General features: G+C 52.4%; 52 protein-coding genes and 1 tRNA gene (1 of these 53 running past the window's edge). 21 read left to right on the top strand and 32 right to left on the bottom strand.

What is annotated here, in order from left to right; all coding sequences use genetic code 11:
• Together BM025_RS05225 and ccrA are read right to left on the bottom strand one after the other, a co-directional pair.
• On the bottom strand, positions 1 to 174 hold the 5' end (the start) of the coding sequence (locus BM025_RS05225; protein WP_085848494.1) for a helix-turn-helix transcriptional regulator. The gene continues 540 nt to the left of window position 1, outside the view; only the first 174 of its 714 coding nucleotides appear in the window; it begins with the start codon at positions 172 to 174; its stop codon lies beyond the left edge, outside the window.
• Positions 175 to 641: 467 nt separating this feature from the next.
• Positions 642 to 1,934 carry a crotonyl-CoA carboxylase/reductase gene (ccrA, locus tag BM025_RS05220; protein WP_085848493.1) on the bottom strand — a complete coding sequence of 431 codons (1,293 nt, stop codon included), beginning with the start codon at positions 1,932 to 1,934 and terminating at the stop codon, positions 642 to 644.
• Between the two features lie 365 nt (positions 1,935 to 2,299).
• Between ccrA and BM025_RS05215 the strand changes: the two genes are divergently transcribed.
• The 3 genes from BM025_RS05215 to BM025_RS05205 all read left to right on the top strand — a co-directional run bounded on the left by BM025_RS05215 (position 2,300) and on the right by BM025_RS05205 (position 6,113).
• The gene (locus BM025_RS05215; RefSeq protein ID WP_085848492.1) at positions 2,300 to 4,267 is read left to right on the top strand and encodes a protein meaA; all 1,968 of its coding nucleotides are present in this window, start codon (positions 2,300 to 2,302) and stop codon (positions 4,265 to 4,267) included.
• A gap of 61 nt (positions 4,268 to 4,328) precedes the next feature.
• Entirely contained in the window at positions 4,329 to 5,036 is a 708-nt protein-coding gene (deoD, locus tag BM025_RS05210; RefSeq protein ID WP_085848491.1) for a purine-nucleoside phosphorylase, read from the top strand.
• A gap of 87 nt (positions 5,037 to 5,123) precedes the next feature.
• Positions 5,124 to 6,113 (top strand): aldo/keto reductase, encoded by a 990-nt coding sequence (locus BM025_RS05205; protein WP_306455982.1) that lies wholly within the window; start codon positions 5,124 to 5,126, stop codon positions 6,111 to 6,113.
• A 60-nt stretch (positions 6,114 to 6,173) separates the two neighbouring features.
• Here BM025_RS05205 and creD read toward each other — a convergent pair whose 3' ends face one another.
• The 11 genes from creD to BM025_RS05150 form a co-directional block, all read right to left on the bottom strand.
• Positions 6,174 to 7,628, bottom strand: coding sequence for a cell envelope integrity protein CreD (gene creD, locus BM025_RS05200; protein ID WP_085848490.1), 1,455 nt, complete (start codon positions 7,626 to 7,628; stop codon positions 6,174 to 6,176).
• 168 nt (positions 7,629 to 7,796) lie between these two features.
• The gene (locus tag BM025_RS05195; protein ID WP_085848489.1) at positions 7,797 to 8,576 is read right to left on the bottom strand and encodes a succinate dehydrogenase iron-sulfur subunit; all 780 of its coding nucleotides are present in this window, start codon (positions 8,574 to 8,576) and stop codon (positions 7,797 to 7,799) included.
• A gap of 9 nt (positions 8,577 to 8,585) precedes the next feature.
• The gene (locus tag BM025_RS05190) at positions 8,586 to 8,906 is read right to left on the bottom strand and encodes a hypothetical protein (RefSeq protein ID WP_085848488.1); all 321 of its coding nucleotides are present in this window, start codon (positions 8,904 to 8,906) and stop codon (positions 8,586 to 8,588) included.
• Positions 8,906 to 10,714: a succinate dehydrogenase flavoprotein subunit gene (gene sdhA, locus BM025_RS05185; protein WP_085848487.1), complete on the bottom strand. Its 1,809-nt coding sequence runs from the start codon at positions 10,712 to 10,714 to the stop codon at positions 8,906 to 8,908. The genes BM025_RS05190 and sdhA overlap by 1 nt, the downstream gene beginning before the upstream one ends.
• A gap of 12 nt (positions 10,715 to 10,726) precedes the next feature.
• The gene (sdhD, locus tag BM025_RS05180) at positions 10,727 to 11,098 is read right to left on the bottom strand and encodes a succinate dehydrogenase, hydrophobic membrane anchor protein (protein WP_085848486.1); all 372 of its coding nucleotides are present in this window, start codon (positions 11,096 to 11,098) and stop codon (positions 10,727 to 10,729) included.
• Positions 11,099 to 11,113: 15 nt separating this feature from the next.
• Positions 11,114 to 11,503 (bottom strand): succinate dehydrogenase, cytochrome b556 subunit, encoded by a 390-nt coding sequence (gene sdhC / locus BM025_RS05175; protein ID WP_085848485.1) that lies wholly within the window; start codon positions 11,501 to 11,503, stop codon positions 11,114 to 11,116.
• Positions 11,504 to 11,839: 336 nt separating this feature from the next.
• Positions 11,840 to 12,871 (bottom strand): MaoC family dehydratase, encoded by a 1,032-nt coding sequence (locus BM025_RS05170; RefSeq protein WP_085848484.1) that lies wholly within the window; start codon positions 12,869 to 12,871, stop codon positions 11,840 to 11,842.
• A 33-nt stretch (positions 12,872 to 12,904) separates the two neighbouring features.
• Entirely contained in the window at positions 12,905 to 13,108 is a 204-nt protein-coding gene (locus tag BM025_RS05165; protein WP_085848483.1) for a DUF1737 domain-containing protein, read from the bottom strand.
• A 4-nt stretch (positions 13,109 to 13,112) separates the two neighbouring features.
• Positions 13,113 to 13,658, bottom strand: coding sequence for an NnrU family protein (locus tag BM025_RS05160; protein WP_085848482.1), 546 nt, complete (start codon positions 13,656 to 13,658; stop codon positions 13,113 to 13,115).
• 3 nt (positions 13,659 to 13,661) lie between these two features.
• The gene (locus BM025_RS05155; protein WP_085848944.1) at positions 13,662 to 14,531 is read right to left on the bottom strand and encodes an HpcH/HpaI aldolase/citrate lyase family protein; all 870 of its coding nucleotides are present in this window, start codon (positions 14,529 to 14,531) and stop codon (positions 13,662 to 13,664) included.
• A 225-nt stretch (positions 14,532 to 14,756) separates the two neighbouring features.
• The gene (locus BM025_RS05150) at positions 14,757 to 15,509 is read right to left on the bottom strand and encodes a sulfite exporter TauE/SafE family protein (protein ID WP_170842124.1); all 753 of its coding nucleotides are present in this window, start codon (positions 15,507 to 15,509) and stop codon (positions 14,757 to 14,759) included.
• Between the two features lie 163 nt (positions 15,510 to 15,672).
• Here BM025_RS05150 and mdh point away from each other — a divergent pair, with 163 nt between their 5' ends.
• Positions 15,673 to 16,635, top strand: a complete 963-nt coding sequence (gene mdh, locus BM025_RS05145) for a malate dehydrogenase (RefSeq protein ID WP_085848480.1) — start codon at positions 15,673 to 15,675, stop codon at positions 16,633 to 16,635.
• Positions 16,636 to 16,727: 92 nt separating this feature from the next.
• On the opposite strand, the gene BM025_RS05140 is transcribed toward mdh, so the two are convergent.
• A complete protein-coding gene (locus tag BM025_RS05140) occupies positions 16,728 to 17,822 on the bottom strand; it encodes a glycosyltransferase family 2 protein (RefSeq protein WP_170842123.1) in 1,095 nt (364 codons plus the stop codon).
• Between the two features lie 567 nt (positions 17,823 to 18,389).
• Here BM025_RS05140 and sucC point away from each other — a divergent pair.
• The 6 genes from sucC to lpdA all read left to right on the top strand — a co-directional run bounded on the left by sucC (position 18,390) and on the right by lpdA (position 27,535).
• A complete protein-coding gene (gene sucC / locus BM025_RS05130; protein WP_085848477.1) occupies positions 18,390 to 19,586 on the top strand; it encodes an ADP-forming succinate--CoA ligase subunit beta in 1,197 nt (398 codons plus the stop codon).
• A gap of 4 nt (positions 19,587 to 19,590) precedes the next feature.
• Entirely contained in the window at positions 19,591 to 20,475 is an 885-nt protein-coding gene (sucD, locus tag BM025_RS05125) for a succinate--CoA ligase subunit alpha (RefSeq protein ID WP_085848476.1), read from the top strand.
• A 136-nt stretch (positions 20,476 to 20,611) separates the two neighbouring features.
• Positions 20,612 to 23,575, top strand: coding sequence for a 2-oxoglutarate dehydrogenase E1 component (locus tag BM025_RS05120; protein WP_085848475.1), 2,964 nt, complete (start codon positions 20,612 to 20,614; stop codon positions 23,573 to 23,575).
• Between the two features lie 4 nt (positions 23,576 to 23,579).
• Positions 23,580 to 25,064, top strand: coding sequence for a 2-oxoglutarate dehydrogenase complex dihydrolipoyllysine-residue succinyltransferase (gene odhB / locus BM025_RS05115; protein WP_085848474.1), 1,485 nt, complete (start codon positions 23,580 to 23,582; stop codon positions 25,062 to 25,064).
• A 293-nt stretch (positions 25,065 to 25,357) separates the two neighbouring features.
• Entirely contained in the window at positions 25,358 to 26,104 is a 747-nt protein-coding gene (locus BM025_RS05110) for a hypothetical protein (RefSeq protein WP_085848473.1), read from the top strand.
• 36 nt (positions 26,105 to 26,140) lie between these two features.
• The gene (lpdA, locus tag BM025_RS05105) at positions 26,141 to 27,535 is read left to right on the top strand and encodes a dihydrolipoyl dehydrogenase (protein WP_085848472.1); all 1,395 of its coding nucleotides are present in this window, start codon (positions 26,141 to 26,143) and stop codon (positions 27,533 to 27,535) included.
• 80 nt (positions 27,536 to 27,615) lie between these two features.
• Here the strand turns inward: lpdA and BM025_RS05100 are convergent, their stop codons facing one another.
• From BM025_RS05100 to BM025_RS05090, 3 genes are all read right to left on the bottom strand, one after another.
• On the bottom strand, positions 27,616 to 28,095 hold the full coding sequence (locus BM025_RS05100) for an acyl-CoA thioesterase (protein WP_085848471.1): 480 nt from the start codon (positions 28,093 to 28,095) through the stop codon (positions 27,616 to 27,618).
• Between the two features lie 50 nt (positions 28,096 to 28,145).
• Positions 28,146 to 28,814 (bottom strand): GntR family transcriptional regulator, encoded by a 669-nt coding sequence (locus BM025_RS05095; protein ID WP_085848942.1) that lies wholly within the window; start codon positions 28,812 to 28,814, stop codon positions 28,146 to 28,148.
• Positions 28,815 to 28,895: 81 nt separating this feature from the next.
• Positions 28,896 to 29,588: a M48 family metallopeptidase gene (locus tag BM025_RS05090; RefSeq protein ID WP_085848939.1), complete on the bottom strand. Its 693-nt coding sequence runs from the start codon at positions 29,586 to 29,588 to the stop codon at positions 28,896 to 28,898.
• A gap of 192 nt (positions 29,589 to 29,780) precedes the next feature.
• On the opposite strand from BM025_RS05090, the gene BM025_RS05085 reads away from it, so the two are divergent.
• Entirely contained in the window at positions 29,781 to 30,089 is a 309-nt protein-coding gene (locus BM025_RS05085) for a TIGR02300 family protein (RefSeq protein ID WP_085848937.1), read from the top strand.
• Positions 30,090 to 30,206: 117 nt separating this feature from the next.
• Positions 30,207 to 30,282 (top strand) — tRNA-Ala (locus tag BM025_RS05080).
• Between the two features lie 116 nt (positions 30,283 to 30,398).
• Here the strand turns inward: BM025_RS05080 and glpK are convergent.
• The 8 genes from glpK to glpD form a co-directional block, all read right to left on the bottom strand.
• Complete coding sequence (gene glpK, locus BM025_RS05075; RefSeq protein WP_085848470.1) at positions 30,399 to 31,892, bottom strand: glycerol kinase GlpK; 1,494 nt, start codon at positions 31,890 to 31,892, stop codon at positions 30,399 to 30,401.
• A 146-nt stretch (positions 31,893 to 32,038) separates the two neighbouring features.
• On the bottom strand, positions 32,039 to 33,760 hold the full coding sequence (locus BM025_RS05070; protein WP_085848469.1) for an ABC transporter substrate-binding protein: 1,722 nt from the start codon (positions 33,758 to 33,760) through the stop codon (positions 32,039 to 32,041).
• Between the two features lie 74 nt (positions 33,761 to 33,834).
• Positions 33,835 to 34,107 (bottom strand): DUF2160 domain-containing protein, encoded by a 273-nt coding sequence (locus tag BM025_RS05065; RefSeq protein ID WP_085848468.1) that lies wholly within the window; start codon positions 34,105 to 34,107, stop codon positions 33,835 to 33,837.
• A 25-nt stretch (positions 34,108 to 34,132) separates the two neighbouring features.
• On the bottom strand, positions 34,133 to 34,999 hold the full coding sequence (locus BM025_RS05060) for a carbohydrate ABC transporter permease (protein ID WP_085848467.1): 867 nt from the start codon (positions 34,997 to 34,999) through the stop codon (positions 34,133 to 34,135).
• Between the two features lie 3 nt (positions 35,000 to 35,002).
• Positions 35,003 to 35,872, bottom strand: a complete 870-nt coding sequence (locus tag BM025_RS05055; protein ID WP_085848466.1) for a carbohydrate ABC transporter permease — start codon at positions 35,870 to 35,872, stop codon at positions 35,003 to 35,005.
• The gene (locus tag BM025_RS05050; protein ID WP_085848465.1) at positions 35,872 to 36,948 is read right to left on the bottom strand and encodes an ABC transporter ATP-binding protein; all 1,077 of its coding nucleotides are present in this window, start codon (positions 36,946 to 36,948) and stop codon (positions 35,872 to 35,874) included. The genes BM025_RS05055 and BM025_RS05050 overlap by 1 nt, the downstream gene beginning before the upstream one ends.
• An 11-nt stretch (positions 36,949 to 36,959) precedes the next feature.
• On the bottom strand, positions 36,960 to 38,048 hold the full coding sequence (locus BM025_RS05045; protein ID WP_085848464.1) for an ABC transporter ATP-binding protein: 1,089 nt from the start codon (positions 38,046 to 38,048) through the stop codon (positions 36,960 to 36,962).
• 1 nt (position 38,049) lies between these two features.
• Positions 38,050 to 39,645, bottom strand: coding sequence for a glycerol-3-phosphate dehydrogenase (gene glpD / locus BM025_RS05040; RefSeq protein WP_085848463.1), 1,596 nt, complete (start codon positions 39,643 to 39,645; stop codon positions 38,050 to 38,052).
• 264 nt (positions 39,646 to 39,909) lie between these two features.
• Between glpD and BM025_RS05035 the strand changes: the two genes are divergently transcribed.
• Positions 39,910 to 40,668, top strand: coding sequence for a DeoR/GlpR family DNA-binding transcription regulator (locus BM025_RS05035; RefSeq protein ID WP_085848462.1), 759 nt, complete (start codon positions 39,910 to 39,912; stop codon positions 40,666 to 40,668).
• Between the two features lie 41 nt (positions 40,669 to 40,709).
• Here BM025_RS05035 and BM025_RS05030 read toward each other — a convergent pair whose 3' ends face one another.
• Both BM025_RS05030 and BM025_RS05025 read right to left on the bottom strand, forming a co-directional pair.
• Positions 40,710 to 43,340, bottom strand: a complete 2,631-nt coding sequence (locus tag BM025_RS05030) for an AAA family ATPase (RefSeq protein ID WP_085848461.1) — start codon at positions 43,338 to 43,340, stop codon at positions 40,710 to 40,712.
• Entirely contained in the window at positions 43,341 to 44,474 is a 1,134-nt protein-coding gene (locus BM025_RS05025) for a metallophosphoesterase family protein (RefSeq protein WP_085848460.1), read from the bottom strand.
• Positions 44,475 to 44,695: 221 nt separating this feature from the next.
• Here BM025_RS05025 and BM025_RS05020 point away from each other — a divergent pair, with 221 nt between their 5' ends.
• Entirely contained in the window at positions 44,696 to 45,868 is a 1,173-nt protein-coding gene (locus tag BM025_RS05020) for a winged helix-turn-helix domain-containing protein (protein WP_085848459.1), read from the top strand.
• Positions 45,869 to 45,917: 49 nt separating this feature from the next.
• Here BM025_RS05020 and BM025_RS05015 read toward each other — a convergent pair whose 3' ends face one another.
• The 3 genes from BM025_RS05015 to BM025_RS05005 form a co-directional block, all read right to left on the bottom strand.
• Positions 45,918 to 46,325, bottom strand: coding sequence for a response regulator (locus tag BM025_RS05015; protein WP_085848458.1), 408 nt, complete (start codon positions 46,323 to 46,325; stop codon positions 45,918 to 45,920).
• Between the two features lie 320 nt (positions 46,326 to 46,645).
• A complete protein-coding gene (locus BM025_RS05010) occupies positions 46,646 to 47,371 on the bottom strand; it encodes a DNA-binding response regulator (RefSeq protein ID WP_085848457.1) in 726 nt (241 codons plus the stop codon).
• On the bottom strand, positions 47,368 to 48,576 hold the full coding sequence (locus BM025_RS05005) for a GAF domain-containing sensor histidine kinase (protein WP_085848456.1): 1,209 nt from the start codon (positions 48,574 to 48,576) through the stop codon (positions 47,368 to 47,370). Before BM025_RS05005 ends, BM025_RS05010 begins: the two co-directional genes overlap by 4 nt.
• A 222-nt stretch (positions 48,577 to 48,798) precedes the next feature.
• Between BM025_RS05005 and BM025_RS05000 the strand changes: the two genes are divergently transcribed.
• From BM025_RS05000 to BM025_RS04980, 5 genes are all read left to right on the top strand, one after another.
• Positions 48,799 to 49,803, top strand: coding sequence for an ABC transporter substrate-binding protein (locus BM025_RS05000; RefSeq protein ID WP_085848455.1), 1,005 nt, complete (start codon positions 48,799 to 48,801; stop codon positions 49,801 to 49,803).
• A gap of 92 nt (positions 49,804 to 49,895) precedes the next feature.
• Entirely contained in the window at positions 49,896 to 51,254 is a 1,359-nt protein-coding gene (locus BM025_RS04995; RefSeq protein ID WP_244515486.1) for an ATP-binding cassette domain-containing protein, read from the top strand.
• Positions 51,251 to 52,186 (top strand): ABC transporter permease, encoded by a 936-nt coding sequence (locus BM025_RS04990; RefSeq protein WP_085848453.1) that lies wholly within the window; start codon positions 51,251 to 51,253, stop codon positions 52,184 to 52,186. Before BM025_RS04995 ends, BM025_RS04990 begins: the two co-directional genes overlap by 4 nt.
• Positions 52,186 to 53,133, top strand: coding sequence for an ABC transporter permease (locus BM025_RS04985; protein WP_085848452.1), 948 nt, complete (start codon positions 52,186 to 52,188; stop codon positions 53,131 to 53,133). Before BM025_RS04990 ends, BM025_RS04985 begins: the two co-directional genes overlap by 1 nt.
• Entirely contained in the window at positions 53,130 to 54,059 is a 930-nt protein-coding gene (locus tag BM025_RS04980; protein ID WP_085848451.1) for an SMP-30/gluconolactonase/LRE family protein, read from the top strand. Before BM025_RS04985 ends, BM025_RS04980 begins: the two co-directional genes overlap by 4 nt.
• A 34-nt stretch (positions 54,060 to 54,093) precedes the next feature.
• On the opposite strand, the gene BM025_RS04975 is transcribed toward BM025_RS04980, so the two are convergent.
• A complete protein-coding gene (locus tag BM025_RS04975) occupies positions 54,094 to 54,882 on the bottom strand; it encodes an IclR family transcriptional regulator (protein ID WP_085848450.1) in 789 nt (262 codons plus the stop codon).
• A 168-nt stretch (positions 54,883 to 55,050) separates the two neighbouring features.
• Between BM025_RS04975 and BM025_RS04970 the strand changes: the two genes are divergently transcribed.
• Both BM025_RS04970 and BM025_RS04965 read left to right on the top strand, forming a co-directional pair.
• Positions 55,051 to 56,190 (top strand): type 2 periplasmic-binding domain-containing protein, encoded by a 1,140-nt coding sequence (locus tag BM025_RS04970; protein WP_085848449.1) that lies wholly within the window; start codon positions 55,051 to 55,053, stop codon positions 56,188 to 56,190.
• Entirely contained in the window at positions 56,187 to 57,320 is a 1,134-nt protein-coding gene (locus BM025_RS04965; RefSeq protein WP_085848448.1) for a CaiB/BaiF CoA transferase family protein, read from the top strand. Before BM025_RS04970 ends, BM025_RS04965 begins: the two co-directional genes overlap by 4 nt.
• Positions 57,321 to 57,397: 77 nt before the next feature.
• On the opposite strand, the gene BM025_RS04960 is transcribed toward BM025_RS04965, so the two are convergent.
• A partial coding sequence (locus tag BM025_RS04960) for a fumarylacetoacetate hydrolase family protein (RefSeq protein WP_170842122.1) occupies positions 57,398 to 57,671 on the bottom strand: 274 nt, incomplete at its 5' end.

Raw genomic sequence — 57,671 nt, 5'->3', positions numbered from 1 at the left:
CCACTCGGAGGAGTAAGTGCCTGCGCCAAAGCGTTCTCCAACGCTGTTGACCCAGTGATAAACGACATGTTCAAGCTCAAGGGCATCGCGCAACGTTTCCGTCGCGTCTTGAAACGCCTCTAGTGTGTCAACTTGCTGGATGACTTCCAGAAAGTGTTCCAATTTCAACTTCATGCCTACGTGCCTGACCTACTTGGGTCTCAGGACTTTTGTTCGCAAGCTCAACAGCAACCACTAAGCAAGCATCAGAAAGATGATCTGCTGTTGCGGGCATACCGTTCAGTTCGGCAAAAGTCCGAAGATCTGTCAGTACATCAAGTATCCAATCGTTCCGCATGTAAAGCCTCATCCGTTCATGTTTCCGTTGTTGTTTCAACTTTAACATGTGAAACCGCAGACGAAAAATCGCCGTTTCATCCTCCCCTAAAATAGTGAGGCTATAAAATATAAAGTCCTGAAAGTTATAAGTATGCGTATATATTGATAAAACCACCGTCAAACTGCTACGCGAATCTGTACCTGTGCCACAATCGCATCTATAAAAGTACATCAACCTAAAGTTGCATAATAACAACAGCTCAAAACGGCGAAAGACCCGTGCAAGAACACGGGCCTTTCGTCGATGGAAACCATGATGGGATTTATACGACGGGCCCTACTGCCAACGCATCTTCCAGCGTCTTTAAACCTGCTTTTGGAGATTGCACGAGCACAGACATATTGCCTGGCTTATGTGCGTTTTGATGCATCTTGGTGTGAGCATCGGGAATTTCATTCCACGGGAACACTTCCGACATGCACGGATCAATCAAACCCTCGCACATCAAGCGATTGGCAGCCGCCGCTTGCTTCAAATGCGCAAAATGCGACCCTTGGATACGTTTTTGATGCATCCAGATATAACGCACATCAAAGGTACAGTTGAACCCTGAAGTGCCTGCACAAATCACGATCATGCCACCCTTTTTGCACACAAAAGAAGACACAGGAAACGTCGCTTCACCGGGATGTTCGAACACGATGTCAACGTTATTGCCCTTGCCTGTGAACTCCCAGATCGCTTTGCCAAACCGGCGTGCCTCGGCAAACCACGCGGCATATTCGGGCGTGTTCACGGTGGGCAATTGCCCCCAGCACTTGAAATCTTTGCGGTTGATCACGCCTTTTGCGCCTAAAGACATCACAAAATCGCGTTTGCTTTCGTCAGATATAACGCCAATCGCATGAGCACCTGCAGCCTTGGCAAGCTGGATCGCAAAAGACCCAAGCCCCCCAGACGCTCCCCAAACCAATACGTTCTGACCCGGCTTGATGTCATGTGGCGCGTGGCCGAACAACATGCGATAGGCGGTGGCAAGTGTCAGTGTGTAACATGCACTTTCTTCCCATGTCAGATGCTTTGGGCGCGGCAAAAGCTGTTGAGCTTGCACACGCGTGAACTGCGCGAAAGACCCATCTGGCGTCTCGTAGCCCCAAATGCGTTGCGATGGAGAATACATCGGATCGCCACCGTTGCACTCTTCATCATCGCCGTCATCTTGGTTGCAATGGATTACAACTTCATCGCCAATTTTCCAGTTTTTAACTTTAGAGCCAACCTTCCAAACGATGCCTGACGCATCAGATCCCGCGATATGGTAATCCGCCCCATGCACATCAAACGGTGAAATAGGAACGCCAAGTCCAGCCCAAACACCGTTGTAGTTCACCCCGGCGGCCATCACGAGCACAAGCACTTCGTTGGCATCAATTTCAGGGGTGTCTACGACTTCAACCTGAAAACTTTTGTCTGGCGCACCATGGCGATCACGACGAATAGCCCAAGCATACATTTGCTTTGGAGCATGTCCCATCGGGGGAATTTCGCCGATCTCATACAGGTCTTTTTCAACTGCATCGTATTTGGTCAATGCATGCATTTCATCAAGCGCCATATCAGTATCCTCTTCGTTTTATCCGCCGCGCAAACGAGTTGCGAACGTCAGTTTCCCCGGTGGGCCTCGGGGAAAGTTGCTCTATGCCGCGACGCAGAATCGCGGCCTCTCTGCCTTAGCGATACAAATTGAAAAGTAATTATGCAACATATTTATGGTATATTTTGTAATTTAATAACTTTGTAAAATGGATTAATTCATGCATACCCACGCGAAATCCCTGTGAATACAATGCGGTAATACGATCAACACACTGTTGTTAATTGGAAAAATTTAACGCTGCGCCGCAATATTTACTGTTGGACTATTATTCCGATATAGTTATACATATTGAAATATAGTTTCACACAAACGGAACCTTTGCCATGACCGAGACCCCAAAAGACAAGCCTTGGCTTTTTCGTACCTACGCGGGGCACTCGACAGCCAAGGCGTCAAACACGCTGTACCGTGGCAACTTAGCCAAAGGGCAAACGGGGCTTTCGGTCGCATTCGATCTACCCACCCAAACGGGCTATGACAGTGATCACGAGTTGGCCAAAGGTGAAGTGGGCAAGGTAGGTGTGCCAGTGTCGCACCTTGGCGATATGCGCATGTTGTTCGACAGCATCCCTCTGGAACAAATGAACACTTCGATGACAATCAACGCCACAGCACCATGGCTTTTGGCGCTCTATATTGCCGCCGCCGAAGAACAAGGCGCTGACATTTCCAAGCTGCGAGGCACGGTTCAAAACGATATCATCAAAGAATACTTATCGCGCGGCACCTATGTTTGCCCGCCGCGTCCCTCGATGCGGATGATCACAGATGTGGCGGCTTACACGCAAAAACATCTGCCCAAATGGAACCCGATGAACATCTGTTCTTACCACCTGCAAGAAGCGGGTGCGACGCCTGAACAAGAACTGGCCTTTGCCCTTGCGACAGCAATTGCCGTGCTGGATGATCTGAAAGACAAAGTGCCCACCGAGGCCTTTCCCGCCATGGTCGGACGTATTTCATTTTTTGTGAATGCAGGCATTCGTTTTGTCACCGAGCTTTGTAAAATGCGCGCCTTTGTTGAGTTGTGGGATGAAATCACGCGCGAGCGCTATGGCATCGATGATCCCAAATTTCGTCGGTTTCGCTATGGTGTTCAGGTCAACTCGCTTGGCCTGACCGAACAACAACCCGAAAATAACGTCTACCGGATCTTGATCGAAATGTTGGCCGTCACCTTAAGTAAAAATGCCCGCGCCCGCGCTGTGCAACTGCCTGCATGGAACGAAGCACTGGGCCTGCCTCGCCCATTTGATCAGCAGTGGTCTTTACGTATGCAACAAATCCTTGCCTATGAAACAGACCTTTTAGAATACGATGACCTATTCGATGGCAATCCTGCGATTGACCGCAAAGTGGCCGCTTTGAAAGAAGGCGCGCGCGCAGAATTGGATACGCTCGACAGCATGGGCGGCGCGATTGATGCGATTGATTATATGAAATCGCGATTGGTCGAGGCCAATGCAGAACGCATCGGGCATATCGAAACCGGGTCCACCACAGTTGTCGGTGTGAACAAATGGCTCGAAGCAGAACCCTCTCCGCTAACCACTGGTGACGGCGCGATTATGAAATCCGATCCTGATGCCGAAGCCGACCAGATTGCGCGCCTATCTGCTTGGCGTGCTGCGCGTGATGAGGTCGCGGTACAAAAAGCGCTGAACGCTCTTCGTAAAGCGGCTGCCTCTGGTGCCAATATCATGCCACCGTCGATTGCAGCAGCAAAAGCGGGCGCAACCACGGGCGAATGGGGCGATATGGTGCGCGCGGCCTTTGGGCAATATCGTGGCCCCACAGGCGTGTCCGCCAACGCGTCTAACCGTACCGAGGGCTTGGATGATATTCGCGCCGACGTCGCCCGCGTGTCAAAATCACTTGGGCGTCAGCTCAAGTTTTTGGTCGGCAAACCTGGACTTGATGGGCACTCAAACGGTGCCGAACAAATCGCCGCCCGCGCCCGCGATTGCGGAATGGACATCACCTATGAAGGCATTCGCCTGACCTCAACAGAAATCGTCGATGCAGCGGTCCGCGATGAGGCCCATGTGGTTGGCTTGTCGATTTTGTCCGGTTCACACCTGCCGTTGATCGCTGACCTAATGGAACGTATGAAGGCAAGCGATGTGGCGCACATCCCCGTGGTCGTGGGCGGCATCATTCCTGACGCAGACGCACAAGCGCTTTTGGCCATGGGCGTCGCGCGGGTCTATACCCCCAAAGATTTCGAATTGAATCGCATCATGTTTGACATTGTGCACCTTGCAGATCCAGACAGCCCCCCCGCAAGGTAACACTGGCGCGCGGCAAAATCGTGGGTATAGTTGCGGCATCTCCAGACATAAAGGTGCTTAGATGCCAACCCCACATATTTCCGCCGCAAAAGGCGACATTGCCGAAACCGTACTGTTGCCCGGTGATCCGTACCGCGCCAAATGGGCGGCAGAAACGTTTTTAGACAATCCAAAACTCGTGAACGAAGTGCGCGGGATGTTTGGCTTTACAGGCACCTACAAAGGCAACCCTGTGACCATCCATGGCTCAGGCATGGGCATGCCGTCTTTGTCGATTTACGCCAATGAATTGATCACCGAATACGGTGCAAAAACGCTAATCCGCATTGGGTCCTGTGGCGCAATGCAAAAGAACATCAACGTGCGCGATGTGATCATTGGCATGAGCGCCACAACGCTTTCCACGCCGTCACGCGGGATTTTCAAAGAGATCAATTTCGCCCCCTGTGCTGACTACGGCCTACTGGAAAAAGCCGTTGCAGCCGCCCGCGCCAAAGGCACAACAACCCATGTTGGCAACATCTATTCCGCAGATGTGTTCTATGACGAGCGCCCAGATTTAAACGAAATCATGATCCGTCACGGCATCTTGGGTGTCGAAATGGAAGCCGCAGAATTGTACAACCTCGCGGCCCGTCACGGTTGTCGTGCGTTGGCAGTGCTCACAGTCTCAGACCATCTGATCACACATGAAGCTTTGCCATCCTCTGAACGAGAAAGTTCATTTGGCGATATGGTTGAGATCGCGCTGCAAGCCGCCTTTGCATAAGCGCCGCTTTGCAAAAGTGCTGTAGACCCTAACATACCTTAGGTCGCCCACTGGGCGGCCTTTGCAATCCAGACAAGGAGCTGACCTATGACCATGCCGAAACGAAAACTTGGCGCAAACGGCCCTGAAGTCGGCGCCATCGGACTTGGGTGTATGAGCTTTGGCGGCATCTTTGGTGCGGCCAATGATGACACCAGCCTTGAAACACTGGCCAGCGCACGGGCCGCAGGGATCGATTTTTGGGACGTAGCCAATATTTACGGCATGGGCCACTGCGAAACCATCATCGGGCGCTATCTTTCAGGTGCACCGGACGACATGGTGATCGCCACCAAAGCCTCCATCGTGAACGGTCCGCCACGTCATTTTCGCAATGACGAAGACCACTTGCGCAGTGAACTGGATGCCTCTTTGAAGCGGCTTGGGCGTGACAAAGTTGAATTGTTTTATATCCACCGCCGCGAAGCGGACCGCCCCGTCGAAGAGGTCGCCGAAACCCTTGCCAAATTCATCGCCGAAGGGCTGATTGACGGCTATGGTTTATCAGAAGTTGCCCCCTCGACCATTCGCCGCGCGCATGCAGTTCATCCTGTCACTGCCGTGCAAAACGAATATTCGCTTTGGTCCCGCCAGCCGGAACTGGGCGTGCTGCAAACCTGCGAAGAACTCGGGATCACATTCGTGCCGTTTTCCCCTTTGGCGCGCGGGATGTTTGGGTCTAACCCGCCCGCCCCAGCCGAAATGGACGACACCGACTTTCGCCGTGTGAACCCGCGTTTTACAGAACCCAATTACAGCGCCAACCTTGCGCAAATCAATATATTGCGGGCCTATGCAAACACAAATGGATGGACCCTGCCCGAGTTGGCGATGGCATGGATTTTGCACAAATCACCAACCAGCCTGCCTATTCCGGGCACGCGCACAACCGCACATTTGAATGAGTGGGCGAACGCCGCAAACATCGTGTTGAGCCCAGACCATATCACTGAAATTGAACGCATTTTACCTGTGGGATGGGCTCATGGAGATCGCTACGGTGATATGCAAATGGCCGGTGTTGAACGCTACTGTTGAAACGCAAAGAGCCGCCAAATCACTTGACGGCTCTTTTATTTAAGATCGACCAAAGCCGTATTACGTTTGGACCTCTGCCGTTTTAGCAGCAGCAGTTCGCGCGGCTTTAGCCTCTATACTTTCAGGCGCGGGCGCTTTGACTTTTTTCGCAAACAGCCCTTTGCCTTCTGGCCCATACCAATCTTCATTGCGTGTGAAGTACATGGTCGCAGCCAAAGCCACAAAGGCCAGCGTTGCCCCAGCCAAAAGCGCATAGTCTTCGGATTGCAAAATCAGGTAAAGCACGCCGTAGAGCACCAAAAGCATCAGCGCCAAAACGGCTGTGCGTTTGCCCAAGTTCAATCCAAAGTGCCCAAAGAACGTTAGCAAAATGATCGTCGCCCCAGCTGAAATACCGTAAGCGACGGCAAAGCCGAATTGTTCGGAATAGGCCACCATCAACAACACGAAAATGGATTGCGCCAAGCCGATCAGCAAATATTGCACTGGGTGTGCAGGGCGTTTGGTGCCTTTTTCGATCAACAAAACCGTCAAGAACGTCAAAGCGATAAACAGGATTGCGTATTTGGCGGCACGATAAGATTTTTGATAGAAATCATTAGGTTCAATGAAATCGACCCCAAAAGCCATGTCGCGACGCAAGGTTTGCGCATAGTTTTCACGTGACAGCTGCGGCAAAGTCCGCGCCAAATGCGGAATGGTCCATGTCGCAGAAAAACCTGCTTCGGAAATCTCAGATCCATCTGGCAAGAACGCTCCACCAAAGCTGGGATTCGTCCAGTCCGATGTAACCTTAACCGATGTCTGACGGCCAACGGGTGCGATCATCAACGACTGCGCCCCGTTCAAACCAAGGTGCAAATCATACGACGTCGCATCGCGCGGATCACCAATCGCGGCTGTGATACCCGCACGGCGCTCGGCAGATGCTATCGGTTCAAGCGGTAGTTCTTTGCCGTCCAAGGTCAAAACGGCCACTCCACGCAAGGCGGCATTGTTAGACAAATCCACCATCATCGCGGTGTCATCCCACAGAATGACTTCTTCGTTTACGGCCATGCTTGCGATCTGATTTACAGGAAAGTCAAAGGCAACCGACATGTCCGCTTGATACACAGGCACGTTGAATATACCGCGATGACGCACTTGGGTTTTTGTATCTACAGCAACATCAAATTGACCGGGGTACACATAGATGGGTGTGCGCGAAACAGTGACGCGGCGCGTGACTTGTTTCAAAACTGTGTTGCCATTTTCATCGAATTTAGCTTCGCCCGTTAGAGTGTCAAACACTTGTTCAGAAGACGTCTGATCGATGGTTTCTTGAACCGGCACGACAAGTACGGGTCCAGATATCACCTGATCTCCGCCCCATTCACGGCCCACATCCCGCAGAGTTTCTTGCGAATAGAATTTGCGGCTTTGCACAATTTCTGAGACGAAAAACAAAGGGATAAACATCAAAAGGGTCAACAGACCCACGATTAAAAACCGCATTCCAATAGCGTCGCGCATACCATTCCTCACCAATAATTTTGGCCACCATGTCCGCCCAATGGCCGAGCGTCAAGGTGTGGAATATCTGACGCTCGTCATAAAAAAGCCCCGCAGATTGCGAGGCTTTCGTAATTCAACACAGTCATACGCAACTGCATAGATCAATTTTAGAATCTAACGAATGGGTTAGTGCGCACGCTCAAGCATCATGCCTTTGATAGACGCGATAGCTTTCGCTGGGTTCAAACCCTTAGGACATGTTTTGGAACAGTTCATAATCGTGTGGCAGCGGTACAATTTGAACGGATCTTCCAACTCGTCTAAACGTTCGCCTGTCGCCTCATCACGGCTGTCGATGATCCAACGGTACGCGTGCAACAAAGCTGCTGGTCCTAGGTATTTATCACCATTCCACCAGTAAGATGGGCAAGATGTGGAACAACACGCACACATCACACATTCGTACAGGCCATCAAGTTTCTTACGATCATCGATAGACTGACGCCATTCTTTGGCAGGCTTGTTTGTTTTGGTCTCAAGCCACGGCATGATCGACGCATGTTGTGCGTAGAAATGCGTTAGGTCTGGGATCAAATCTTTGACCACGGGCATGTGTGGCAAAGGATATATTTTCACATCGCCCTTGATCTCATCCATGCCATAAATACAGGCCAGAGTGTTGATGCCATCGATATTCATCGCACAAGACCCACAGATGCCTTCACGGCAAGAGCGGCGGAATGTGAGAGTCGCATCAATTTCGTTTTTGATCTTGATCAGCGCGTCCAAAACCATCGGGCCACATTTGTCCATATCGACAAAATATGTGTCCACGCTTGGGTTTTTACCCGCGTCTGGATTGTACCGGTAGATCTGAAACTTGCGCACATTGGTCGCGCCTTCGGGCTTTGGCCAAGTTTTACCAGTAGTGATCTTAGAGTTCTTTGGCAGAGTAAGTTGTACCATGGATGTCTCCTATCCGAGCACGACGCCCAGTCCGTTTTGGGCGATGCAAGAGATGGTTTCGGGCTGGCTGGCAATCGTTATGACGATGTTCACCGTAGAATTATCGATACCTGTCACGGCGGCTTTGGCGAGTGTGATCAGCTCATCGGTTGTGGCCTGATCGACAATGCAATCCACATAAGGCTCAGCGTTCACGCCGGGCAGCTTTTGGGAAATCACAGTGTTGATGACGCCCTTGGCCGCCGAACGCGCCGTCTGTTGGACAGCCGCTTCGGGGGCAAGACAACCGCTCAAAAGAACGGTTGCCGTTATGATTCCCAAAAGACGCATCAGAATGTCCGCGCTTTTGGCGCGATGGTTTTCAGGCTGATGCCGCCTTCTGCTTCTGTCGACAAAGGTTCTTTGACCACATCACGGTGCGACAGTGTCACTTTGTTGCCATCAACATGGGCAACGGTGTGAACACGCCAGTCTTTGTCATCACGTTTAGGATAATCTTCGTGGGCATGTGCACCACGAGATTCTTTACGTGCTTCGGCACCGACAATTGTTGCCATCGCATTTGGCATCAAGTTGGCAAGTTCCAGTGTTTCCATCAGATCAGAGTTCCACACGAGGCTGCGATCGGTGACTTGTAGATCACCCATTTTGCCTGCAATCGCAGTCATCTTTTCAACGCCTTCTTTCAGCGTCTTATCAGTCCGGAACACAGCCGCGTCGGCTTGCATTGTTTTTTGCATCTCAAGACGCAGCTCAGCCGTTTTGATCGCACCAGATGCATTGCGCAGACCGTCGAAACGATCAAAGGCTTTGTCGATGGATGCTTGGTTGAGCACTGGATTTGGCGCATCCGCATCCACAACTTTACCCGCTTTGATCGCAGCTGCACGGCCAAACACCACGAGGTCGATCAAAGAGTTAGACCCCAAACGGTTCGCACCATGAACAGAGGCACAGCCCGCTTCGCCCACAGCCATAAGACCCGGAACAACAGCGTTTTGATCTTTGGCGTTCGGATTAAGCACTTCACCCCAATAGTTGGTTGGAATGCCGCCCATATTGTAATGCACCGTCGGCAAAACAGGGATCGGTTCTTTGGTGACATCAACGCCAGCAAAGATTTTCGCGGACTCGGAAATACCAGGCAGACGTTCTGCCAAAGCTTCCGGTGGCAAGTGCGCGAGGTTGAGGTGAATGTGATCACCCTCAGCACCGACACCGCGACCTTCGCGAATTTCCATCGTCATAGACCGAGACACGTAATCACGTGGGGCAAGGTCTTTATAGGTCGGGGCGTAGCGTTCCATGAAACGCTCGCCTTCGGAGTTGGTCAAATAACCGCCTTCGCCGCGCGCGCCTTCAGTGATCAAACAGCCAGAGCCGTAGATGCCTGTTGGGTGGAATTGCACGAATTCCATATCCTGCAAAGCCAAGCCAGCCCGCGCCACCATACCGCCGCCGTCACCTGTACAGGTGTGCGCGGATGTGGCTGAGAAGTAAGCACGGCCATAGCCGCCTGTCGCCAGAACAACCATCTTAGCGTTAAAGATGTGCATCGTGCCGTCATCGAGTTTCCAACACACAACGCCCTGACATTGCCCGTCTTCGGACATGATCAAATCGATGGCGAAATATTCGATGTAGAACTCAGCGTTGTTTTTCAAAGACTGACCGTACAGCGTGTGCAAGATCGCGTGACCCGTCCGGTCAGCTGCAGCACAGGTGCGCTGTACGGGGGGGCCTTCGCCGAATTCAGTGGTGTGACCGCCGAAAGGACGCTGATAGATTTTGCCCTCTTCAGTGCGCGAGAATGGCACGCCGTAGTGCTCAAGCTCGTAAACCGCTTTTGGTGCTTCACGCGCGAGATATTCCATCGCATCTGTGTCGCCAAGCCAGTCAGAGCCTTTGACCGTGTCAAACATGTGCCACTGCCAGTTGTCTGGCCCCATGTTGCCCAATGACGCCGCGATGCCGCCCTGCGCCGCAACAGTGTGCGAACGGGTTGGGAAAACTTTGGTCACACAAGCTGTGCGCAAACCCTGTTCGGCCATGCCGAGAGTCGCACGCAAGCCAGCGCCACCAGCGCCGATCACAACGACGTCGTAGTCGTGTGTTTCATATTCATAAGCTGCTGCCATGGGGGGTGCTCCTTACAGCGCGAGTTTGACGAGGGCGAAAAGCCCAACGGCGATGAGGGTGTATGACATCATGTTCACAGCGATGATTGTGAGCTTGCGTTTCAACCCGCCGACATAATCCTCGATGAGAACCTGTGCGCCGTTTTTAAAGTGAATAAGACCAACCACCAATGTGAGGCCTGCGATGATAGAGGGATAAGGTCTGCTGTAAGTCGCGAGAACTTCTTCGTATGTGCCGCCCAGCGCGTTGCCAAAAGACAAAACGAACAAGGGGACAAGGATCAACAGCGCAATAGACGATGTGATCATGTGCCAGTGATGCTCGGAGCCAGTTTTGGCAGCGCCAAGACCTACTGCGCGCTGGCGATCAGTGCGAAAAGACATATCTGTTCCCTTCCCTTATGTGACGATCATGGTGATGAACGTAAGAACAGTTGCGCCAATCAGCATGGCCCAACCGAGTTTCTCGGATGTCTCAACATTCAAACAGTAGCCAAAGTCCCATGCAAGGTGACGCAAGCCACCACCAAAGTGATACCAAAGCGCCCAAGTGGACCCAAGGAACACCAGATCACCGAACCAAGAGCGCAAAAATGCGTCAGCTGTGGCAAAGCATTCCGGCGACACGGCTGCGGCAACAAGCCACCAGACGATCATCAAAACGGCAACGATCAAAGCGTTGCCTGTGATGCGGACAAGAATAGATGACATCGAGGTCATCTGGGGACGATAGTACGTCCCAAACATAAAGGGCGACAGAGGACGGTTGCCTCGGTTCACATCAGCCATGGCGAATTCCTTTCACGAATGATGCGGTGATTGTTCTTTGATGTTGTAACAAGTTCTGGGCCAGAGTCATCCTTTGTGTGCGCTAACGAAAGGTGAATCTGGGGGCATTCCGTACAAAATGATCAAAAAAATGGCCTCTGTGATCACAAATATTTTGTCGTGATCACAAATTGAGGTCACAAATATTCTGACTTTTTTTGTAGGGTTTACACATATTTAGCGCCTCGCATCACAAGGTCATATGAAAACATCAGCACCGAAAACGTCATGCGCAAACCGCAAGGCGATCAATACATGCAGCCAGAACACACAGATATGCATGTCGTAAAAATCGGATTAAAGCGGCATGAACACCCAGTAGTCGAGATCCAAAAGCACATCAGGATGATACTTTCCGTCATCCCCTTTCAGCGCAAAATCAGGCGCGCCATGTTTGACCGCAACCAAGCGCAACCGCATAGTCCCCACTCCGGGCGCTCGCGTTTCAGCTTTGTCCAAAACCTCGGACCACGCCCGCACAGTATCGCCTGCAAAGCACGGATTGGCATGCGCGCCAGCGTTGATCGCCGCGATCATTTGCGCGTTGGCCAAACCATTAAAGGACAAAGCCCGCGCCAACGATATCACATGACCGCCATATATAAGTCGCTGGCCGTCTGGCCGATTGGTGCGATCAAAATGCACTTTAGCCGTATTTTGCCAAAGCCGCGTCGCCATCATGTGCTCGGCATCTTCAATCGTAACCCCGTCCACGTGATCTATTTTCTCGCCAATCTCATAGTCGGCCAAGCGATGCTCTTCGCCCGCAGCTGTGAAGTCATACCGCAGAAACTCTAAACCTTCGGGCACGGCCAGCGTGCTTGGGTCCACCACATCACTCAGTTTCGGGATCACAGTGTCCGGCGCGGGCGCATCCAAATTGGCTTTGCGCACCATTACCCAACGCACATACTCTAACACAGTCTCACCATGTTGATTGATGCCCTTGGTGCGCACCCAAACGACACCGGATTTGCCGTTTGAGTTTTGCTTTAATCCAATAACTTCGGACACAGACCGCAGTGTATCACCAGCAAATACAGGCTTCAAAAACCGCCCTTCGGCATAGCCCAAGTTCGCGATGGCATTAAGCGAAATATCAGGGACCGTTTTGCCAAACACCGTGTGAAAAGCGATCAGATCATCCATCGGCGCGGCCGCAAGCCCACAGCTTTCTGCGAACTCATCTGACGAATACAACGCGTGACGCGCAGGGTAGAGCGCATGATACAGTGCCCGTTCACCCCCTGACAAAGTGCGCGGCACAGCGTGCGCAATCACTTGGCCTACGGTGTAATCTTCAAAAAAGCGTCCCGAATTGGTCTTCATCTGTGCAAGCTCCCAAGTGCAAAGCCCCCGCGGTTACAGGGCCCCCAGTTTGATATCGCGCGAATAGTCACCATCCGCGTCTTTGGTCACAGCCTGAGCACATCGCATCGTCCCATTCGCTGCGTCATAGGCGTAGGCAGGATCTCCGTAGAGCTCCCATCCCTTGCTCAATGCCTCAGTCACCTTGTGGCAAAAGTCAGATGTGTCATCTGCGGTCAACAATCGGTACGCTTTCATCACATTACCCCCAAGGTGTTGCGCCAAGCGCCGCGTGAAGCCCCATAAGGATCACTGTGACAACAACAGCTATCAGCGATGTGGTGATCTCTTTCTTGGTCCCAACTGGCTGATAGACTGCCCGCTCGGCACCTGTGCGCTTCAAGACAATGACAGTCACAACAGCCCATACGATCATGCCGCCAAACAAAAGAATGTCTTCCAATGCGCCGTTCACCAACAAATGCGCCAAGGCCCAAACTTTAACAGCCGTCAGTTGCGGATTTTTCACCTTGGACGTGATCCAAGTTTTCGCACCAGAGGCCGCGAACAAATAAACTGCCAACAACATCAGTAGATTATTAATGCCGACAAGCGCTGCACTGCGGCCCCAAAAAACGGGCCCTTCGGCGCTGCGATAGCCCACGACCATTAAAACAATGGCCACAATACACAAGATCGCGACAATGCCCTTGCCCTTGTCCCCGAGTTTGGCCCGCGCATCTGGCGCAATGAATTTAAAAAAATGTGCGCCGCTCCACAGCAGCACCCCGAGAATGATAAGGATCATGGCTTACTCCATTGCTTTGATCGCACGCGCCTTTTCTAAAGTGGCCCGTGCCGTCACAATATGAAGATTTTCCACAATCTTACCATCGACAACTGCAACACCTTCGCCTTTTGCCTCAGATGCTTCAAACGCTGCGATCTGGCGTGTGGCCAAATCGATCTCATCTGCACTTGGGGCAAACGCTGCATTGGCAATGGCAAGCTGTGCGGGATGGATCAACGTTTTACCGTCAAAGCCCATATCGCGGCCCTGCTCACATTCAAATTGCAGCCCCGCATCGTCTTTAAAGGCGTTGTACACCCCATCCAGTGCCACCAAACCATACGCCCGCGCCGCCAGCAGTGCCAAATGCAGGCCGCCCATCATCGGCAAGCGATCTTGGCGAAACCGAGCATTCAATTCTTTGGCCAAATCATTGGTGCCCAGCACAAACCCCGCCATACGTGGATGTGCCGCTATTTCGGCCGCGTTCAGCAGACCCAGCGGTGTTTCCATCATCGCCCAAAGCGGCACATCTGGAATGGCCTCGGCAAGCGCATCAACCATGGCCGCACTTTCGACTTTGGGCAATAAAATACCGTCAATGCCAGTGCCGACAAAGGCCGCGACATCATCTGCGCCCCAAGCCGTATCAAACCCGTTCACCCGCACGATTTTCGCCCGTGCGCCGTAACCGCCAGCCGCGATCGCCGCTTTCAACGTGGCACGTGCCGCAATCTTTTCGTCGGGCACCACAGCGTCTTCAAGATCGAATAAAATCACATCGCACGCCAACCCCTTGGCCTTTTCCAATGCTCGTTCTTTGGCACCTGGAATATAAAGCGCAGAACGGTATGGGCGGGCTGCTGTCGACTGAGGAGAGGCTTGGGTCATTGATTCTTTCACTCCGAAATATTCTTGCGCAAAAGGGCACAAAAACGCACCATTACGCAAGTATAAAAATTCCGCAGCGCAGAAAGACGCCCGACTTAACATCACAATGACCGCAGCCAAGCGCCCCTAAACCATACCAAGCATACGATACGACACCCGACACAGCCAGCAGACCCATGTCCAATAAAGTACTCAAGGAAAATGTGACTGATTTAGGGTCCAGTTCTAAGTCAGCGCATCAAAGATAAGCTTGACGCCCGTCACAACGAGAAACACATATGTCAGGCCAAAAAACAGCTTTTCCGACATTTTCTTGTGTAGATATGCCCCAATAAAAACGCCTGCGATGGCTGCTGGGATCAACATCAGATCCGCGTGAAACGTCTCTTTGGAAAAAATTCCAACGGCGAAATATGGGATAAACTTAAGTAAATTGATGGCCCAGAACACAATCACACTGGTGGCTTGATACGTGGTTTTGTCCAGCTTTTGCGATAGCAAATAAACCGCAGCAGGCGGCCCGCCCGCATGGGAAATAAAGCTCGTAAACCCTGTCACAGTCCCCCAAAAGAACCCTGCGCACGGACTCATTTGTGCTTTTGGTGGTGCGATCAGCCCTCTGGATTTGGCCAGTTGATAGATCACAAATCCAACGGCCACGACCCCGATCAAGAACCGAAACACATCAGGATCAGCAAATCCGTACAGCGCCCCGCCCAGCAAAATCCCCGGCACAGCACCGATGATCAGCGTGCGCGCCACCCGCCAATCCCATTTACGCCAATAGACCTTGATCGCAGTGACATCCATGATCATCAACAAAGGCAACATCAGCCCGATTGCCTGCCCCGGCGTGAGAATCAGTGCCAAAAAAGGCGTCGCAGCAAAGGCCGCAGCAGAGCCAAATCCCCCCTTAGACATGCCGGCAAAGACCACTGCGGGGATCGCAAAGGCGAAAAAATATAAATCTAATGTCATGATATTTTCACTTATTTGAACTGATTTTGCAGCACGCTAGACCTACGTTTACGCTAACACCAGAAAAATTGACTGGCCCTCTGCACTGCAGCGCACTTGCGCGATGGCTCGCAAATGAGTACCCATGCCCCCAAATCTTACCAACTGTCCGGAGACACATTCCATGGCTAGACCCAAGATTGCCCTTATCGGCGCAGGCCAAATCGGCGGCACACTCGCGCACCTCGCAGCCCTCAAAGAACTCGGCGATGTTATTTTGCTCGATCTCAATGATGGCGCGGCCAAAGGCAAAGCGCTTGATATCGCAGAAGCTGGCCCCTCCGAGGGTTTCGACGCTGCCATGAGCGGCACATCAGATTACGCTGATATCGCAGGCGCAGACGTTTGCATCGTGACAGCCGGTGTTGCACGTAAACCTGGCATGTCCCGTGATGACCTTTTGGGCATCAACTTGAAAGTTATGAAATCCGTTGGCGAAGGCATCAAAGCTCACGCGCCTGATGCATTTGTCATCTGTATCACAAACCCGCTCGACGCGATGGTTTGGGCTTTGCAACAATTCTCTGGCCTGCCAACTGAAAAAGTTGTCGGTATGGCTGGCGTTCTCGATTCAGCGCGCTTCCGCCACTTCTTGGCTGAAGAATTCGGTGTGTCCATGAAAGACGTTACAGCGTTTGTTCTGGGCGGCCACGGCGACACAATGGTGCCATCTGTGCGCTACTCAACTGTTGGCGGCATCCCGCTTCCAGATCTCGTAGAAATGGGCTGGACCACACAAGACAAACTGGACGCAATCGTTCAGCGTACACGTGATGGCGGCGCAGAAATCGTTGGCTTGTTGAAAACAGGCTCCGCGTTCTACGCACCAGCGACATCCGCGATTGAGATGGCTGAAAGCTACCTGAAAGACCAAAAACGCGTATTGCCTTGTGCGGCATACTGCGATGGTCAATTCGGTCTCGATGGCTTCTATGTTGGCGTACCAACAGTGATCGGCGCAGCCGGCATCGAGCGCGTCATCGACATCAAAATGTCCAAAGAAGAGCAAGTTATGTTCGACAAATCTGTTGAAGCCGTCAAAGGCCTTGTTGCAGCTTGTAAAGAAATCGACAGCAACCTCGTCTAAGTCTTTCGACACCCAAAATATAATCGGCCCGTGCATTTGCGCGGGCCTTTTTTATGTCTCACCGATTGTGTTTTCCCTACGAGCCACGCAGTCTAATCGCCCCAATACGCCAAGCCTGCCATTTCAAAAAATTCCATATTTTCTGCCAAAAGGGCTGCATCAAACGACGCGGCACTCAGATCAAGCTCGGCACAACCGCGCAGATCGAAAGGTGTCGTATCAAACGCCAAAAATGCATTGTAGCGCTCGATTTGCGCAGCATTGACCGATTTTACCATCCGTACAAACCGCTTCATTTTGGCCCCGTCACTCGCGTTTTTGCGAATGAACAGCGCTTGATCCATCCGCCTGTGCGATCCCTTTCTGGGTGGTGTGCCAGACCTATGCGGCGCTTGGCGCGACCGCGGCCCATTTGGGGTTTCGTACCCTCGCTTGAGCATTTTTAAAATATAATGCAGCGGCGTTAAGCCATCAAAGTGATGCAAAATGGCAGTGCTGCTAGTCCGGTTTACCGGATCATGAGTACCTGTTTTAAACGCACGGTGGATGCCCAATTCCAAATCCGCACCAACGGGAGACATCGTTTTTCCGGAGCAATGCCCGCTTAACCCGTGCTTCAAATACATCCCGAATGGTTTAAATTTTTCACGGATCACATCATCATAAAGGGTCGTCGAAAACCGAAACCCACCATCGAACACCGTGGTCTGCCCCCATGAACTGTCAGACGATGTGTTTGGCTTTGCATCTGGGCACCAAACGCGTTCGTTGTTGCGAAGTTTAATCCCCAAATATGGGATCACAGCATCCTGTTGGGCGTCATGAAACAAGGCCAAACTCGCCTTAATCCTATCACCATTGTCTACAAATTCATCTGCATCACAATGCAAAAGCCAGTCGCATTGGGTATGGTGAAAGGCTATGTTGGCATTATGTTTTTGCCGCCTGATATGATATTCAGGCCTAAATCCGATTGATGACTTTTCCCAATATTGCGCATCGCACAGCGTCACAAAGCATCCCTTTAGTCCCTCGACCAAAGGCGCCAAACCCGGATGCGGACGATCAAGAAACAAGTGTACTTCACTGGCCCCAATCGCCAAATGATGCCGCACAAACGCCGCGACCAAAACGGCAGGCTCATCGACTGTGGCCACGACACCCCATGTCGGTTCAGTTCCACTCATATCGCCGCGCCTTTCGCTTATGATCGTCTTTTGTGATCCACCGCAAAACGCGACTAGAAAAGCCACAATCAGGCTTTTCTGAGTGTCATATATTTTGGTCTGATATTTCAAGTTATTTTTATCAAAGGCCAAAGCGCAGTCGACGTCTTGCGTGCTCATGGTCATGTTTGAGACAGCATTTGGGAGGCAGTTTGGACCCAAATACGTTTTGTAAATTCATCCCTGCGCGCAAGCCTGTGCTCATGTCTCGTCCTAAAATTTTACACGACACGGCGAACCGCATGCATTTTGGTGGCACCAAGATTTGGCCAAACGCACCACGCTTGGTATGTTCTAGAAATGGGAAAAATGAAAAACCCGAAAGCCTGTGTTGCGAATCCGTCAAGTACACAAGGCGATCCAAGCAAAGTTCATGCTTTACGATTTTTGTGATCACAGCATTCAGACGTGTGATCACAAAATGTCGAAAAAACGGCCTATCACTCATTTATAGGGAAAAAACTGTTCCTTAATCCTTATAGTGTGTGTCATGTCTTAAGAGAATAAAACTAAGGATGGGACACATTCATGAATATTCATGAGTATCAGGCGAAAGCATTGCTTCGCACATATGGCGCACCGGTTTCTGACGGACGTGCTGTTTTGAATGCAGCAGATGCCAAAGCGGCAGCTGGTGAACTTGACGGACCTCTTTGGGTTGTCAAAGCGCAGATCCACGCTGGTGGACGCGGCAAAGGCAAATTCGTTGAAGCGGAAGCTGGCGAAAAAGGCGGCGTGCGTTTGGCGTTTTCCGTTGAAGAAGCTGCACAGCACGCCAAGCAAATGCTTGGTCAAACTTTGGTCACGCACCAAACTGGCCCTGCTGGCAAACAAGTCAACCGCATCTACATCGAAGATGGGTCTGACATTGAAACAGAATTGTACTTGGCTCTGCTCGTAGATCGTCAAACATCTCGCGTGTCTTTCGTGTGCTCCACTGAGGGCGGCATGGATATCGAAGAAGTTGCAGCCAACACACCTGAGAAAATCTTGTCTTTCTCTGTTGACCCAGCTTGTGGTTACCAAGCATTCCACGGTCGTCGTGTTGCATTCGCTTTGGGCCTCAAAGGCGCGCAAGTGAAACAATGCGTTCAGTTGATGGGCAACCTCTACCGTGCTTTCGTTGAGAAAGACATGGAAATGCTCGAAATCAACCCACTGATCGTTCTAGAAAAAACACTTGATCTTAAAGTGCTCGACGCGAAAGTGTCTTTCGACGGCAACGCCATGTACCGCCACGCGGACATCGCAGAATTGCGCGACGAAACCGAAGAAGATCCAAAAGAACTCGCAGCGTCCAAGCACGACCTCAACTACATCGCTCTTGATGGCGAAATCGGTTGCATGGTGAACGGTGCTGGTCTTGCGATGGCTACTATGGACATCATCAAACTCTACGGCGCTGAGCCTGCGAACTTCCTTGATGTTGGTGGCGGTGCAACCAAAGAGAAAGTGACAGAAGCTTTCAAAATCATCACCTCTGATCCAAACGTCAAAGGCATCTTGGTCAACATCTTCGGCGGCATCATGCGGTGTGATGTGATCGCAGAAGGCGTGATCGCGGCTGTGAAAGAAGTTGGCTTGCAGGTGCCTCTCGTTGTGCGTCTTGAAGGCACAAACGTTGAGCTTGGCAAAGACATCATCAAGAACTCCGGTTTGAACGTGATTGCTGCTGACGACCTGAAAGACGGCGCGCAGAAAATCGTTAAAGCGGTGAAAGGATAATACCATGGCCATTCTCGTAGACGAAAACACCCGCGTTATCTGTCAGGGCCTCACTGGCTCACAAGGCACATTCCACTCAGAGCAAGCGATTGCTTACGGCACCAAAATGGTTGGCGGCGTAACACCCGGCAAAGGCGGCATGACCCACCTTGACCTGCCAGTGTTCAACTCTGTCCACGAAGCACGCCACGTGACAGAAGCAAATGCTTCTGTGATCTACGTGCCTCCCCCCTTTGCAGCCGATTCAATCCTTGAGGCGATCGACGCTGAAATGGAATTGATCATCTGTATCACTGAGGGCATCCCAGTTCTCGATATGATGAAAGTGAAACGCGCTTTGGAAGGCTCCAAATCACGTCTCATCGGACCAAACTGCCCAGGTGTTATCACACCTGACGCCTGTAAAATCGGCATCATGCCGGGCCACATCCACAACCGTGGGTCTGTTGGCGTTGTGTCCCGTTCAGGTACGCTCACATACGAAGCTGTGAAACAGACATCTGATCTGGGCCTTGGCCAATCCACAGCTGTGGGCATCGGCGGCGACCCCATCAAAGGGTCAGAGCACATCGACATCTTGGACATGTTCCTCAACGATGACGAAACGCAGTCCATCATCATGATCGGCGAAATCGGCGGCTCCGCAGAAGAAGAAGCAGCTGAATTCCTCGCAGAGCAGCGCAAAAAAGGCCGTTGGAAACCAACAGCTGGCTTTATCGCTGGTCGCACAGCTCCTCCCGGCCGTCGTATGGGCCACGCTGGCGCGATTGTTGCTGGTGGTAAAGGTGATGCGGAAAGCAAAATCGAAGCTATGAAATCCGCTGGTATCGTTGTGGCAGACAGCCCTGCGACACTCGGCGAAGCTGTTATGGCAGCAATCAAAGCCTAAGCATTGGCTTTGAGCCAAAATAGTGCCTGCGCCCCTCACTTAAGGGCGCAGGCTTACCCATATAAGATGGCACGCATTTACGTGTGAGCCAAACGATACCGAAACCCGCACCGATACCCAACCCAAGGTCACCCTCATGTCAGACCACAGCGACAACGACATCCTCCACGCCTCTTCCTTTATGCAAGGGCACAATGCGGAATACCTCGAACAGATGTATGCCCGCTACGCCACCGACCCATCTTCTGTGGATGCTGCTTGGGGAGAGTTTTTCAAAAGCTTGGGCGATGCACCGGCTGATGCACAAGCCGAAGCTGCTGGTCCTTCATGGGGTCGCGCCGATTGGCCTCCCGTGCCAAACGACGATCTAACAGCGGCCATGGATGGCCAATGGGCCGCAGAACCTGCCGCAGCCGAGAAAAAAATCAAAGCCAAAGCTGTTGAAAAAGGCGTTGAGGTCACTGACGACCAAATCAAACGCGCTGTGCTGGATTCCATCCGCGCGCTGATGATCATTCGCGCCTACCGTATTCGCGGCCACTTGATTGCCGATCTTGACCCGCTCAAGATGAAAGCCGAAACACCACACCCCGAGCTTGATCCAAAATCATACGGCTTCACAGATGCCGACATGGATCGCCCGATTTTCATCGACAATGTGCTTGGCCTGCAAATGGCCTCTATGCGTCAGATCATGGATATTGTGCAGCGCACATACTGTGGCACATTCGCGATGCAATACATGCACATTTCAGACCCAGAACAAGCGGGCTGGCTGAAAGAACGTATCGAAGGCTACGGCAAAGAAATCCAGTTCACACGTGAAGGCCGCAAAGCCATTTTGAACAAGCTGGTCGAAGCCGAAGGGTTTGAAAAATTCCTGCACGTCAAATACATGGGCACGAAACGTTTCGGTCTTGATGGCGGTGAGTCTTTGATCCCTGCGATGGAACAAATCATCAAACGCGGCGGTAATTTGGGCGTCAAAGAGATCATCATCGGCATGCCGCACCGCGGTCGCCTCAGCGTGCTGTCCAACGTGATGTCCAAACCGTTCCGCGCGATCTTCCACGAATTCCAAGGCGGGTCCTACAAACCCGAAGATGTCGACGGTTCTGGCGATGTGAAATACCACCTCGGCGCGTCTTCTGACCGTGAATTCGACGGCAACGAAGTGCACCTGTCCTTGACCGCGAACCCTTCGCACCTTGAGGCGGTGAATCCCGTTGTGCTTGGTAAAGTGCGTGCGAAAACTGACCAAAATAAAGATCCAGAGCGCACGTCTGTGATCCCAATATTGCTGCACGGCGATGCTGCATTTGCGGGCCAAGGTGTTGTGGCGGAATGTTTCGGTCTGTCTGGCTTGCGTGGTCACCGCACAGGCGGCACCATCCATATCGTTGTGAACAACCAAATCGGGTTTACAACAGCACCGCATTTCTCGCGCTCATCCCCTTACCCAACCGACAACGCATTGGTTGTTGAAGCGCCGATTTTTCACGTCAACGGCGACGATCCCGAAGCGGTTGTGCACGCGGCGAAAGTGGCGACTGAGTTCCGCCAGAAATTCCACAAAGACGTTGTCATCGACATCTTCTGTTACCGCCGCTTTGGTCACAACGAAGGCGACGAGCCGATGTTCACCAACCCGGCGATGTACACAACGATCAAACGCCACAAGACCACATTGCAACTCTACACAGAGCGCTTGGTCAAAGACGGCCTGATCCCAGAGGGCGAAATCGAAGACATGAAAGCCGCGTTCCAAGCGCATCTGAATGATGAGTTTGAAGCAGGCAAAAACTTTAAGCCAAACAAAGCTGACTGGCTTGATGGACGCTGGTCGCACATCAACAAAGAAGGCGAAGAGTATCAGCGCGGTCAAACGTCTATCTCAGCTGACACAATGGCCGAAGTTGGCAAATCGCTGTCACATAAACCCGATAACGTCACTGTCCACAAAACCGTGATACGCCAACTGGAAGCCAAATCCAAAATGTTCGCTGAGGGCAAAGGATTTGACTGGGCGACCGGCGAAGCTTTGGCATTCGGATCGCTTTTGACCGAAGGCTACCCTGTACGTCTGTCCGGCCAAGATTCCACACGCGGCACATTTTCGCACCGCCACTCGGCGCTGATCGACCAAAAAACCGAAGACCGCTACTACCCGCTCAACAACGTGCGCGAAGGTCAGGCCCAGTACGAAGTCATCGACTCCATGCTATCTGAATATGCGGTTCTGGGGTTTGAATACGGCTATTCATTGGCCGAGCCAAACTCACTGGTCATGTGGGAAGCACAGTTCGGCGATTTCGCCAACGGCGCGCAAATCATGTTCGACCAATTCATCTCATCCGGTGAAAGCAAATGGTTGCGCATGTCCGGTCTCGTGATGCTCTTGCCACACGGCTATGAAGGCCAAGGCCCAGAGCACTCCTCAGCCCGCCTCGAGCGTTTCTTGCAAATGTGTGGCCAAGACAACTGGATCGTGGCGAACTGTACAACACCGGCGAATTACTTCCACATCCTGCGCCGCCAAATCCACCGGTCTTTCCGCAAACCACTTGTTTTGATGACACCAAAATCGCTGTTGCGTCACAAACTTGCGACCTCGGTTGCTGCCGACTTCACCGAAGGCTCATCCTTCCACCGCGTTCTTTGGGATGACGCCGATGCAGGCCACCGCACCGGAAAATCCGACATCACGCTCAAAACCGACGACAAAATCAAACGCGTCGTGATCTGTTCAGGCAAAGTCTACTACGACCTGTTAGAAGCGCGCGATGCCGCTGGAAAAGACGACACCTACATCTTGCGTCTTGAACAATTCTACCCATTCCCAGCCCTGTCCATGGTCAAAGAATTGGAACGCTTCAAAGGTGCCGAAGTTGTTTGGTGCCAAGAAGAGCCCAAAAACCAAGGCGGCTGGACCTTTGTCGAGCCAAACATCGAATGGGTGCTCACACGCATCAAATCCAAACACACGCGTCCGGTCTATGCCGGCCGCGCCGCCTCCGCGTCGCCCGCCACTGGCCTCGCATCCCAACACAAAGCACAACAACTGGCGCTCGTGAACGACGCGCTGAATATCGAAGGGTAATCCCATGTCTGTTGAAGTCCGCGTTCCAACCCTAGGCGAAAGCGTCACCGAGGCCACTGTTGCAACTTGGTTCAAAAAACCAGGCGATGCCGTTGCCGTTGATGAAATGCTTTGCGAACTCGAAACCGATAAAGTGACTGTCGAAGTGCCCTCACCTGCTGCGGGCACACTCGGCGAAATCATCGTCGCCGAAGGTGAAACAGTTGGCGTTGATGCCCTGCTCGCCACCTTGAACGCTGGTTCAGGCGAAGCACCTGCACCAGCCGCATCTGCCCCGACCCAAGCCCCTGCCACTGGCGGCGCTGATGTTGACGTTATGGTGCCAACGCTTGGCGAATCCGTGACCGAGGCCACAGTGGCCACATGGTTCAAAGCCGTGGGTGACACAGTCGCGCAAGACGAAATGCTGTGCGAACTTGAAACCGACAAAGTCTCTGTCGAAGTGCCCTCCCCTGCGGCTGGCACATTGACTGCAATCGTCGCGGCCGAGGGCGCAACTGTTGATGCCTCTGCCAAACTTGCGGTCATCTCATCTGGCTCAGGCGCATCTGCTGCCGCGCCTGCCGCTGCTGCAACTGCAGCCCCCGCCGCATCCACAGGCAAAGACATTGAAAACGCCCCATCAGCCAACAAACTGATGGCTGAAAACGGTGTCGATGCCGCGTCTGTTTCAGGCACAGGCAAAGATGGTCGCATCATGAAAGACGATGTGCTCAAAGCGATGGCTGCCCCGAAAGCAGCCCCCGCAGCCGCTGCCGCCCCGCGTGCCGCATCAGCACCTCAAGATGCTGCCCGCGAAGAGCGTGTAAAAATGACCAAACTGCGCCAGACGATTGCGCGCCGTTTGAAAGAATCGCAAAACACTGCCGCGATGCTGACCACCTACAACGAAGTCGACATGACCGAAGTCATGGCGCTGCGGAATGAATACAAAGACCTGTTCTTGAAAAAACACGGCGTGAAATTGGGCTTTATGTCCTTCTTCACCAAAGCTTGTATTCACGCTTTGAACGAAGTGCCCGAAGTGAACGCCGAAATTGACGGCACAGATGTGGTTTACAAAAACTACGTTAACATGGGCATCGCCGCTGGCACACCTCAGGGGCTTGTTGTTCCTGTGATCCGTGACGCCGATCAGATGTCTTTCGCGGGTATTGAAAAAGCGATCGCTGAAAAAGGTGCACGTGCGCGTGACGGCAAACTGTCTATGGCAGAAATGCAAGGCGGGACATTCACCATCTCTAACGGTGGAGTTTACGGGTCGTTGATGTCTTCACCGATCTTGAACCCTCCACAGTCCGGCATCCTCGGCATGCACAAAATCCAAGACCGCCCCATGGCGATCAAAGGTCAAGTTGTGATCCGCCCGATGATGTACCTTGCCCTGTCCTACGATCACCGCATCGTTGACGGCAAAGGTGCCGTGACCTTCCTCGTGCGCGTCAAAGAAGCGCTGGAAGATCCACGTCGTTTGTTGATGGATCTGTAAGACAACACACTCCAGTTTTAGGGGGCCGTTCGCGGCCTCCTATCCATCCATGCGATCAACACCGCGCCAGAGACCGCCTAGAGCAAAAGCGCGACAGTCATCGCCTAGAATTCCAACTAAAATAGATGACATACAGATAACCGACACATAGCAGACCCTGCGCAGACCAAGTGCCGATTGTTATCAGACCGCAAAAAAAGACCAAGGAGAGCCGAAAGGTGGACGTGTTTAGGCAACCCCATGCCCCTCAAGATTTCGAGGGAGCGTTCAAGAGTTTTGAGAAAGAGCGCGCCATGCGCCTCACGACTCAAGCGCTATTGTCTAATGCTTACGGCGGCTTTTCCGAAGACCCCGCAATTGCACCATTCATGCCTGTCGAGCGTAAAATCGTCGAGGCACCTCAAGGCACAATCATCAGTCTTGGCAGTCTTTTAAACGGCCCCGCGGCCCCCAAACGCGAATTCTCCCGCGTTCTGGAAAGCGCGCAAATGAACCAAGTTTTTCTCAAGGACTACGAACAAGTCTGGTATCAACGCGGCCTCTTGGGTATCACCGAAAACCGTGCTGAAACAGTCACATGGATGGGTGATTTTCTCAAAGATATGCCACGTCCATGGCACTTCATTGGTGCCAGTGCGGGCGGCTATATGGCGCTGTATCTTGGGCATCAACTTAAAGCTGACGGCATCGTCACATTTGGTGCGCAAACCCTAGTAAACAGGCGATCTGTTGTGAAATTCGCGGGGCAGAAACCTTGGGAAATTGGTTTTGATCTCAATGATCCCAGCAACGATCTGTTGCCCCTATTGCGCGATGAACCTTTCGCGGGAAAAGCCGAACTTCACTACGCCGAACACAATCCCTTCGACACTCAGCAAATGCAGCGCGTCGAAGACTGTTCGAACGTCATGCTTGTTCCGCATGATTACAAAAGGCATCCCGTCGCCTTTCACCTGCGCGAGATTGGCGAATTATCCAATGTATTGAACCGAGCCTTCGGGGTTGATACACCAACTTCAACACAGGCAAACGCCCAATAGGGCTTGTCACAGTCACAACAAGAATTGAGGACCCCAATGGCTTCTTACGACGTAATCATCATCGGTGCAGGCCCTGGCGGCTATGTGTCCGCAATTCGCTGTTCACAACTCGGCCTGAAAACGGCAGTTGTTGAAGGCCGCGACACCCTTGGCGGGACATGCCTCAACGTGGGCTGTATCCCCTCCAAAGCGCTGCTCAACGCGACGCATCACTTGCATGAAGCAGAGCACAACTTTGCGAAAATGGGTCTCAAAGGCAAATCGCCATCCGTCGACTGGCCCCAGATGAAAGCCTACAAAGATGACGTTGTTGGCCAAAACACCGGCGGCATCGAATTCTTGTTTAAAAAGAACAAGATCGACTGGATCAAAGGCTGGGCTTCGATCCCTGTTGCGGGCAAAGTCAAAGTAGGCGACGACATCCATGACGCGAAAAATATCGTTATCGCATCAGGTTCCGTTCCTTCATCGCTGCCAGGCATCACAGTGGACAATGACGCAGGCGTTGTGGTCGACAGCACAGGCGCGCTTGAGTTGCCGAAAGTGCCAAAGAAAATGACCGTGATCGGCGCAGGCGTCATCGGGCTTGAGCTTGGTTCAGTCTACGCACGCTTGGGCACAGAGGTGACCGTCGTCGAATACATGGATGCCATCACCCCAGGCATGGACGCAGATGTTCAACGCGCGTTCAAAAGGCTGCTTGAAAAACAGGGCCTTACTTTCATTATGGGCGCTGCAGTTCAAGGCGTGGAAGCCACGAAATCCAAAGCGAAAGTGTCGTACAAACTCAAGAAAGACGAGTCAGAGCACGTTCTTGACGCAGATGTTGTCTTGGTCGCGACAGGCCGCAAAGCCTTTACTGACGGCTTGGGTTTGGCTGAGGTTGGCGTTGAATTCACAGAGCGCGGTCAGGTCAAAACCGACGCGCATTGGGCAACCAATGTGGCGGGCATTTACGCCATTGGTGACGCGATCGTCGGGCCAATGTTGGCGCACAAAGCCGAAGACGAAGGTATGGCCGTCGCAGAAGTTCTTGCAGGCAAACATGGCCACGTGAACTACGACGTGATCCCAGGTGTGATCTACACATCGCCAGAGGTCGCAACCGTCGGCAAAACCGAAGCGCAGTTGAAAGCGGAAGGCCGCAAAGTCAAAGTCGGCAAGTTTTCCTTTATGGGCAACGCGCGGGCCAAAGCTGTGTTCCAAGGCGAGGGTTTCGTGAAACTTATCGCTGACGCGGACACAGATCGTCTGCTTGGCGCAGCGATCATCGGGCCATCAGCGGGCGACATGATCCACGAGATTTGTGTGGCTATGGAATATGGTGGATCTGCCCAAGACGTGGCGATGACATGTCACGCACACCCGACTTATTCCGAAGCTGTACGCGAAGCAGCGCTTGCGCTTGGTGATGGTCCAATCCACGCGTAAACTCTTGGTTATATTCATAGAAAAAGGCACCTCATTTTGGGGTGCCTTTTTTGTTTCTGTGCTTACAATGCCGTGTTGTGTCACGGCAGTTGCGAAATTTCCTGCATCCGCGCCGCATGTTCTTTGCGCAGCTCTTTGCGTAATTCCGCAGCGCGCCAACGCCTGCGATCAAGTTCGGTCATCGGCTGAAACTGCGGTGCAGCAACAGGTTTGCCGTCATCATCCACAGCAATCATGGTGAAATAACAACTGTTGGTGTGGCGCACTTGACGGGTGCGAATATTTTCCGCTTCGACCCGCATGCCAATTTCCATCGAACTGCGCCCCACATGATTTACAGAGGCACGAAAATGCACCAATTCGCCCACATGTATGGGCTCTTTGAACACCACCTGATCCACCGACAAGGTCACTGCATATTTTGCCGAATAGCGAGACGCACAGGAAAAGGCGACCAAATCGAGAATTTTAAGCAAAGCACCGCCATGCACTTTGCCTGAAAAGTTGGCCATTTCAGGGGTCATAAGTTCAGTCATTTCAAGAAAGCGTGCGTTGTCCATGGGGTCTCATTTTACCTAGGGGGTATCGGTTTAGGGCGAAAAATTTAGGGCTAAACGACAAGCAGCCGCAGCCCTTGGGTCACATCAGAGCGCAGCGCAAGGCGCAAACTGGGTTCATCCCCCGCGCGCAACGCAGACACAATAAGCCGGTGATTGTGCGGCACTTCAGTACGATTGAGCCGTGCATACAGCGCGCGCATAGTCGGCCCCAATTGCAGCCAAACAGTTTCAGTTAGGGCCAGCATCGCAGGCGCTTGGGCGCGTAGATATAGGGTCCGATGAAATTCGAGATTGGTGCGAATGTACCCCACATCATCGTGTTTGGCAGCGCATTCCGCAATAGTAGCGTTGATGGCTTGTAGCCGGTCTATCAGTGCAAGGTGCGCGCGAGGTAAAGCGCGCGAGGCCAGCTCTGGCTCTAAAAGCGCCCGCAAGGATGCCAGTTCTTCGATACGTTCACTTGACAGTTCTGGCGTTGCGACACGGCCAGAAGACGACAAAGACAAGCCTCCCTCTGCAACAAGGCGCCGCACAGCTTCGCGCGCAGGCGTCATAGACACACCAAAAGTTTTACCAATCCCACGCAGGGTCATGGACTGTCCGGGGCGAAACTCACCATGCATGATTTGCGTGCGCAACGTCCGGTACACACGATCATGGGCAGAGGTCGCGGTATCCCCCACTTTGGGTGGTTGATGTATGGGGGTCTGTGGTATCATGGCGCTAATGTGATCACAAAAATAGGAAAGGTCAATTGTTGAAGCGAAACATTGGATCGCAAGCAATGCGTTCAAGCTTGGCTAATCTTTAAACCGCCACGCATGCAACCCCTGCCCCTCGGTACGCAACCAATCTCGGTGCGTGGCATATTCGGGACACACGCGTTCGACATGCGCCCAAAATCGATTGGAGTGGTTCATCTCAAGACGGTGCGCAACTTCATGGGCAGCAACGTAATCAAGCACTGGCGCAGGGGCCATTACAAGCCGCCAAGAATACATAAGATTGCCATCGCTGGTGCAGGATCCCCAACGAGACCGAGTATCGCGAATAGTCAAACGACCGTAATCTGTACCAAGCGCCTGCGCGTATTTATCAGAGGCCGCGCGCAAACGCGTTTTGGCCTGAAGCTTCAAAAAGGCCTCAAGCCGCACCCCAACCATATGCGCCGCGCTCGGGACCACCAAAACATCGCCTTCAGCACGTGCGGCACGCCCAGTTCCGGCCACCACAATCCTGTCTTGACCCAAGAACGGAATGGCGACCCCAAGAGCCGCAACACGATCTTGCGGCACGTCAGCAAGATTGGCGCGAATCCAACTTTCCTTTTCATGTAGAAACGCCAAAGCGGCGCGTTCGCTGGCACGAGGCGGCAAAGACAGCGTTACACGCCCATCCAAACGAGACACACGCAACGACAGTCGACGTGCGCGCGCTGAGCGCCGCAAAAGCACCGCCACGGGCGGGTCTCCATCTAAGATTGCTTGGTCCATTGCGAAACGCCTGTCTGCGGGGCTGTGCGCCATTGTACACCCTATACAGGGCTTGAATGGTCAGAGTATCGCTCAGCTTCACAACAGGCCACAGCAAAACACCTATAAATCCGAAAAGCCTTTGACATGTCTCAAATGGTATGGCATGGCGCGTCATCTCCGAAATGGATCTACACGACGAAAGGGATTGTCATGCCCAACGAAGAATGGGGCGTTAAGCGCCTCTGCCCAACAAGCGGCAAACGGTTTTACGACCTCAACAAAGACCCAATCGTTTCGCCATACACTGGCGAAGTGGTGACCTTTGACGCGAATAATAAATCGCGCGTTGCCGTAGCTGAAAAGAAAACGCCCGACCCAGAAGAAGAAGTCGATGAGCTGTTGGTCGTCGATGACGACGAAGACATCGATATCGATGATGATCTGCTCGAAGACGATGACGACGACAACGTTTCACTTGATGAAATCGCTGACGTTGCAGCTGACGACGACGACAGCTAAAATCGTATCGAAAGCGGCTTTTTTAGCTTGATCTCCAAGCAAAGTCACAATACCAAGCGCGGCAGGGCGACATCGCCCGCCGCAGATCACCGCAGTTGCAAAACTGCATTGGTTTCAGGGGCCTTAGCTCAGTTGGTAGAGCGCTTGCATGGCATGCAAGAGGTCAGGGGTTCGACTCCCCTAGGCTCCACCATTCCTCTGAAAATACGCACATTAAGACGGCTTGTGATCTTTCACATACTGTAAAGCCGTGTGAAATGGCGCACGCCATAGGCTTCGTGCGGCGCATCTAATGTCAGCGGTTTGGCGTCAGGCTGTGACACCAATCGTCGCGGCCACGGCACGTTGCCAATTAGCGTATTTCTTATCCCGAACATCCACATCCATTGAGGGTGAAAATTGTCTATCTAGAGCCCATTGTTTGGCGAATTCATCTTGGCCGGGCATCGCACCAATTTTCATACCAGCCAGCCACGCCACACCAAGCGCTGTTGTTTCCACCACTTTAGGTCTGTCCACAGGCGCGCCAGTGATGTCCGCTAAGAATTGCATGGTCCAATCCGAAGCACTCATACCGCCATCAACGCGCAGCACGCTTGTGGCCTCTGACGCGCCCCAATCTGCGCGCATCGCATCTAAGAGATCCCGCGTTTGAAAGCCGACACTTTCCAAGGCAGCCTTGGCGAATTCATTTGGACCTGAATTGCGCGTCAATCCAAACACCGCACCACGGCACTCTGGATTCCAATAGGGCGCACCAAGCCCCGTAAAGGCTGGCACAAGGATCAACGATTGCGTGTCATCCGCGGCCTCTGCCAAGGGCTGTGTTTCGGACGCGTCGCGAATGATTTTCAACCCATCGCGCAACCATTGCACAACCGCGCCAGCAATAAAAATAGAGCCTTCAAGTGCATAAGTCGGCTTGCCATCAAGCTGATAGGCTATGGTTGTCAACATTTTGTTGCTTGATCTGACGGGCGTGTCACCTGTGTTCAGCAAAGCGAAACACCCCGTCCCATAGGTAGATTTCAACATGCCCGGCTCGAAACAGGCTTGGCCGATCGTTGCGGCCTGTTGGTCCCCCGCCACACCGCAAATCGGAATAGGACGGCCAAACAAATCAGCGCGGCTTTCGCCAAATGTGTCAGCGCTGTCTTTGACCTCTGGCAGCATATCCATTGGGATATCGAACAGATTACAAATCGTTTGGCTCCAACGGCCCTTACGAATGTCGTACAGCATGGTGCGTGCCGCATTCGTGGCGTCGGTGACATGCGATGTTCCGCCCGTCAGTTTCCAGATCAAAAACGTATCCACGGTGCCAAACATAAGTTCACCACGGCGCGCCATATCGCGGGCGCCATCAACGTGGTCTAAAATCCATTTGAGCTTGGTTGCGGAAAAATACGGATCGATCAAAAGACCGGTGCGATCCGCAAACATTTCGGAATGGCCTTCGTCGCGCAGTTGTTTGCAATACTCAGCCGTGCGGCGGTCTTGCCAAACAATCGCATTGTGAATGGGTTGGCCTGTGGATCGGTTCCACACCAAAGTCGTTTCGCGTTGATTGGTGATGCCGATGGACACGATATTTTTTGCGTCAATATTTGCACGTTCAATCACTGCGCGGCATGTGCCAGCCGTGGTGCCCCAAAGGTCGCTAGGGTCATGTTCAACCCAACCAGATTGAGGGAAATATTGTTGGAATTCTTCTTGTGAGTTTGCCACGGGCACGAGGGATTCATCGAATAAAATCGCACGGGTTGAGGTCGTCCCTTGGTCGATTGCCAGTACATATTTCATAGTGTGTCTCGCTGATATCAAGTGGCTGAAAGGTACAAAGGTGGTCAAAATACCACCTGCGACGGGCCGTGCAAGCCATTCAGAAAAAGGATTTTGGCAAAACTGGGCGCCGAAACGCCCAGTTTTAAAGTATGGTATCGTTTAACTTACTGCCAAGATTTGATCAGCTCATCGTATTCGATGGTCTGAGGTGCTTCTTCTTCATTGGCAAGTTTAGCATATGGCGCACCCGGCTGGGCGAACCAGTACTCTGCACTTTGCTCTTCGTTGAGAACAGGGCCAAGTTCACCTTGAACGCCTGCACGCTCAAGACGTGAGAGGATCTTCTCTTGGTCTGCACACAATGTGTCCAAAGCTTCTTGTGGTGTTTTCGCACCGGACATTGCATCGCCGATGTTCTGCCACCACAACTGGGCCAACTTGGGGTAGTCAGGTACGTTTGTACCAGTTGGCGACCACTGCTTGCTGGCTGGTGAGCGGTAGAACTCGACCAAACCGCCAAGACGTGGCGCGCGCTCTGTGAAGTGCTCAGAGTCGATTGTGGATTTGCGGATAAAGGTCAAACCAACATCAGACTTTTTCATATCAACCGTTTTAGACACAACGAACTGGGCGTAAAGCCAAGCAGCCTGCGCACGATCAACTGGAGTGGATTCCATCAAAGTCCAAGAACCAGCATCTTGGTAGCCAATTTTTTGGCCGTCTTTCCAATATGCACCGTGTGGAGATGGCGCCATACGCCATTTTGGCGTGCCGTCTTCGTTCATCACAGGTAGATCAGGCTCAACTGTTGCAGCTGTAAAGGCAGTGTACCAGAACATTTGCTGTGCGACATTGCCTTGGGCTGGGATTGGGCCAGCTTCAGAGAATGTCATACCAGCCGCCGCAGGAGGTGAGTATTTTTCAAGCCATTCAATCGCTTTGGTCACAGCGTAGACTGCTGCAGGCGCGTTGGTAGCCCCGCCGCGTGCGACACATGATCCTGTAGGTTGGGATTTTTCGTTTACACGAATACCCCATTCATCCACGGGCAAACCGTTTGGTTCACCCACATCACCCATGCCAGCCATGGACATCCACGCGTCAGTGTAGCGCCAGCCCAAAGACGGGTCTTTTTTACCGTAGTCCATGTTGCCAAAGACTTCGCCTTCGACACCAAGATAACCTAGGTCACGTCCTGTAAAGAATTCAGCGATGTCTTCGTAGGCCGTCCAGTTGACAGGCACACCAAGATCATAGCCATAGGCCGCTTTAAAATCGGCTTTGTTTTTCTCGTCGTTGAACCAATCGTACCGGAACCAGTACAAGTTCGCGAACTGCTGTGTTGGCAACTGGTACAGTTTACCATCTGGCCCAGTGGTAAAGGATTTACCAACAAAGTCTTCGATATCCAGCGTTGGCAGTGTCACGGCAGCGCCTTCGCCTACCATCCAATCAGTCAGGTTGCGCACTTGTTTGTAGCGCCAATGCGTACCGATCAAATCAGAGTCGTTGATGTACGCGTCATAGATGTTCTCGCCAGACTGCATTTGTGTTTGCAGCTTTTCAACAACATCGCCTTCACCGATCAAATCGTGTGTGATCTTAATGCCGGTGATGGCTTCAAAAGCAGGGGCCAAGACCGTGCTTTCATATTCATGTGTCGCAATCGTTTCAGAAACGACTTTGATTTCGAGGTCTGTATAGGGTGCTGCTGCATCGACAAAAAACTGCATTTCAGCTTCTTGTTCTGCGCGTGACAAAACAGACATGCCATTAATTTCACTGTCTAGGAATGCTTTGGCAGCATCCATATCAGCAAAAGCTGGGGCACTCAAAACCCCAAGAGCCAGCGCCAGTGCTGTACTCGATTTAAGCGTTAGGTTCATAATTTCCTCCCTGGAAATTTGTTTTTAGACTGAACATCAGGCCCCTCTCTAGGCGTACCCAATGCCCCATTTGCCTACACCCAGCGGAACACCGCGAGCGCATAAGCAAAGCACACAATCAGCGCATATGGTTGATTTGCACCGACAAGTCCCAGCCATGCCAAGTTGATAAAAGCAGAGCCGAGGAGTGTTATAAAGAGACGGTCCCCGCGGGTCGTCTCAATTTGTAGAACACCTTTTCGAGGTGTCTCTGGAAACTTGATCGCAAGCACAGTGAACACTGTCAAAGTGCAGCCAATGATGATGAAGAATGCGGCGGTGGGCCACGTCCAAGCCATCCAATCCATATCGATCTCCTCCGTTTTCGCGCTGTTACACGCGGCCCAAGGCAAAGCCTTTGGCGATGTAATTGCGAACAAAATAAATGACCAAAGCGCCGGGTACGATCGTCAAAATCCCGGCTGCCGCTAACACGCCCCAGTCGACACCAGCAGCCCCTTGCGTTCTGGTCATGATCGCGCCAATGGGTTTTGCGTCCACAGTCGTCAACGTCCGGCTGAGCAGCAATTCAACCCACGAAAACATGAAACAAAAGAACGCGGCCACGCCGATGCCTGAGGCAATCAAAGGCGTAAAGATTTTCACGAAAAACCGGCCAAAGCTGTAACCATCAATATAGGCCGTCTCGTCAATCTCTTTGGGCACGCCGCGCATGAAGCCTTCCAAAATCCACACTGCCAACGGCACGTTAAACAAACAATGTGCCAAGGCGACAGCGATATGTGTGTCAAACAGACCGACGGATGAATAGAGCTGGAAAAACGGCAAAGCAAACACAGCAGGCGGTGCCATGCGATTGGTCAACAACCAAAAGAACAACTGGTTGTCGCCCATAAACCGATAGCGACTAAACGCATAGGCCGCAGGCAGCGCAACAGCCAAACTGATAACCGTGTTCATAACGACGTAAATCATCGAGTTGATATAACCACTGTACCATGATGCATCCGTCAGAATTGTCGCGTAATTGGCAAAGGTCAGATTGCGCGGAAACAGCGTGAACTCATTGAGAATTTCAGTATTTGTCTTCAAGCTCATGTTGAGAAGCCAATAGATTGGCAACATCAAAAACAGCAAGTAGACGGTCATCACAATGACGGACCCTTTGATTTTAATCCGCTTTTTAGGGGGCGCCGCGAATTTTTGTTCAGGCGCAGTCGTGGTGGTTGCGTCAGTCATCGCTCATCCCTCCTTTTTTTCTATGGTTGTCATCACGGTGTAGAACACCCAAGAAATGAGCAAAATTACAAGGTAGTACATGATCGAAAAGGCTGCGGCAGGTCCAAGATCAAACTGACCCAACGCCATTTTCACCAAATCAATGGACAACAGCGTTGTCGCATTGCCAGGCCCACCCCCCGTCACAACGAACGGTTCGGTGTAGATCATAAAACTGTCCATAAAGCGCAGCAAAATAGCGATCATCAAAACGCCCATCATCTTTGGCAACTCGATGTAACGAAAGATTGCAAATCGGCTGGCTTGGTCGATTTTGGCCGCTTGATAATAGGCATCTGGGATGGATTTAAGTCCTGCAAATGCCAGCAACGCCACAAGCGATGTCCAATGCCAGACATCCATCACGATGATCGTAGCCCAAGCCGCAATGGTGTTTTGTGTGTAGTTGTATGGAATGCCAAGCGCGTCCAACGTGTAGCCCAAAAGCCCGATATCAACGCGACCAAAGATCTGCCAAATCGTGCCCACAACGTTCCATGGGATCAACAAAGGCAAGGACATCATCACCAAACAAAAGCTAGACCAAAATCCACTTTTCGGCATGTTCAGCGCAATGAAAACACCAAGAGGCACCTGAATGGTTAAAATGATTGCAGAGAACATCACCTGACGCCCCAGCGCATCCCACATCCGTTCCGAATGCAGCATGTCTTCAAACCATTCTAGGCCGGCCCAAAAGAACTGGTTGTTCCCGAACGTATCTTGCACAGAATAGTTCACCACAGTCATCAACGGGATCACCGCAGAAAACGCCACAAGAACGAGAACCGGAAGGACCAAGAACCATGCTTTTTGATTAAGAGTCTTTTCCATCAGGCAGCCTTTCCAGTTTTAAGCCAATCGTTGACATAAACATTTATTCGACTTGGATCGAACGCGATGCGATTCATATCAGGGGAAATCGATTGGCCTTCTTCGGCCAAAATATTGATCTCTTTGCCAAACAACTCGGCGCGCACAATCTTGTGCCGCCCAACGTCTTCCACCCGGCGCACTTGTACTGGCAGGCCATCGGTTTCGGTCAACGTGACAAATTCGGGCCGTATTCCAAGCTCAACTTTGCCGCTCAGATCACCGTAGCCTTGGTCAAGTTGCACCTGTGTCCCGTGAACAGTTGCAGTGGTGCCAGACACAGTTGCAGGGATCACATTCATGCCTGGCGAGCCAATAAAGTAGCCAACAAATGTATGTTCAGGTTTGTTGAACAGCTCTTCGGGCGTACCGATTTGCACCACACGTCCATCGTACATCACCACAACCTTATCAGCGAAGGTCAGTGCTTCGGTTTGGTCATGAGTCACATAGATCATCGTATGGCCAAATTCGTGGTGCAGTGATTTCAACTGTGTGCGCAATTCCCATTTCATATGCGGGTCGATCACGGTCAGCGGTTCGTCAAACAACAACGCATTCACGTCTTCGCGCACCATACCGCGACCTAGGCTGATCTTTTGTTTGGCATCCGCAGTCAGGCCCCGCGCGCGCTTATCAAGCTCGGCTTCCATGCCGATCATCGCACCGATTTCTTGCACACGCTGCGCGATATATTGCGGACTCGCACCACGGTTTTTCAACGGAAACGCAAGGTTCGCGCGCACTGTCATGGTGTCGTAAACGACAGGAAACTGAAACACTTGCGCGATATTGCGATCCGCGGTGGATGCGTTTGTCACATCCACGCCATCAAACAAAATACGCCCTTGGCTTGGGTGCAACAGGCCTGAAATGATGTTCAACAAGGTAGATTTGCCGCAGCCCGATGACCCTAACAAAGCATAGGCTTCGCCATCTGCCCAAACGTGATTCAATTCCTTCAAAGCAAAATCATCTTCGCTTTTGGGGTTTGGATAATAGGAATGCGCAAGGTTATCTAAGGTGATTTTTGCCATGGTTTACTTCCCTATGCTGCCTGCGCGTAAGAGGCAGGCGCAACCAAGTCGCCAGTCTCGCTGAAAATGTAAACGTGGCTTGGATCAAGGTAGACATTCAGCGGTGCGCCAAGTTCAAGACTGTGCACGCCATGCACCAACCCGACCCATTTGTCGCCGTGGTGATCAAGGTGAATAAAGGTTTCTGACCCCGTCAATTCCGTCACCATTAAACGTGTCGCAAACGTCATCATGCCTGCAGTTTTTTGTGTAATTTCAACATGATTTGGTCGAAACCCTGCAACATACCGCCCATCAGCCAAGGTCGAAAATTCGCCAGATGCACCTGTGGATTGCCCGTCACCAAACGTGATCTGATTGCCAGCTTTGACAATATTGAGAAAGTTCATCGGCGGATCGCTAAAGACCCGCGCCGTGGTGGCATCAATCGGGTGGCGATATACGGTTGGCGTCAAATCAAATTGCGTCACCTTGCCCTCAAACAGCGCAGCTGTGTTACCGCCTAGCAAAAGGGCTTCTTCGGGTTCGGTTGTCGCGTAAACGAAAATTGATCCGGCTTCTTCAAAGATTTTAGGGATCTCAACACGCAACTCTTCGCGCAGCTTGTAATCCAAGTTGGCAAGCGGTTCATCCAACAAAACCAGTCCAGCGTCTTTGACCAAAGCGCGCGCCAATGCGCAGCGCTGTTGTTGCCCGCCCGACAATTCTAATGGCTTGCGATCAAGCATCGGCGAGAGTTGCATCAGGTCTGCGGCCTTTTTGACAGCGACATCAATTTCTTGTGCCGATTTGCCCATCAAACGCAGAGGCGATGCGATATTATTGTAAACATTCATCGAAGGATAATTGATGAATTGCTGGTACACCATGGCAACTTTTCGGTCTTGGACCCGCTGCCCTGTAACATCGGTTCCATCCCAAAACACACGCCCTGTGGTCGGCACATCAAGACCCGCCATCAGGCGCATCAATGATGTTTTACCCGATGACGTCGCTCCTAGCAGAACGTTCATCGTCCCTTTGTTCAGCGTCAAATTGGTTGGATGGATATGCGTCACACCATCAACCACTTTGGACACACTGCGTAGTTCCAGCGTCATATCATTGCCCTCCCTGAGCGACTGCAGACTGATCCGCCTGCAAATGGCTCTGTATCCATATGTCCAAGTTTGTGATTTGCGCTTTTGTCATGCGCAGACCAAGCTTGGAACGGCGCCAAACGACATCTTCTGCCGAACGCGCATATTCTTTATCAATCAGCCAGATGACCTCACGTTCAGTCAGGTCAGCGCCGAAATCGACACCCAAATCTGCAACACTATTTGCATCACCCAAAATGTCGTGCACTTCACAACCATAGGCCCGCACAAGCCGTTTTGCCCAACGATTTGTCAAAAACGGATACCGCGACGTTGCGGCCTTAATCAGATTGTCGACACCATCGACAGGAAAATCCCCGCCCGGCAAAGCAACACCTGCAGTCCATGATTTTGGAGTCTTAGGGTATACCTCGCTCACAAGATCAAGCGCACTTTCGGCAAGACGTCTGTAGGTCGTAATCTTTCCGCCAAACACATTCAAAGACGGGGCACCGCGACTTTTATCCAGCTTCAACACATAATCACGCGTCGCGGCAGAAGCACTGCTTGCGCCATCATCATACAGCGGACGAACCCCTGAATAAGACCAAACCACATCAACTGCCTCGATCGGGTTTTCAAGATATTCGTTGATGAAATTGATCAAATAGTCGCACTCTTCGGGCGTGCATTCTGGTTTTTGAGATGGGTCAGGATGATCAGCATCGGTTGTACCAATCAGCGTGAAATCCGTTTCATAAGGGATCGCAAAAATGATCCGCCCATCGGTACCTTGGAAGAAATAGCATTTGTCGTGCTCAAACAAGCGCTTGGTTACAATATGACTGCCACGCACCAAACGCACATTGCCCTGTTGATTGCTTTTCAACGTCCCGCGCAACACATCCCCGACCCACGGGCCAGCCGCATTTACAACCATGCCAGCGGTTACTTTTGTCCCCGCGCCAGTCAACGTATTTTGCATCTCAACGTGCCAGACACCGTCCACCACATTGGCGCTCACAACCTTTTCACGGGTGCGAATAGACGCGCCGCGCTGCTCTGCATCGCGCGCATTCAAAACAACCAATCGCGAATCTTCGACCCAGCAATCAGAATACTCGTAAGCCTTTTCAAAACGCTTTTTCAAAGGCTTACCCTCAGGCGCGCTGCGCAGATCAAGGCGCGTCGTCCCGGGCAAAATTTCACGCCCACCAAGGTTATCGTACATAAAAAGCCCAAGTCGGATCAGCCAAGCTGGGCGACGCCCCTTCATCCATGGCATGACAGCGCTGAGAATTTTAGAGGTTGGCGTCGACAGATCAAACCGCATGCTTTTGTGATACGGCAATACAAAGCGCATCGGCCAAGCGATGTGCGGCATGGCTTTAAGCAACACCTCGCGCTCGATCAGCGCTTCACGCACGAGCCGAAATTCAAAATATTCGAGATAGCGCAAGCCGCCGTGAAACAGTTTGGTTGAAGACGCGGACGTGGCGGACGCGATGTCATTCATCTCAGCCAGACACACAGATAGCCCACGGCCACTCGCATCACGCGCAATGCCACAGCCATTTATGCCGCCGCCGATGACCAATAAGTCGAAATCCGGTTCCATAGTGTCCTCCCACGCAAGTTCAACCCTTGCGCCCCTTTGGCAAAACATGACGACAAACGCATATCAATGGAAGGATAAAATGTTCGTTTCGCATCGCTTTGTCGTATTTACCTGAATTTGAAAGGAAATATTTATATATTCCGTGTTCGTTTTTCACTTTTATCTGGCTAAATTCGCTACCTACGAACGAAACCGAACCTCAAATCACGTGACTTTACTTGGAATCGCGCTAAAAGAAACAAGAACAATCAAGGAATGCACTCTATGGTTCACGTGTTTCGTAAACCTGAAATTATCAACATCGCACGGCGCGAAGGCACTGTGACTGTTGATGGGCTGGTCTCACATTTTGGCGTGACTCCGCAGACAATCCGACGTGACTTAACCGAACTGGCAGAGTCCGGCCAACTTGAGCGGGTGCATGGCGGGGCTATTTTGCCCTCGACCACCGTCAATATAGGTTACAGTGAGCGCCGTGAGCTCAACCATGCCACCAAAGTCGATATTGCACGCGTTTGCGCCAAACAAATTCCCAACGATTGTTCCATCTTTTTGAACATCGGCACGACAACAGAAGCTGTCGCAACTGAATTGCTGCACCATCGCGGGCTTTTGGTCGTCACCAACAACATCAATATTGCAACGATCCTATCTGCGAATTCTGAGGTTGAAGTCATCTTAACCGGGGGGCATTTACGCCGCTCGGACGGGGGTCTTATCGGCGAAGTTGCCCGCGCAACGATCCAGCAATTTCGTTTTGACTATGCCGTCATTGGGTGTTCTGCCCTACACGAAAGCGGCGATATTTTGGATTTTGACATCCAAGAGGTCGGCGTCAGTAAAACCATCATTCGGCAAAGCGAAACTGTTTTGTTGGTCTCGGACAGCTCGAAATTCGAACGCAAAGCCCCTGCACGGATCGCCTCAGTGGCGGATGTCGATATTTTCGTTACGGATCGCGGCCTGCCACCTGCATGTGCCCGCGTTTGCAACGAAGCAAAAACCAAAGTTTTATACGCCTAGCCGCAGAAAATTTACAACAATGCGGCATTGTCTGCCGCCACCTATACTGGTTCGACAGTGACCTGTGGCCGCGCGCCGCCCAGATCTTGAAATGCCAACTGACGACAAGAAAACACAATGATCTGTTGATCTTGCGCAACACGTGTCAGTGCAGTGAACATCTTGATAATCCTGTCATCGTCAGAATACACCAGCGCGTCATCCAAAACGATCGGCATATGCCGCCCTTGTCGTGCAAACAAACGCGCAAAAGCCAAGCGCGTCAAAATGGCAATTTGTTCTTGTGTGCCACCAGACAAATCATCAAGCGTTTCTTGCCCCTGATCACGCACCAAACCTGTGGGTAATAGACTTTCACTGTCGAAATGCAGCGCCGCATCGCGATGTAAAATGGATAAAAGTGGCTTCAGTTCTTCTTGAACAGGTCCAAAATACGTATCCCGTGCTGCGTCACGCTCGGCTTCCAATGCTATTTGCAATCGCGTCAAAGCTGCAGCTTGGCGGGCAAAACGCGTCTCGCGCGCTTGCACAGCCTCCAATTGCCCAGCCAAATCATCGCGCCGCTCTTCTATACCATTGCCAGCCAATGTGCGGATTTCAGAACTCAACGCTGCCAACTGTTCGCAAAGTTGCGCCCGCTGCGCTTGCACTGCAGTCACAGCATCCTCGGCCCGTTTCATTTCAGCCCGCGCAGTGTCCAGATCAGGAGCTGCGGATACCAATTCTTGCAGCTCAATCTCTGCTTGTTTGTGTGCCTCTTGCGCGCTGGCCTGCGCACGCAAACGCACCGCACGGCTATCAGCGCGCTCGATTTCCGGTCCCGCCAACGTGTTCGCATGCGCAGTCGCTTGCTCAAAGGCAAGTTGCGCGGTCTGGGCGGCTGCTTGTGTTTTAATATACAATTCACGTGCCGCGTCATGAGGGGTTTTCGCATGGTTAAAAGCTTGCCGTGCAGTGTCTTCTACCAGTTCTGCCTGTACGAGCTGGGCCTCTAAATCTGCCAACTGGGGCAACGCATTATCATGCGCCTCACTTGCCGCCAAATCCGCATCCGCCTTGGCACTGCGCAACGTTTCAATACCGTTGGGCGTCAACGTATCCAAAACAGCTTGCGCCAAATTCACCCGAGTTTGCGCCTCTGTGCGCGCGGCGGCCAACGTGCGCGCTTGTTCAACCGTCGCAACACCACCAGTTGATAACAACTCATTGAGCTTTTCATGAGCTGTTATCAATTTCTGCTTAGCAACCTCACCGATCCCTTGCGCAAAAACGGTCATCCGCCCAACATTTGGCACATCAAGATGGGTCACGCCGTCAAGCTGAACAGGCTGATTTTCAGGGACTGGCGCGCCATTTAATGTGATGCGTAGTGCGCCGTCATACGCCATGCTCAGCGTTGTCGCCTGCGCCTGTAAAGTGGCGTTTTGTTGAGCGACATCAGCGGCGGCGGCCTCTACACGTCTAAGCCAATCGGGCGTCGCAAAGGACGCTTTGACAACCGCCCGAGCGACATCCCTTTCACCTAAAACTGTTTCAGCTTTTTTGATATTTTGTTCCAACTGCGCCGCTTCGGCCTTGGCTTTTCGCGCGGCAGTTTGACGACGTGCAGCATCAAGATCGGCTCGGGCAGTCATCAAAGCCGTCGTTGTCTGTTCATGTTTGATCCGCGCAGCCTCAAGCAAAGCATACAGTTGATCCGCATCAAGTTTAGCATCGTGTAGCGCCGCAAGACTGCTTTGCGCTTGCGTCTTCGTTGTCTCCAAGGATTGTAGTGCAGCCAAAAAAGCATCTAAATCAGACTGCGCCGCACCAGCTTTCAAAGCCGCCAAATCGCGTTTTTGACGTGCTGATGTAACCGCACCAACATGAGCTTGCGCCTTTTCCAATGCCAACCTCGCCGCAGCCAACGCGTTATCTCTGCGCGTTTTGGCATCGATATTATCCAACCGCGCCAAGGCAGCCTCAGCCAATTTACGCTTTTGCAACGCCCCCTCAAGTGCTTGAACTTGCATGGTCACAGTGGCCAGTTCGGCGCCCAAAGCTTCAGCCTCGTCCGCGGCCGCCTTCCATGGCCCTGACTTGCGTCCTGTTTTGGTAGCAATCTCACTAAAACTTTCAGCAGCCCGCCGCATCACGCGGTCCATGCGGCGCCCGCCTGTCATCGCATCAATTTCCCCCGCCACAGACGACAACAGATCACGACGCGTTTCCATCAACTGTGATTTTTCTTTCGTACCAGTGGGCTCTAGACCGACCAATCCTTGGCGCACCCACAAAAGTCCCGCGGGGCCATCACCTGCGCCGCCCAAAAGAGTTGCAATCCAACGTTCCGCTTCATCATCTTGAGCAATCACCACGCCATCCGGCAGACGCGTAATTGTTGCAGACTTACGCGACAAAAATCGCTTTTCAACACGGAAAGTGCCGCCGTCCGCCTCAATATCCGCGGCAACTTCGACCCCGCCCCCCGCATAGGGTTGCAGTGATTTTACGGGCTTGCCGGACGAACTGTATTTTTCAAAGAACAGCGCATGTATGGCATCGAAAAACGTTGATTTACCAAATTCATTCGCCTCTGAAACCACTGTGATTCCAGAACCTATGCCCGTTATAGACGCGCGTTTTCCGGTAAACTTTCGAACATTGGTGAGGTGAAGCGCGAGCAGTTTCATTCAAGCCTCCAATGCAAAAGAAAACAAATGCGATAACGCAGCTTGAGCGGCAGCGCGCGTGTCTGGCGACAGGCTTTCATCTGCGGCCTCGTGCGACAAGACTTCGGCCGCGGCCCGCAGCGCACCTTGTCTGTCAATCGCGTCAAGGTCTGCTGTGTCATGCACAAACCCCAAGCCACTTAAATCAGCACGGTGCCACAAAAAATCAGGGGCAATTTGAGCGACCGACTGTTCAAGTGCCACGCGGTCTAGAGGCCCCGCGCGCCCCGTAACGACAAGATCAAACAAGGTCGACGCCCGTTCTGGCAAGGCAGGTAAGGTGGCCAGATGCGCGGCGATGCAAGCGTCTTCGCCTGTCAAATCATCCGTCAATTCAAGCTGAACGCGGTGCCACTGAAGTGCGGCAGTCGGCAAGGGAGTCACTTTGGCGGGCGCATTTGGCGCAGTAATTTCAACCAACAAAGCGCAAGGCGGCTGCGCGTGCTTAAACCCATCGCATTCAGGCGCACCTGAGTACCATGTTTCGGGGCCGATTTGCAGCTGCCCATGCCAATCCCCCAAGGCCAGATAATTCAGCCTCGCACGGCGCGCACGATCTGGTGCGATGATGGATGACGCGCCCTCTTCGCTGCTGTCAAAATCAGTCACTGACCCGTGCGCAAGTCCGATACGCAAGGTGCCTGACGGGGTTTCAGCCGTGTCGAACCAGTCAGTCAAATCGCGACCAGGATGGCGTTCTGTCGGGGGGGCAGGCAGCAAGGTGGCCTGCGGGGTTAAGGCATATGGTTCAGGCGTCAACTGCAACGCCACATTGGGCGGGCAGTCTTGTTCCACTTGCCGCCAAAGCTCTGTAGCGTTTGCGTGATCATGGTTTCCGGGCATCAAAATCCATGTCACATGATCCGCCGCCCGCATCACATTCAACGCTTGGCGCACCACTGTTGGTGCAGGCGTGGTTTGGTCAAACGTATCCCCTGCTAACAAGATGTGACTGGCATCATGGTCTTTCGCAAGCGCGGCCAATCGCGGCAATGTATCTGCACGCGCTTGGCGTAAACGTACCCGCACATCTTCAGGAAAGCGCCCAAAAGGTTTGCCCAGATGTAGATCAGAAGAATGGATGAATTTGAACACGAAGGGGCATCTCTTTACGGAACTGAAGTGAAAATGATTGGGCAGGCGTCTTAAATCACTGAACCGTTTCTGCGCGTGAAAGTCTAGCGTTGTAGGCGCCTGCAATTTGAACTTTGGGGACAAGACGCACGATGTCATTATGTGCCACAGTGTTTAGAGCTTGGCGGTCTGCGGGCGAATACCTAAGAATAAACCCCACACCGAATAAGGCTGGAGTGTCTATGAGCGTTCTGAAAATTTCAAACCGCGATGCGAAACATCTTTGGCTTAGTGTCAACGGCTTGGCGCGCACACCAACAGGGCCATTGGACACGCTTGCATTGATCCGAAGCCTTGGATTTGTTCAATTGGATACGATCCAAGTCGTCTCGCGGGCGCATCACCACATTCTATGGAGTCGCAACCAAAATTACCGCGAACCAATGTTAGATACGCTGCTGGCCAAAGACAGGTCCGTGTTTGAACATTTCACTCATGATGCCTCTGTCCTGCCCATGGAATTTTTACCTATGTGGCAGCGACAATTTCAGCGGATGAAAGACAAAGTCAGCGCATCATCGTGGTATGGCAACGCGCTGGATGCAGATTTACTCAACAGCATCAAACACAAAATCACGCAAGAAGGCCCGCTGTCCACCCGCGACTTTGACACGAAAATCAAAGGCCCAAAGCAAATGTGGCGCAAACCACCCCATAAGCAAGCATTGGATTATCTATGGTATTCAGGCACATTGGCAACCAGTCACCGCACAGGGTTTACCAAGTTTTACGATCTGAGCGAACGCGTCTTTCCAAACGATTTACATACCCAAGACATCGGTGACCTGGCGCAGGTTGATTGGCTTTGCCGCGCCGCGCTTGACCGCATTGGTTTTGGATCGCTCGGGGAAATTCGCAAGTTTTGGGATGCCACGGACAGCAAAGATGTGAATGCATGGGCAAAACGCGATGCGGCAGACTTGGTCCCTGTTGAGGTCCAAGGCGCTGATGGCAGTTGGACCAAAGCAATCGCCAGCGCCGGTATAGAAGCACAGTTGCAAACTCTATCTGCACCGACATCCCGATTGCGTATTTTGAACCCCTTTGACCCCGCCATTCGGGACCGAACCCGCCTAAAACGGCTGTTTGGATTTGACTATACTGTGGAAATGTTTGTGCCTGCCGCCAAACGCAAATGGGGATACTATGTATTTCCCCTGCTAGAAGGCAGCCGCTTTATTGGTCGGATCGAAGTGAAAGCCGATCGTGCGAAAACTACGCTAAATGTGCTCAACCTTTGGGCGGAGGCAGACGTCACTTTCACGGCAAAACAAGCAAGTAAATTAGATGCGGAACTCGAACGCTTTGCCCGTCTTGCTGGCCTAACCACCATTGTTTGGGATTGCCCACGCTAGCATTTTCATGCTGACCTAAAGCCGGATGTCCCCCGTAAGATAAGTAATCTCAATCGTTTTTTGTTTTGAAAGATTCATCAAGCAACACACTCTCTTCCGCTAGAACCGCTGTAAAATCAGCCCGCGAAACAGGTTTGAACAGACTGCGCCCCACTTCAAAACTGCGGGCGGTTGCAATCATGGTTGCGGCAATCAAAGAGGTATCAGCACCGCCGGTGATAAACCGTACCCGCATAGGTCGATCAATAAATTGCAGACCATCAATAGTCTCAATCCCATCCATTACTGGCATGTTAATATCAACAACCAAAAAAGCAGGGCCGCTGCCGTTTTTCAAAGCTTCAATCAGCTCACGCCCATTTCTGAAAACTTCGGCTTGCCATCCTTGGGACTTGGCAATGGTTGATAACAATGTCGCGAATTCAACATTATCGTCAGCAATATAAAGTTGATACATATGTTAACCTGCTAAAGCACACCGTTTATTAAACACTTAACCCACCAAGAGTGACGGGTACCGACATGACACGCGTGCGACAGATCGCACATGCCGCGCAAACATAGTCAAGCAACGCAACAATCGCTTTCATGCAAGGCCTGCCCCCAAACGAGATGCAGATCGGAAACGAAGATACCTTGCCTTTCGCGCATGAAAGACCCGTGTGACATATTTTAAAGCACAGTTTTTCCAAAGATAGCAACGTCTTCTTTCAAATCGAGGGGCGCATCGTGATATGCGCGCACCATAGAACCGCGGCCTCTTGCGTACTCTGCAGGCTAAGGCTTCCCAAGCGCACTGCGATACCATTGCGCCAATTCACGCTCTGCGGCGACCAAAGTTTCGACATTTAACGTGCGCGTGACAAGAGCACGATTGATTGCGCGAGTGCGCTTGTTGATCAGACTTGCGCCTGTCACATCGTCCTCAATCCCAAGTTTTTGATACAAAGAAATCAAACGGTTTTGAACAGATCGCAATGACATAGCCCGCCGATCGGCGATGGCTTTGTCGGTGATGCCCAATGCCAGATCAATCAACACATTATATTCACTATCCGTCAACGCATCACGCGGTGTGATTGCCCGTTGTTGAAATCTGTGAACCTCGCGATCAACCATGATTTGACCTTCGATCAAAACCGCCCGCAATGCCAAATGCAGACGCGACGTTGACGCCGTTTTGAGCACATACCCATAAGCACTTTCCGTAGGGACGATTTTAGAAATTCCACGCAAATATGCCTCATCCGCATAGTTGGTCCAAAATAAAATGCGTGTTTCAGGTTGCTTGGCCCAAATCGTGCGTGCCGCTTCTACCCCGTTGCGTGATGGCATTTGTAAATCCAAAACCACAGCAGGATACGCGCCACTGCAGGCTTCCGCCTCGCCCTCGCCCCCGTCTGCAATATGTGTGATCTCGCTAACTTCAGGCAATGCTTCCGACACAGCATCCAACATGAAATGCGCGTGAAATTGATCATCTTCCACAATCAAAAGCTTCATATGCGTGTCTCTTTTCGGTCCAAAGGCAAGCGCAAGGTCACGCAAGTTCCCGCATCCTGGGTGATATCCAGCTGCGCCAAAATCAAACGTGCACGGGTTTCCATATGCAGCAAGCCGGATTTACGTGTGCCTATCTTGCCAGTCATACCCACCCCGTTGTCACGCACTCTGATCCGAAAGGCCCCATCTAAAGCATGATCCATCGTCACATCAATCTGCGTTGCAGAGGCGTGGCGCATGGCATTGTTTGTGGCCTCTTGGGTGATACGAAAAATCGCGGTGCGCACGGTCGGATCTATCGTGTCGATTTCCCCCTGTGTCATGTCGTTTACGGTCATACCAAAGTCCGCAGTCTGCGCCGCTTTTTGTAGATGCTCGGAAATCGCATGGCTGAATCCAAACAGTTCAAGCTGCGATGGAACGGCTTCATCAATGATCATACGCAGATCGCGAATGCAGCTCGTCAAATGAGCGTTGACCAGCGCACGGTCCACAGGCTCAGCTTCATTACGGGTCAACCGTAAAAGCCGCGTTAGATCGGCCAAAGTGTGATCGTGCAGATCCATACCGATCCTTTGGCGTTCTTGTTCAAGTGCCTGCGTCAATCGAGAGGCCCCGTGCCGCAGTCCCTCTTCACGCGAATGGACTTCAGCGCGCTCAATAGAATCCCGCTGGGCTTTTTCAATCAACCGCAAAGCATGAAAATATGGCGCAAGCAAATCGGCCAAATGCTGGGCCAATTCTAGAGATTTCTCATCGAACAGCCCCGTTTCACTATGGGAGATATTCAAAGTCCCGATAAGCTGCCCCATCACTTTCATCCCCACATGCACCCGCGACCGCAGATTGTGGTTAAAGATCGGTTCGCTTGTGGCCCCAGCAAAGGTTTGACGCGGGTCGGTCATTGCATTGGTGCACATCATGTACGCCAGCTTGCCTTTCAGCAAATCACGCACAGGCGACACCTCAAGACGGGTGCGCCGTCGCGACCAGCGCGTTTTAATACCGACTTCATACGACACACACCACTGCGGCCCGTCGATCAGACAAATGTCGAAATGCGTGTGCGGCAACACCTCAGCAATTTCAGCGGCCACAGAAACCAACGCCGACTGAATATCGGTCTCAGTGGCAAGATGTGCGGATATCCGCAAAAATATATTGCGCTGAGGTGCATCGGCCTCAGTTTGCAGTGGAACTCCCATGCCTGCCCTCCCGTGCCTGCTATATCTGCCACCCTAGCGCGCGAATACGCTGACGAATACCGCGAAGTCCGCACAGCGCATGCGGGAACCCGCACCATATCTGCGGGGAGCGCGCTTTACACAGCGCGCAATCAAGCAGACCATCATGCCGGATTGTCGCTGTGGAGGGCGGCACCAAAACCGCGCCTCACAAACGGGCGCACTTAGGGAGGACTTCTTCGAATGAAATCATTGCTGCTCAGCGCGGCGGCCATTGCGATGGCCACAACCGCAGTTCACGCCGATACATCGGGCAAACGCATTGCCCTGTCCAACAACTACGCTGGAAACTCATGGCGCCAAGCCATGCTGCACTCGTGGGAAGACGTGGCAGAAACCGCAGTTGCGGCAGGCACTGTTGCCGCCGCCGATGCATTCACCACCTCTGAAAACCAAGCCACAGAACAAGCGGCGCAAATTCAGAATATGATCTTGCAAGGCTACGACGCGATTGTCGTCAACGCAGCTTCGCCGACCGCCTTGAATGGTGCAGTTAAAGAAGCTTGTGATGCAGGTCTTGTGGTCGTCTCTTTTGACGGCATTGTCACCGAGCCTTGTGCTTGGCGCATCGCTGTAGATTTCCAAGAAATGGGTCGTTTGCAAGTTGAATACCTTGCGGGTCGCATTCCTGATGGTGGGAAGTTGCTTGAAATTCGCGGCCTTGCAGGCGTGTTTGTCGATGATGAAATCTCTGCAGGTATCCACAAAGGCATCGAAGAATTCCCACAGTTCGAAATCGCTGGCGCGGTTCACGGCGATTGGGCACAAGACGTAGCACAAAAAGCCGTCGCAGGTTTGCTGCCATCTTTGCCAGACGTTGTCGGTGTCGTGACACAAGGCGGTGATGGTTACGGTGCAGCACAAGCGTTTAAAGCTGCAGGACGCGATACACCTTTGATCGTTTTGGGCAACCGCCAAGATGAAATGGCGTGGTGGTCCGAACAACATGCGGACAACGGTTATGAAACCATGTCACTGTCCATCGCACCTGGTGTTGCGTCCCTATCCTTTTGGGTGGCCCAACAAATCCTTGATGGCGCTGAAGTGCCTAAAGACCTGAGCGTACCATTTCTAAAAGTGACTCAAGACACGCTTGATACCACTTTGGAAGGCACGCCAGAAGGCTCAGTTGCCACGATTGATTACTCACTTGACGATGCCAAAGGCGTCATCGCCGGAGCGATGTAACCCAAATGCAAAGTGCCTTTCAAAACGGCACGCCTATAGTTGCCCTGAACCATGCCGAAAAACATTTCGGTGCGGTCAGGGCGCTTGATGGTGTGAGCCTTTCTATTGCGCCAGGCGAATGTATCGGGCTTGTCGGTCACAACGGTGCTGGCAAATCGACATTGGTGAATTTGATCAATGGCGGCTTGGCCCCCACAGGCGGCAGCGTAACCTTTCCTGCCTCTGGCGAATCCCGTGCGCTCAGCGCTGGGGTGCGGTCAGTCTTTCAAGAGCTTTCTCTATGTCCCAATCTCAGCGTGGCAGAGAATTTACGTATTTCGCACAGTGATCTCAAAGGCGCTGGATGGCGTAAAAAAGCCCGTGCTGAAATTATTCAAAGCCTTGATGCAGTGTTCCCTGATCACGGCATTGGCGCTGACACCAGCGTGGATCGTCTCACAATTGCAGAACGTCAAATGGTTGAAATCGCAATCGGGTTTGCCCCACGTGGACGCGATGCGCGCCTTGTTATTCTAGATGAACCCACATCTTCGCTGGATGCTGGTATTGCCCAACAACTTTTAGCTCACATCCGCCAGTTTTGCGCTGATGGCGGCGCGGTCATTTTTATCTCGCACATGATGGGTGAGATTTTTGATGTCGCCTCCAACATCATCGTGATGAAAGACGGCAAAATTGTCGCCAACAAACCCACCTCTCAATTCTCTCGCGCATCTTTGGTCGAAGCCATGGGTCATGTTGGCGTGAAAAATTCAAAAGCTGCCGTACGCCGTCAAGCAAGCGATTTTGGCGAAGAAGTACTAAAATCTAAAGACGGGCTAACGGCACGACGCGGCGAAATCATTGGCCTTGCAGGACTGGCCGGACACGGCCAAGCCGAAGCTTTGGCCCGTCTGTATTTCAGCAACACATCGTCATGGCGCATGGGCAAAGCATCAAACATGGTGTTCGTCGCGGGCGACCGCGGGCGCGACGGTGTTTTGCCGTTGTGGTCCATCTTGCGCAATATGACCGTGTCGATCTTGCCCCAAACCGCGCGTCGCGGCCTTGTAGATCGCGATGCAGAAAAACGCACAGCAGCGGATTGGAAAACACGAATCGGCATTCGTACAGATGATGTCGACAACCCGATTTTATCGCTGTCTGGCGGCAACCAACAAAAAGTGCTTTTCGCCCGCGCCTTGGCCTCACACGCCTCGATCATCATTATGGATGATCCGATGCGCGGTGTCGATGTTGGCACAAAACAGGACGTCTACGACATGATCCAAACTGAGGCAGCAACAGGCCGTACCTTTCTGTGGTATTCGACTGAGACCGAAGAAGTGTGCCAATGCGACCGCGTGTTTGTGTTTCGCGATGGCAAAATTTCAGCCGAATTGACCGGCGATGACATCACGGAAGATCGCATTCTAGAAGCCTCATTCGAAATGCAGGAGGCCAGCGCATGATCCGTTTGTTCGCTACCCACCGTATTTTGCTGCCCGTGGTGTCTTTGGCCGTGCTCTTGGCCGCGACATTTTACATGCAACCTCGCGCCATGAGTTACTTTGGCGTCAATCTTTTGTTCAATCTGGCCGTGCCAATTGCTTTGGCAACCGTCGCACAAATGATGATCATTATGGTCAATGACATCGACTTATCGCTGGGCGCGTTTGTCAGCTTGGTGGCTTGTGTCACAGCAACGTTTTTACATGACACGCCTGTTTTAGGCGTGGCGATCCTTGCAGGATTGATCGTCGCATATGCGGGCATTGGCGCATTAATCCATCGGTTTGATTTACCAGCAATCGTTGTGACTCTTGGGATGTCTTTCGTTTGGGGCGGCCTTGCTGTGATGATCTTGCCCTCACCTGGGGGCGCCGCACCAACGTGGCTGCGAAGCTTGATGACCGTCAAACCGCCGCTTTTGCCTATGGCTGTCGTGGCAGCGATCTTGATCGCAGGTCTCACGCATCTGCTAATCATGCGTTCCGGGATCGGCACCGTGTTGCGCGGTGTGGGGGGCAACGCCACCTCAGTCGTGCGCGCTGGATGGCCTGTTTTGCGTCTCAAAGCAGGGGCTTACGGCCTTGCGGGATTTTTCGGCGTGCTGTCCGGCATGGCTCTGGTCGGGCTCACCACTGCGGCTGATGCCAATATCGCGTTGCGCTATACGCTGTTGTCGATTGCTGGTGTGATCTTGGGCGGTGGCGAATTTGTAGGCGGGCGCGTCAGTGCTGTTGGCGCTGTGATCGGCGCTTTAACACTGGCCTTGGCCGCCTCATTTCTTTCCTTTATGCGCCTCAGCCCTGATTGGCAGATCGGCGCACAAGGTGCAATTTTGATCCTCGTGCTCACGGCGCGTTTGATTTTCACTCGCCGCGATAAGGAGCAAAGCTGATGCCCATTGTAAAATTCATTCTATCGCGCACTTGGATTTGGTCATGGGTGGCTGCCGCTGGCGCATTTATGATGGTCATGGCGCTCACGCAAGGGCGTGGGGCCAGCGAATTGGCCTATGCTGCGCTGTCTTTTGGGGCCTTTGCTGCCATCGTTGGTCTGGGGCAGATGCTTGTAATCACGCTTGGACCTGGCAATGTTGACCTGTCCATTCCGGCCACAATGACCCTTGCTGGCACACTGGCGCTGAAAACCATGGGGTCGGATCCGAACACCGCAATCTTGGGGTTTACCGTTGCCATCGGCGTCGGGATCTTAGCGGGGATGATGAACTTTGCGCTGATCTATTTGCTGCGCTTGCCCCCAATTATTGCAACGCTGGCCGCGTCATTGATTTTCCAATCCATTGCAATTTGGTCCAACCGTGGTTTGCGGATCAAACCACCTGAGGGCTTGGCCGATTTTGCCACGGGGCGGACTTTTGGTTTGCCCAATGTGGCGCTGGTTGGTCTTGGACTATCGATCCTTGTTTGGATCGTGTTGGAGCGCACTGTATTTGGGCGATGGTTGTTGGCCGCGGGTCAAAATCTGCGCGCTGCACGTCTTGCGGGCATTCCCGTGGAATTTGTTCGTGCGACCACTTATATTACCGTCGCTGTTTTTGCCTCTATCGCGGGGTTCTTTTTGTCCAGTTTCTCAGGCGGTGCCGCGTTGAATATGGGGCAAGAATATCTGCTGACCTCGATCGCTGTGGTGGTCATCGGCGGCACGTCCATTGCGGGAGGCATGTCGAATGTTCCCGGTGTTTGGGGCGCATCACTGTTCATGTTCTTGGTGGTTTCTATGCTCAATTCCTACGGCCTTGGCGCTGGCGTACGCATGATGCTTACAGGGACGATCATCATCGGCATTGTCATCGCAGCCAGCACAAGGAGAACCCGAGCATGATTAATCTTCCCCCGCATCTCGTCGCTCTGGATGATCGTTTTTTTGAACTGGTCCACCCGATGTCGCAGCTCGATCAAATTGCCACAGGGTTCACATGGACCGAAGGCCCTGTGTGGTTTGGCGATCAAGGCGCTTTGTTATTTTCTGATATTCCGACACAACGGATCATGCGCTGGAGCGAAGCCGAAGGCCTATCCACCTATCGTAACGGATCACAGTTCAACAATGGCAACACCCGTGACAACCAAGGGCGCCTCATCGGCTGTCGTCATGGTGCACGGGATGTGGTGCGCACAGACCACAACGGATCGTTGACTGTGCTCGCCGATCAATATCAGGGCAAGCGTCTCAATTCGCCAAACGATGTTATCGTGTCCTCGGATGACGCTGTGTGGTTTACCGATCCCACCTATGGAATCATGTCCAACTTTGAGGGTTTCCGCGCACCAAGCGAACAATCCGCAAATCACGTGTTTCGCATAGACCCCCAGAGCGGAGTTATTGAAGCCGTTGTATCCGATTTCACCCAGCCCAATGGGTTGGTGTTTTCGCCCGATGAAACGCGGCTTTATATTGCAGAAAGCGGGTCAAGCCACAGCGTCGACGTGCCTGCGATGATCCGACAATTCGACGTGGATGGCGCGCAGATACACGATGCTGGCGTGTTCGCCACACTTGACTGCGGCTTACCTGACGGGATGCGTGTCGACACCGCCGGAAACCTGTGGTCGTCGGCAGGCGATGGGGTGCACTGTTTTGCACCAGACGGCACGCTTTTGGGGAAAATTCTTGTACCCGAAACTGTCGCCAACCTGTGTTTTGGCGGGCCAGACGGGCAACGGCTTTTCATCACGGCAACCACATCTGTCTATCGAGTGTTTGTTGACATCAAAGGCGCAGAACCTTGGACGCGGTCGCACCAATAAACCACGCCAAAAATGTCTGCACTGTGACGCGCGCTTAGCGCACGCCCGCACCGAGTTTGCGTGAAATATTCGCACACATAAGGATCAATGCCTCTCTGCTTTCTTCAGCAGAGACGATTGAGGTGCCAGACAAACGGCGAATGAACGGAATGGTGATGGCACCGACAGCACGGCCTGAAAAGTCGTAAATCGGTGCAGAGATATTCAAAACGCCTTCGATTGTCAGCGAGGGGCTTTCGCAATAGCCCTTTTTTGCAACATCCGGCAAATCCCCCATAAAGGCAGCGTATTTATCAGCAGGCACATCCCCCGCTTCAGTCAACAATTTTTGTAGCGCATCGTCATCCATCGTAGACGCCATCACGCGACCAGATGCTGTTTCGACAATTGGAATATGCGCCCCAAGACGCACCGATGTGACGTTATTGTCTTGGCAATCCACCTGCGCAACAACCAAGATTTTACCCGAATGCAAGATCCCTAAATGAAGGGACTGGTTGATCCGATCCGCAAGACGTTGCATCGCCTCGCCCGCAATAGAGGTCAAACGTTTGATAGGGGGATGACGGTGGGCAACCTCAAACATTTTTGTCGTCAAAGAATACCGATCTCCGTCCTCGGCCAATTCAACATAACCGCGCGTGCGCAACACCATCAGCATACGAAAGATTTCAGATGTGGTGCGTCCAAGCGTTTTGGCGATGTCGACTTGGGTCATGCCTTCGGCTTTAGATGCCAAAAGTTCGAGAATATCCAATCCCTTAGACAGCGCAGGGGCGCGGTATTTCTCATCGTCGATCGGATCATCAATGTTGGAAGACATAGGGCCTCACGTCGTTAAATTTCATATGTGAAAGCCACCATAGAGTCTTTTGCAAGATGGGAAAAGCGCGTTCATTGATAAGTCTGTTCACTTTATGGGGTTTAAAATATAAAATAAACTTTTACTTGTAAAGTTATGCCGTTATTCTTACCCGAAACGGAGGAAGATATGGCTGAGAAAATTTCATTGCGTGGCATGACATGGTCCGATCCACGGGGCTTTGATCCTGTTGTTGCAGCCGCGTCTGAATTCCAAAAAAAATATCCGCACGTGTCCATCACATGGGACAAGCGTTCGTTGCAGGGTTTTGAAAGCACACCTGTTGATGAGCTTGCTGCGACCTACGATTTCATTGTGGTCGATCACCCCCATATGGGGGCGGTTGTGTCGGAAAACTGCCTGCTGCCTTTGGACAAATACGCCCCTGCTGCAACATTGGCCCGCCTGCAGGCAGAGACTGTTGGGAAAAGCTACCAAAGCTATTTTTACCAAGGGCATCAATGGGCTACTCCAATTGATGCCGCGACCCAAGTGCAAGCCATCAGACCAGATCTGTGCCCTGCCCCGCTGCGCAACATGTCAGATGTTTTGGTCGCAGCGCAAGCTGGTCACGTGGTTTGGCCCATGCGTCCACCGCATGTTTTGATGTCGTTCTTCACGCTCGCAGCCAACATAGGATCGCCCTGCGCTGTCACACCGGGACCTTTACTGGACCGCAACGCAGGCCAAAAGGTTTTGGCATTTTTGCAGCGAGTCTACGGCCTGCTTGACCCCGCCTGCCGCGAAATGGACCCCATCGCAGCACTTGACGCGTTGGCAGAAGGCAACACATTTTCCGTCTGCCCCCTCGTCTATCTATATGCCCCCTATGGCGCACAAGGATACAAGACGCACACCATCGCCTTTCATGACATGCCAGCGCTAGGCAGCAACGGTCCACTGGGGTCAGCTTTGGGAGGCACAGGCTGTGCGGTATCGGCCCGCACGGCACAGCCTGAATTATGTACAGAGTTCGCCCTTTGGCTCGCCTCTGCCGATGTTCAGCGCGGCCTTTACGCAAGTCATACAGGCCAACCGGGCAATGCGATGGCCTGGGGGGATGCACAAGTCAACGCTGCAAAAGGCAATGCATACGCACAGACCCGAATGACCCATGAGGCCGCTTGGCTGCGCCCCCGCCATGCGGGGTATATGCAGTTCCAAGAAGAGGGATCACACATGCTGCTTGATGCACTCGACGGCAAAACACCCCACGACACCGTGCTTGATGCACTCGACATATGTTTTAATGAAAGTTTCCCTGCATGAGCGATATTCTTCCCCTTGAAGGCCTGAAAGTTCTCGATTTTTCGCAATTTCTTGCAGGCCCCTACTGCGCCCTAAAGCTTGCAGATTTAGGGGCTGATGTTGTCAAAGTCGAACGCGCAGGGATGGGTGATCTGTCACGCTATCTCTATTTGACCGACACCAAAATCGCAGGAGAAAGTACCATTTTTCACGCGATCAATCGCAATAAACGCTCTGTTGCTGTAAACCTAAAATCCGACGATGACAAAGCAGCCTTGCGTGCTTTGATTGCAGAGGCCGATGTGGTGTTACAAAACTTTCGCCCCGGAGTGATGGAACGCCTTGGGTTCGGGTATGAAGCCGTCAGAGCCATCAATCCCAAGATCGTTTATGGCACAGTCACGGGGTACGGTTCCGACGGCCCTTGGGTGGATTTACCGGGGCAAGATTTGCTCGCTCAGGCGCGCGCTGGCGTGATGTGGTTGTCTGGTGGCGCAAACGATGGACCGACACCAATGGGATTGCCCGTTGCCGATGTCCTTGCAGGGGCCGCTTTGGCGCATGGCATTTTGGCATTGTTGTTTCGTCGCGAACGCCATGGGATTGGCGGCTATGTTGAAACCTCACTCATAGAAAGCCTTGCAGACCTGCAATTTGAACTTTTGACAACGTGGTTCAATGATGGTGGGCGCACACCGAAACGCAGTGCCAATAATGCGGCCCATGCCTATCTGGCGGCCCCTTACGGTGTCTATGAAACGGCGGATGGCCATATTGCGATTGCCATGGGAAAGCTGGACATTTTGGCCGAACTGACAGGTCTCGCCTCAGAGATTGCAACACTTGATACCTTTACACAACGCGATGAAATCAAAGCCGGCCTGGCAGAGCGCTTACAAACCCAAGGCAACGCAGCTTGGATGGAAGCCTTTGTTGCCGCCGATATTTGGGCTGCGCCAATCATGAACTGGCAAGATCTGATGGACAGTGGCGTGCTTGAAACTTTGGATATGGTGCAAGAGATTTCGCGTGGCGATGTCAAAATGCGCACCACAAAATTGCCTTTACGCATTGATGGTATCCGTCCAGCCTCGTCCACAGCCGCCCCCGAACTTGGCGATGCGAACCATATTTTAACGCAAGGCTGGTAAGATTTCCCCACCCCAAGGCCGCGGGGGTCCGCGGCCTTGGGGTTTCAGGCAAAGTGCCTTATTTTACACGTCGCTTTTTACGCGTCGTTGACGCAGGTTTGTTTTTGAGTGCCGAGTTTATCGATCCCTAGTTCAACCACATCGCCCGCTTTGAGATATTTGGGCGGGTTGAATCCCAAACCAACGCCGGGAGGCGTGCCTGTCGAGATGATATCGCCGGGGTGCAGCGTGAAGAATTGCGACAAGTACGAGATCAAAAACGGCACGCGGTAGACCATTGTGGACGATGATCCGTCTTGCATCCGCTCGCCGTTCACGTCCAGCCACATGCCAAGATTGTCGAAATCGCCG

The sequence above is a fragment of the Pacificibacter marinus genome (assembly GCF_900109555.1).
Taxonomy (GTDB): Bacteria; Pseudomonadota; Alphaproteobacteria; order Rhodobacterales; family Rhodobacteraceae; genus Celeribacter; species Celeribacter marinus_C.
Note: the sequence above shows the minus strand (reverse complement) of the source record. Positions and strands in the feature narration are given on the sequence as shown.

Coding starts and splice junctions, on each gene's coding strand:
- BM025_RS05045 (WP_085848464.1), bottom strand. CDS start 38,048: ATGACGCTGGAACTACGCAGTGTGTCCAAAGTGGTTGATGGTGTGACG.
- sdhD (WP_085848486.1), bottom strand. CDS start 11,098: ATGTCTTTTCGCACTGATCGCCAGCGCGCAGTAGGTCTTGGCGCTGCC.
- BM025_RS05000 (WP_085848455.1), top strand. CDS start 48,799: ATGAAATCATTGCTGCTCAGCGCGGCGGCCATTGCGATGGCCACAACC.
- sucD (WP_085848476.1), top strand. CDS start 19,591: ATGGCCATTCTCGTAGACGAAAACACCCGCGTTATCTGTCAGGGCCTC.
- BM025_RS05090 (WP_085848939.1), bottom strand. CDS start 29,588: ATGGACCAAGCAATCTTAGATGGAGACCCGCCCGTGGCGGTGCTTTTG.
- BM025_RS05110 (WP_085848473.1), top strand. CDS start 25,358: ATGCGCCTCACGACTCAAGCGCTATTGTCTAATGCTTACGGCGGCTTT.
- BM025_RS05065 (WP_085848468.1), bottom strand. CDS start 34,107: ATGGATTGGATGGCTTGGACGTGGCCCACCGCCGCATTCTTCATCATC.
- BM025_RS05020 (WP_085848459.1), top strand. CDS start 44,696: ATGAGCGTTCTGAAAATTTCAAACCGCGATGCGAAACATCTTTGGCTT.
- BM025_RS05190 (WP_085848488.1), bottom strand. CDS start 8,906: ATGCGTCTTTTGGGAATCATAACGGCAACCGTTCTTTTGAGCGGTTGT.
- mdh (WP_085848480.1), top strand. CDS start 15,673: ATGGCTAGACCCAAGATTGCCCTTATCGGCGCAGGCCAAATCGGCGGC.
- glpK (WP_085848470.1), bottom strand. CDS start 31,892: ATGAAATATGTACTGGCAATCGACCAAGGGACGACCTCAACCCGTGCG.
- deoD (WP_085848491.1), top strand. CDS start 4,329: ATGCCAACCCCACATATTTCCGCCGCAAAAGGCGACATTGCCGAAACC.
- BM025_RS05170 (WP_085848484.1), bottom strand. CDS start 12,871: ATGAAGACCAATTCGGGACGCTTTTTTGAAGATTACACCGTAGGCCAA.
- BM025_RS05085 (WP_085848937.1), top strand. CDS start 29,781: ATGCCCAACGAAGAATGGGGCGTTAAGCGCCTCTGCCCAACAAGCGGC.
- BM025_RS04970 (WP_085848449.1), top strand. CDS start 55,051: ATGGCTGAGAAAATTTCATTGCGTGGCATGACATGGTCCGATCCACGG.
- BM025_RS04965 (WP_085848448.1), top strand. CDS start 56,187: ATGAGCGATATTCTTCCCCTTGAAGGCCTGAAAGTTCTCGATTTTTCG.
- BM025_RS05155 (WP_085848944.1), bottom strand. CDS start 14,531: ATGACCCAAGCCTCTCCTCAGTCGACAGCAGCCCGCCCATACCGTTCT.
- odhB (WP_085848474.1), top strand. CDS start 23,580: ATGTCTGTTGAAGTCCGCGTTCCAACCCTAGGCGAAAGCGTCACCGAG.
- BM025_RS05120 (WP_085848475.1), top strand. CDS start 20,612: ATGTCAGACCACAGCGACAACGACATCCTCCACGCCTCTTCCTTTATG.
- BM025_RS05055 (WP_085848466.1), bottom strand. CDS start 35,872: ATGGAAAAGACTCTTAATCAAAAAGCATGGTTCTTGGTCCTTCCGGTT.
- BM025_RS04985 (WP_085848452.1), top strand. CDS start 52,186: ATGCCCATTGTAAAATTCATTCTATCGCGCACTTGGATTTGGTCATGG.
- BM025_RS05215 (WP_085848492.1), top strand. CDS start 2,300: ATGACCGAGACCCCAAAAGACAAGCCTTGGCTTTTTCGTACCTACGCG.
- BM025_RS05015 (WP_085848458.1), bottom strand. CDS start 46,325: ATGTATCAACTTTATATTGCTGACGATAATGTTGAATTCGCGACATTG.
- BM025_RS04990 (WP_085848453.1), top strand. CDS start 51,251: ATGATCCGTTTGTTCGCTACCCACCGTATTTTGCTGCCCGTGGTGTCT.
- creD (WP_085848490.1), bottom strand. CDS start 7,628: ATGCGCGACGCTATTGGAATGCGGTTTTTAATCGTGGGTCTGTTGACC.
- BM025_RS05010 (WP_085848457.1), bottom strand. CDS start 47,371: ATGAAGCTTTTGATTGTGGAAGATGATCAATTTCACGCGCATTTCATG.
- BM025_RS05005 (WP_085848456.1), bottom strand. CDS start 48,576: ATGGGAGTTCCACTGCAAACTGAGGCCGATGCACCTCAGCGCAATATA.
- lpdA (WP_085848472.1), top strand. CDS start 26,141: ATGGCTTCTTACGACGTAATCATCATCGGTGCAGGCCCTGGCGGCTAT.
- BM025_RS05165 (WP_085848483.1), bottom strand. CDS start 13,108: ATGAAAGCGTACCGATTGTTGACCGCAGATGACACATCTGACTTTTGC.
- BM025_RS04980 (WP_085848451.1), top strand. CDS start 53,130: ATGATTAATCTTCCCCCGCATCTCGTCGCTCTGGATGATCGTTTTTTT.
- glpD (WP_085848463.1), bottom strand. CDS start 39,645: ATGGAACCGGATTTCGACTTATTGGTCATCGGCGGCGGCATAAATGGC.
- BM025_RS05030 (WP_085848461.1), bottom strand. CDS start 43,340: ATGAAACTGCTCGCGCTTCACCTCACCAATGTTCGAAAGTTTACCGGA.
- BM025_RS05195 (WP_085848489.1), bottom strand. CDS start 8,576: ATGGTACAACTTACTCTGCCAAAGAACTCTAAGATCACTACTGGTAAA.
- BM025_RS04975 (WP_085848450.1), bottom strand. CDS start 54,882: ATGTCTTCCAACATTGATGATCCGATCGACGATGAGAAATACCGCGCC.
- BM025_RS05160 (WP_085848482.1), bottom strand. CDS start 13,658: ATGATCCTTATCATTCTCGGGGTGCTGCTGTGGAGCGGCGCACATTTT.
- BM025_RS05100 (WP_085848471.1), bottom strand. CDS start 28,095: ATGGACAACGCACGCTTTCTTGAAATGACTGAACTTATGACCCCTGAA.
- BM025_RS05050 (WP_085848465.1), bottom strand. CDS start 36,948: ATGGCAAAAATCACCTTAGATAACCTTGCGCATTCCTATTATCCAAAC.
- BM025_RS05150 (WP_170842124.1), bottom strand. CDS start 15,509: ATGACATTAGATTTATATTTTTTCGCCTTTGCGATCCCCGCAGTGGTC.
- BM025_RS05140 (WP_170842123.1), bottom strand. CDS start 17,822: ATGAGTGGAACTGAACCGACATGGGGTGTCGTGGCCACAGTCGATGAG.
- BM025_RS05060 (WP_085848467.1), bottom strand. CDS start 34,999: ATGACTGACGCAACCACCACGACTGCGCCTGAACAAAAATTCGCGGCG.
- sucC (WP_085848477.1), top strand. CDS start 18,390: ATGAATATTCATGAGTATCAGGCGAAAGCATTGCTTCGCACATATGGC.
- ccrA (WP_085848493.1), bottom strand. CDS start 1,934: ATGGCGCTTGATGAAATGCATGCATTGACCAAATACGATGCAGTTGAA.
- BM025_RS05205 (WP_306455982.1), top strand. CDS start 5,124: ATGACCATGCCGAAACGAAAACTTGGCGCAAACGGCCCTGAAGTCGGC.
- BM025_RS05070 (WP_085848469.1), bottom strand. CDS start 33,760: ATGAACCTAACGCTTAAATCGAGTACAGCACTGGCGCTGGCTCTTGGG.
- BM025_RS05035 (WP_085848462.1), top strand. CDS start 39,910: ATGGTTCACGTGTTTCGTAAACCTGAAATTATCAACATCGCACGGCGC.
- sdhC (WP_085848485.1), bottom strand. CDS start 11,503: ATGGCTGATGTGAACCGAGGCAACCGTCCTCTGTCGCCCTTTATGTTT.
- BM025_RS05095 (WP_085848942.1), bottom strand. CDS start 28,814: ATGATACCACAGACCCCCATACATCAACCACCCAAAGTGGGGGATACC.
- sdhA (WP_085848487.1), bottom strand. CDS start 10,714: ATGGCAGCAGCTTATGAATATGAAACACACGACTACGACGTCGTTGTG.